Below are 55,976 nucleotides of genomic sequence, written 5' to 3'. Positions count from 1 at the left end.
ACGGTGTCGGCCAGGCCCGCGCCCGCGCCGCCGTGCCGCTGGGCGACGGTGAGGGTGAGCAGTCCGGCCTCGTGCAGCGCCTCGACGCCCTGGTAGGGGAAGGCGCCGTCGCGGTCGTGCTCCTCGGCGCGGGCGGCCAGCAGGTCCACCACCCGGGGCAGTTTGGCGAGCGCGTCGTCGAGCAGGGGGGTGGTCATGGGCTGCTGCCTCCGGGGGCCGGTGGTGTCGACGGCGACCTGGGTGCTGCGGCGGCCGCGCGGTGGTGGGCGTGCGGGAGCGCGGGCCGGACAGGAGGTGCCGGCCGGCGCTACCGACAGACCGCGCTGGCGGTCCGCCGCAGGTCCAGGTAGCTGCGCCTGGTCAGCAGCGGGCGGCGGGAGGACATGCTGGTGACTGTACGAAGGGCCGCTCGAACACGTCAAGGAGTGTTCGAACGGTCGCCGCGGCGCGCCGCCCTGCGCCGCGGGGCGGTCAGCCCTGCTGGAACAGGTCGGCCGGCAGCGGCTTGAGCAGCTGGTAGAGGTCGTCCGCGATCGGCCGGTCCCAGGAGGCGATGGTCACCTGGACCTGGTCGCTGCGGTCGAACTGGGCGCAGAACACCCGCTCCTCGGAGACCTTGACCTTCTTCACGATCAGCAGGTCGTCCCGGAGCATGACCGGGAAGTCCTCCGCCGAGACGAAGTCCACCGGCTCCTCGACTTCGAGCGCGGCGAGCAGCTGTCTGACCTCGAACGGCACGCCGTCCGGGGTGTCCCGGGCCGGCGAGCCCTCGGGCAGGTTGCCGATGAACATCGCCGGGCCACGGCCGCCGAACAGGTCGTAGCGCAGGAAGATCCCCTGGCAGGAGCCGTCCGGGCCGGTCATCACGGCGGCCCCGAAGAGGCCGGGCCAGTCACCCGGGTCCATGGCGAGCACGTCGAAGTCCGGGCCCGCTGGGGTGCCGGAACGTCGGCGGAGAAAAGACATGCCGCCATGGTACGTGGCCCGATCCGGCGCACCGCACCGGGCAGGCCGTCGGCGCGCTGCGGGCACCCGACCGGCCACGTTCGAACTCCGTTCGAAGCTGGTCCGGAAACCGTACCGCTCCACGCTCCGAGACGAATGTTGACGCTGAGCAACCGTCCGGGCTACGGTCGCGATGTACGGCAGCTGCTGTGGACCTGTTCCATGTGGGGGTGGCCTGCTGTGGCGCATTGGCGTGCGCCCACTTCTCCCTCTGGCACATCGTCGTGCGGCGGCTGCACCGAACGGCAAGCGTTCAGCACCGCTCAACCCTTTTTCACCTTTCACCCAAAGCCTGGTCCACGGGTTCCCCGACTGTGTCGCGCCCGTGGACCGAGCCCGGGACACCGACGCGTGGGGGCGTTCGGATCCCGGGCACCGGCGGCCTGGGCACTTCGCCCCGCCGCCACCTCCCGGCGACTGCCGGTCCGCGCGGACCGGTTGTGGGGAACACGGGAGGAACGCCCGGTGTCGCGAACCGGGCAGCACAGCAGACGCCGTGCACGACCGCGTGGGGGCGGTCGGCACGGCGTCTGCCATTTCTTCGCGGTTCTCGCCGGTCCTCGCCGGTTCTTCCCGGCCCTTCCCGGTTCCTTCCCGGCGGCCCGGCCCGGGTCCGGCTCAGGTGAGGTCGAACTCCCCGTCCTGCGCCCCGAGCACGAAGGCCCGCCACTCCTCGGGCGTGAAGACCAGCACCGGCCCGTCCGGGAACCGCCCGTCCCGCATCACGGTGTAGCCCTCGACGAAGGCGATCTGCACGTCGCCCGGCGAGCCGTCGCCCTGCTTCGCGGAGAGCCACTCGGCCTTGGACGTGTCCAGCTGGGGCTTGCGCTGGGCCGGCACCGCCTCGACGCCCCCGGCCGTGCTGCTCGTGCCCGTTTCGGTTGCCACTGGGTACCGCTCCTCCCGAACGACCGTCAGAGCGGCCAGCCTATCCGCCGCCCCGGGCCTGGCGTGCGGTTTCGCCCCTCCTCCCGGCGCGGGGGCGGGGCCGGGCGCCCGTGGTTCGGGATAGTGGTCGGGCAGGGCAGCGGGCGAGCGAACGGAGCAGCCGATGGCGCAGATCACCCCGCGCGGCGGGCCGGATGCGGACGTCATCCCGATCGGGGAGGCGCCCTCCGCCGCCCGGGTCCCGAGCCAGGCGCCGGTGCGCTCGGCCGTCCTCGGGCGGGTCGGGGTGCTGCTGGTCTCGCACAGCCGCGAACTGGCCCAGGAGACGGCCGACCTGGCCCGGGCGATGGCCCAGACCGACGACCCGTCAGCCGTCGCGGCCACCGGCGGGCACCCCGGCGAGGCGATGCTGGGCAGCGCGCTGCTGATCGCCGCCGCGGCCCGCCGGGTGGACCAGGGCCACGGGGTCGCGGTGCTCGCCGACCTGCCCGCCCCGGTGCACATGGTGCTGGCCCTGCTGGCCAAGGCGGACGAGCACGGGCTGCCGTTCCCGGTGCGGTTCGCCGACGCACCGTTCGTGGAGGGAGCGGTGGCGGCGGTGGCCACCGCCTCGGCCGGCGGCGACCTGGCCGCGGTGGTGGAGGCGGCCGAGGAGGCCTACCGGCAGCGAAAGGTCTGACCAAGGCCGCGCGGCCTGACGCGGGGTCAGAAATGTCCTCCGTATCGCGTACAACCATCCGTGCGGCGCAGAGGTCTGCACTGCGTCGAGGGATCTCACGCCGGGGCAGCCCGGCCTCGCCTGGGGAGCAGGGAGCACCGTGCCGCGATCGGACACCACCACGCCGAACCTCATGATTTCCGCCCGCCCCGGCGGGGCGCTCGTGCCGCTGACCCCCGCACCCCTGCCGGCCGCCGACCGGCTGGTGCACTGGCTGCGGCACTCCCCCGCGCACTCGCTCTTCCGGGCCCACGCCGCCCGCCGGCTGGCCGTGCTGGCCTACCGCCGGGTGACCGACCGGCGGTCCTTCGGCGCCCAGCTGGACCGGCTCTGCCAGGTGGCGGTCCCGGTCTCGCTGCCCGCCCTGGAGCAGGCCGTGGCGGCCGGCCGGCCGCTGCCGCCGCGCAGCGTGCTGATCACCTTCGACGACGCCGACCGGAGCGTGCTGGAGCACGCGCTGCCGGCCCTGACGGCCCGTGGGCTGCCCGCGGTCGCCTTCGTGGTGACCGAGCTGGTCGGCACCGACCGGCCGTCCTGGCGGGACGAGGCGGCCTTCCTGCTGGCCCACGGCGGCTACGCCCGGGCGCTCGGCCCGTCCGCCCGGCCCGACCGGCTGGGGCAGCTGCTCGCGCTGCCCGACCCGGACCGCCGGCGCAGCATGCACGAGCTGCGGGTCAGCGCCACCGTCCAGGCGCCCGGCCGCAGCCGGCTCACCCCGCCGGAGCTGCGCCGGCTGGCGGCCGGCCGGGTGGCGATCGGCAGCCAGAGCCTGGGCGGCCCCGAGCTGCGCCGCTGCGACGACGAGACGGTGCGCACCGAGCTGCGCGCCGCGCACCAGGCGCTGGGCGGCTGGCTGGGCGCGCCGCCCACCGCCTTCGCCTACCCCGGCGGCTGCGACGACCCGCGGGCCGCCCGGGTGCTGGCCGACCTCGGCTACCGCTCCGCGTTCCTGACGGACCACCGGCTGAGCCGCCGGCTGCCCCGCGAGGCGCTGCGGGTCAGCCGGGTGTCGGTGGACTCCAGCTGCCCCCGGGACCACTTCGAGGCGGTGCTCTCCGGTCTGCACCCGGCCGTCACCCGGTGGCGCGGCCTCTGACGGGCGCGCGCCTGACGGCCGGTCAGCCGGTGACGCCCACCGCGAGCAGCCCGCGCCCCTCGGCGTAGGCGCTCGCCGGGGCGGGCAGCGTGCCCGGGCGGCCGCTCTGCAGCACCGTCAGGGTGCCCGAGCCGGTGCGGGCCAGCACCTCGGCCGGCAGCCGGCGCAGCGCCTGGGCCGCCACCGCGGCGGCCGAGCCGTACTGCACCAGGTCGGGCGCCGCGGTCGGGCCGAGCGCGGTCCGGATCCGGTCCGCCACCAGTTCGTAGTGGGTGCAGCCCAGCACCAGGGCCGTGGTCCCCGCCGGGGTCAGCGCGGCGGCAGCGGCGATCGCCCGCTCCATCGCCTCCTGGTCGGCGAACTCCACGGCGTCGGCCAGGCCGGGGCAGGGCACCTCGGTGACCTCGGCGGTGCCGCCGAACTCGGCGATCAGGCCGCGCTGGTAGGGGCTGCCGGTGGTGGCGGGGGTGGCCCAGATCGCGACCCGGCCGCCGCCGGCGGCGGCGGGCTTGATCGCCGGCACCGTGCCGATCACCGGGATCCGCGGCTCCAGTTCGGCGCGCAGGGCCTCCAGGGCGTGCACCGAGGCGGTGTTGCAGGCGACCACCAGGGCGTCGGGGCGGTGGGCGGCGGCGGCGCGGGCGCACGCCAGCGCGTGCTCGGTCAGATCGGCCGGTGTGCGCAGGCCCCAGGGCATGCCGTCCGGGTCGTTGGTGATCACCAGATCAGCGTCGGGCCGCAGCTCGCGCAGCGCCGCGGCCGCGGGGAGCAGCCCGATCCCGGAGTCCAGCAGTGCGATCTTCACAGTGATTGACCCTAACCGATCCGGCCGTGCTCCCCGCCCGGCGCGCGCCGCTGCGGCAGACTGCCGGGGTGACGCTGTTCTGGATCACCGCCGCCTCATTGCTCTCCTGGGTCTGGCTGGTCGTCGGCCAGGGCTTCTTCTGGCGCACCGACCAGCGCCTCCCGCCGCCCGGCCCCGATCCGCGCAGGTGGCCGGACGTGGCGGTGGTGGTCCCGGCGCGGGACGAGGCCGAGGTGCTGCCGCTGAGCCTGCCGGGCCTGCTGGCGCAGAAGTACCCGGGGCGGGCCCGGGTGATCCTGGTGGACGACCACAGCTCGGACGGCACGGCCGGGGTGGCCCGCGCCCTGGCGGCGGCCGGCGGCCTGCCGCTCACCGTGGCCACCCCGCCCCCGCTGCCGGCCGGTTGGACCGGCAAGCTGTGGGCGGTGCGGCACGGCGTGGAGCTGGCCGGCGAGGCCGAGCTGCTGCTACTCACCGACGCCGACATCGCGCACGGCCCGGGCACCCTGGCGGCGCTGGTCGCCGGCGCCGAGCGGCACCGGCTGGACCTGGTCTCCCAGATGGCCCGGCTGCGCACCGAGACCGGCTGGGAACGGCTGATCGTGCCGGCCTTCGTCTACTTCTTCGCCCAGCTCTACCCGTTCCGCTGGAGCAACCGCCCCGGCTCGCGCACCGCCGCGGCGGCCGGCGGCTGCTCGCTGGTCCGGCGCACCGCGCTGGAGCGGGCCGGCGGGGTGGCGGCGATCCGCGGCGCGGTGATCGACGACGTGTCACTGGCCCGCGCGGTCAAGCGCGGTGGCGGGCGGACCTGGCTCGGCCTGGCAGATCCGGATCCGGAGCTGGCGGTGCTGAGCGTGCGCCCGTACGTCGGGCTCGGGCCGCTGTGGCGGATGGTCTCGCGCAGCGCCTACGCCCAGTTGAAGCACTCCCCGGCGCTGCTGCTCGGCACGGTGCTCGGCCTGGCGCTGGTCTACCTGGTGCCGCCGCTCGCCGTGCTGGCGGGCGCGGTCACCGGGTCCTGGCCGGTGGCGGCCGCCGGGGCCGCGGCCTGGCTGCTGATGGCGGGCAGCTTCCTGCCGATGGTGCGCTACTACGGCCGGCCGGCCCCGGCCGCGCTGCTGCTGCCGTTCACCGCACTGCTCTACCTGCTGATGACGGTGGACTCGGCGGTGCAGCACTACCGGGGCCGGGGCGCCGCCTGGAAGGGGCGCACCTACTGACCCGCCGTCAGTCCGGCAGTCGGTCCAGGAAGTCGGCGACCAGCGGGGCGATCTCCGGCAGCTTCTCCTCCAGCGCGAAGTGCCCGGTGTCGAACAGGTGCAGCTCGGCGTCCGGCAGGTCGCGCAGGTAGGCGTGGGCGCCGGGCTCGGGGAAGAACGCGTCGTTGCGGCCCCAGAGGATCAGCGCCGGCGGCCGGTGCTCACGCAGCCACTGCTGCCACTCGGGGTAGCGCTCAAGGTTGCGGTGGTAGTCCAGGGCCAGCTCGACCTGGATCTCCTTGCGTCCCGGCAGGTCCAGGTAGTGCTGGTCCAGGGTCCACCCCTCGGGGGCGACCAGTTCCGGCCGTCCGGTGCCGCCGAGGTACTGACCCCGGGTCACCTCCGCGGTGAGGATGGCGTGCACCGCCTCCGCCGCTCCGGGGACGCCGGGCCGCTGGGCGGTCATCTCCCGGGCCATCGGCGACAGGCCCTCCAGGTAGGCGTTGCCGTTCTGCACCACCAGCCCGGTGATCCACTCGGGGTGCCGGACGGCCAGCCGCAGGCCCACCGGGGCGCCGAAGTCGAAGGCGTAGAGCGCGAACCGGTCCAGGCCGATCGCCTTGCAGAAGCCCTCGACCACCTCGGCCAGGGAGTCGAAGTCGTACCGGAACTCCGCCGGGCTCGGGCAGGCGCTCTGCCCGAAGCCGGGGTAGTCGGGGGCGACCAGGTGGTAGTCGGCGCCGAGGGCGTCGATCAGCCGCGCGTACTGGTGCGAGGAGGCCGGGAAGCCGTGCAGCAGGAGCAGGGTGGGCGCGGCCGGGTCGCCGGCCTCGCGGTAGAAGATCCGCAGGCCGCCGACCTCGGCGAAGCGGTGCTGGACGTGCGGTATCCGCAGCTCGGCCATGTGGCCGACCCCCTTGGTTCGAGTCCGGAACTGACGACTCGAATCTAACCACCTAAACTCACTTAGACGGTAGCCCCTGCGCCTTGGCCATCAGCTGGTCCAGCACGCCCGGGATCCGCTCCGCCCCGCCGGCCGTGGTGGGCGTGGCCTTCCAACTGCCCTGCACCACGGCGGTGGGCAGCTCGTTGACCTCGTAGCGGGTCATCTCCTGCGGCGCCCGGTCGACCTCCTGCTGGACCTGCGGCGACTCGTACGCCGCCCGGAACTTGGCGCCGTCCACGCCCTGGCCCTCGACCCACTGGTCGGCGCCGGACTCGGTGGTCAGGTCCAGGCCCTGGTCGCGCACGGCCTCGAAGACGGCCCGCTGCAGCCGGTCCACCTCGCCGAGCTTGTCCAGCGCATAGAAGAGCCGGGCGTGCCCGCGCTCCGACGTCTGGTCCGAGGTGCCCGGCCAGACCGCCGGGATCCGGCGCAGCACCACGTCCTTGGGCTGGCGGGCCATCCAGTCCTCCAACGGCTGCTCCAGCAGCTGGGAGTGGCGGCAGCCGTACCAGAAGAACTCGACCACCTCCCGGGTGCCCTGCTGGTGCACGGCCTGCGGGTGGGCGAGCGGGACGTAGGAGGCGCCGTCGGCCTGGGCCGGGGTGGCGACCAGGCCGCCGGTGAGGGCGAGCAGGAGGGCGGCGGCGCGAGCTGCGGTAGTCATACCGGCACCGTGCCAGCCGGTCCACCGGGCGCTCCACCCGACATCCCGTCATTCCCCCGATCGGCTCAGCCGATCCGCCCGGCAGGGTGCGGCCGTCCGGCTCCTGGGGGCTGCGGCGCGTGCGTGTCCGAAGCATCCGACGGTCCGTCAACTTCGGTACGGCGCACCATCAGCACGGGTGACGCCAGGTGGACCGGGCGGGTCGCGGCTGGCCAGGATGGCGCAGCAGAGCGGGCGGCCCGCGCCCCGTACACACCCCTGGAGTCAGAGTCGTGCTGAAGGGCTTCCGCAGCTTCCTGCTGCGCGGAAACGTGGTCGACCTCGCGGTCGGCATCGTGATCGGGGCGGCCTTCACCGCCGTCGTCACCGGGTTCGTCTCGGCGTTCCTGACGCCGCTGATCGGCGTCGCCGCGGGCGCCGTCGGCGACTTCTCCAAGGAGACCTTCACGGTGGCCGGGACCACCTTCCCGTACGGCGGCTTCCTCAACGCGGTGATCAGCTTCGTGCTGGTCGCGGCGGTGATCTACTTCGCCGTGGTGGTCCCGGTGACCCGGCTTCAGGACCGGTTCGAGAAGCCGCAGACGGCCGAGCCGGCCAAGGTGGACTGCCCGCAGTGCCTGAGCCGGATCCCGGCCGCGGCGGTGCGCTGCTCGTTCTGCACCTCCGAGGTGGCCGGCCTGCCCGGCTTCCCCGCCCAGGCGGTCCAGCACAGCTGAGACGGTGCGCGGGTTGTGCGCCCCCCTACTAGGAGGGCGCACACTCCCAGCAAACTCCAGCAACTTCGCAGAATGTCCGGAAACAGCCGAAGATATGTCCGATCTACCGGCATTGGCGAGGTTTGTGCTGGCGAAGAGTGCGTAAACATCTCGAACTACCACCCCTCCCAGTCTCCTCAGGGGCGCATTCTGGGCTTACGGTATGCCCCATGACCTCGCCCCGCTCCTACGACGGAGTCGGCTACTACCCTCCGTCTTTCTCGTCGGGCACGCCCATCTACGACAAGCTGGTCGCAGAGCGCGGAGTCCCCCAGATCGCGCCGATCAACGTGCCGGCCGCGCTGCCGCCGGCCCCGTCGTCCCCCTACGCCTCGGCCATGGAGTCGACCAGCCTGCTGCCGGCCCTGCCGCCGGCCCGCCTGGCGCTCGGTCCCGGCACTGGCGGCGGCGGGTACCCGACCCCCCAGCCGGCCGTCGGCTACCCGCAGCAGGGCTTCGTGCCCGGCCCGCGGGTTCCCGCCGGCCCGGTGCCGCCCGGCTACCCGCAGCCGGCCGCCCCGCAGGGCTGGGACCAGCAGACGGCCCAGTTCCGCCCGGCCGCCCCCGGCGCCCAGCCGCCGATGGCCCCGGTGCGGCCGATGCCGCCGCAGCAGTTCTTCCAGCCGGCCCCGCCGCAACAGCCCGCCCCGCAGCAGCAGTTCGGGCAGAGCCAGTTCGGCCAGCCGCAGTTCGGGCAGTCGCAGTTCGGCCAGCCGGCCGCGCCGCAGCAGCAGCCCTACCCACCGCAGCAGCAGCCCTACCCGGGGCAGGTCTACTGACCGGATCGGGCAACGGTCAGCCGACCGAGGGGGACGGTCATCCACGGACCGCCCGGTGTGCCGAAAGGGCCACCGGGCGGTCCGCGCACATCCGGGCGCGAACCCGACGGGGGTTCAGGGCGCCCGCCCTGGCAGGATGGTGGCATGCCGCTGCTCGACGCACTGCACCGATATCCCGTCAAGTCGATGTACCGCCTGAGCCCGCGCGAGGCCGTCGTGGAGCCCTGGGGCCTGCGCGGCGACCGGCGCTGGATGGTGGCCCGCCCGGACGGCAGGGCGCTCACCCAGCGGGACCTGCCGACGATGGGTCAGATCCGGCCCGAGCCGGCCGCGGACGGCTCGCTGCTGCTCACCGCGCCGGACGGGCGGTCGCTGCGGGTGCCGGCCCCCGAGGGGCCGGCGGTCGAGGGCGACGTGTTCGGCAACCGGTTCGCGGCCGTCGAGGCCGACGCCAAGGCCCAGCTGTGGATCCGCGAGCAGCTCGGCGACCCGCAGCTGCGGCTGCTCCACCTGTCCGACCCGCTGGCCCGGCGGATCAACCCGAACTTCAGCGAGCCGGGCGAGACGGTCAGCATGGCCGACGGCTTCCCGCTGCTCGCCGCCACCGCCTCCTCGCTGGCCGCCCTCAACGGCTGGCTGGTGGACGGCGGGAGCGAGGCGCTGCCGATGACCCGGTTCCGGCCGAACCTGGTGATCGAGGGCACCGAGCCCTGGGAGGAGGACCGCTGGCGGCGGGTCAGGGTGGGCGAGGTCACCTTCCGGGCCGTCAAGCTCTGCGGCCGGTGCATCGTCACCACCACCGACCAGGAGAGCGGCGAGCGGCGCGGGGCCGAGCCGCTTCGCACACTGAACAAGCGCCGACGTCTGGATCAGAAGGCGGCCTTCGGCGTCAACCTGATACCCGAGCGACCCGACGGGGTGACGGGGGACGCGCTGGGCACGCTCCGGCTTGGCGACCAGGTCACCGTGCTGGCCCGCGGCGACCGGCTGCCGGCCGCATAGTCCAGGACCACCCGGCCGGGCACGCTACGGTGGGCCGTCGGAAGCAGCACCCGAGCAGCGGAAGGCGGGACGACCGAGCGTCATGAGTGAGCACAGGGTCCGGGTCACGCAGGACAGCGGCTCGCGCTGGCGGCGCCGGGCCGGGGAGTACGCCACGCTCGCCGAGGCGCTCGCCGCGGCCGAGCCGGGCGACACGGTCACCGTGCGCCCGGGCGTCTTCCGGGAGAACGTGCTGCTCGACAAGCCGGTCACGGTGCTGCCCGCCGAGGGCCCGGGCACCGTGCGGATCGACCCGCCGTCCGGCACCGCGCTCACCGTCACGGCCGGCGCCACCGTGCGCGACCTGGTCCTGGAGGGCTACGACTCGTCCGCCGCCGCGGTCCGGATCGCCGGCCCGGGCGCCACCGCCACGCTGATCGGCTGCCGGGTCGACGGGCACGCCGCCGTCGGCATCGAGGTCGGCGAGCGGGCCGAGGTGCTGCTCACCGGATGCACCGTCAACAACCCCTCGGGCCTGGGCCTGCGGCTGCGCGGCGCGGCGGTCGCCCGGTTCGAGGACTGCGAGGTGTCCGCCGCCGGCCAGGCGGGGCTCGCCGTGCTGGAGGGCGCGAGCGCCCGGCTGCACCGCAGCCGGCTGCACCACGCGGCCGGCGCCGGGGTGCTGCTCAGCGACGCCGGCAGCCTGGCCGAGCTGACCGGCTGCGAGATCTACGAGATCCGCGGCAGCGGCGTGCAGGCCGAGTCCCGGGCGCTCGGCCGGCTGACCGACTGCGAGATCCACCGGGTCACCGGCAACGGGCTGACCCTGGACACCGAGGCCGAGCTGGAGCTGATCGACTGCCGGCTGCGCGACCTGCCGGAGAACGCCGCCGACCTGCGCGGCCGGGCCACCCTGACGCTGGAGCGCAGCACCATCCGCTCCTTCGGGCGCGGCGCGCTCTCGGTCTGGGACTCCGGCACCGCGGTCTCCGCCACCGGCTGCGAGATCGAGGACAGCACCGGCGACTACCCGGCGATCTGGGTCAGCGACGGCGCCCGGCTCACCCTCACCGACTGCGCCCTGCACGACCTGCCGGACGCGCTCTTCGTGCTCGACCGGGATTCCCGGGCCACCGTCACCGACACCTCGTTCAGCCGGATCCGCAGCTCGGCGGTCTCGGTCAGCTCCGGCGCCACCGTGGAGCTGGCCCGCTGCCGGGTGCAGGAGGCCGGCACCGGGCTCTGGTTCCGCGACCACGGCAGCGGCGGCACCCTGACGGACTGCGAGATCTCCGAGGTGGCCACCGGGGTGATCGTCACCAAGGGCGCCGACCCGGTGCTGCGCGCCTGCGTGGTGCGGGGCAGCGCGGAGGCCGCGGTCTACGTCTCGGCGCAGGGCCGCGGCACCTTCGAGGAGTGCCGGGCGCTGCAGGGCAAGGGCTTCGGCTTCCACGTGATCGACGGCTGCCGCACCGTGCTGACCCGCTGCCGGGCCGAGCAGAACCGCCGGGCCGGCTTCGAGTTCTCCGAGCCCGGGCCGCTGGCCGAGGGCTGCACCTCGGACGACGTCGCTCCGGCCGCGCCCGCCGAGACCGTGCCGGTGCAGCGCACCGCCCAGCTCACCGCCGGCCCGCCGCTGGTCGCCCCGCCGCAGATCGCGCCGATCCCGGACTGCCGCCCGGCCGAGGAGGCGCTGGCCGAGCTGGACGCGCTGATCGGCCTGGCCACCGTCAAGCAGGAGGTGCGCACGCTGATCGACCTGATCTCGGTCGGCCGGCGGCGCCAGCAGGCCGGGCTGAAGGCGCCCTCGCTCCGCCGGCACCTGGTCTTCACCGGCTCCCCCGGCACCGGCAAGACCACGGTGGCCCGGCTGTACGGCGAGATCCTGGCCGCGCTCGGGGTGCTGCAGCGCGGCCACCTGGTCGAGGTGGCCCGGGTCGACCTGGTCGGCGAGCACATCGGCTCCACCGCGATCCGCACCCAGGCCTCCTTCGACCAGGCCCGGGGCGGGGTGCTGTTCATCGACGAGGCCTACACGCTGGCTCCGGAGGACGGCGCCCGGGACTTCGGCCGGGAGGCGATCGACACCCTGGTCAAGCTGATGGAGGACCACCGCGACGAGGTGGTGGTGATCGTGGCCGGCTACACCGCCGAGATGGAGCGCTTCCTGGCCGCCAACCCGGGCCTGTCCTCGCGCTTCTCACGCACCGTCGCGTTCCCCGACTACTCCGACTCGGAGCTGCTGGAGATCGCCCGCACCCAGTGCCTGGAGCACGAGTACCAGCTGGCCGAGCCGACCGCGCACGCCCTGCTGGCGCACTTCGCCACGCTGCACCGCGGACCGACCTTCGGCAACGGGCGCACCGCCCGGCAGGTCTTCGAGACCATGGTGGAGCGGCACGCCATGCGGGTGGCCCAACTGCCCGATCCCTCCACCGAGGACCTGCAACTGCTGGTCCCGGCGGACCTCCCGCTCCCGCGCGTCACCTGAGGCGTGGCAGGATGATCCCATAGGACGATCGCGACAGCACAAATCGCGGAAGGCGGGGCGGATTACGTGGCGGACAACGGCAACCTGCTGGCCGAGCAGCGCCGGGCACTGATCCTGGACGAGGTGCGCCGGCGCGGCGGGGTCCGGGTGAACGAGCTCACCCGGCGGCTGAACGTCTCCGACATGACCATCCGCCGCGACCTGGACGCGCTGGCCAAGGTCGGCGCGATCGAGAAGGTGCACGGCGGCGCGGTCCCGGTCGAGGAGGCGCGCACCCACGAGCCCGGCTTCGAGGCGAAGTCCTCGCTGGAGCTCTCCGCCAAGGAGGAGATCGCCCGGGCGGCGGCCGCGCTGGTCACCCCCGGCAGCGCGATCGCGCTCTCCGGCGGCACCACCACCTTCGCACTGGCCCAGCACCTGGTGACGGTGGGTCAGCTGACGGTGGTGACCAACTCGGTGCGGGTGGCCGACGTCTTCGAGCGGGCCCAGCGCCAGGGCGAGGCCGGCGGCACCACGGTGGTGCTGACCGGCGGGGTGCGCACGCCCTCCGACTCGCTGGTCGGGCCGGTGGCCGACCGGGCGATCCGCTCGCTCCACTTCGACCTGCTCTTCCTCGGCACCCACGGCCTCTCCCCCGAGGCGGGCCTGTCCACGCCGAACCTGGCCGAGGCCGAGACCAACCGGAACTTCGTCGCCTCGGCCCGCCGGGTCGTGGTGGTGGCCGACCACACCAAGTGGGGCGTGGTCGGCCTGTCCACCTTCGCCGAGCTGGCCGAGGTGGACACCTGGGTGACCGACGCCGCGCTCGACGACGACGCGGCGGAGTCGGCCCGCGAGTACGTCCGGGAGCTGGTGCTGGCCTAGTCGGTCCAGGGGCTGCCGGCGAGGTAGCCCTCCAGCGCCTGCTGGTAGGGCGCGATGTCCAGGCCCTGCCCGGCCAGCCAGGCGTCCGAGTAGTACTTGTCCAGGTAGCGGTCGCCCGGGTCGCAGATCAGCGTGACGACGCTGCCGTGCTCGCCGCGCGCCCGCATCTCCGCGGTGATCCGCAGCGCCGTCCACAGCCCGGTGCCGGTGGAGCCGCCGGCCCGCTTGCCGAGCACCCGCTCCAGCACCCGCATCGCGGCGATCGAGGCGGCGTCGGGCACCTTCGTCATCCGGTCGATCGCGCCCGCCACGAAGCTCGGCTCCATCCGGGGCCGCCCGATCCCCTCGATCCGCGAGCCGCCGGTGCAGACGGCCTCGGGGTCGTGCCGCACCCAGCCGTCGAAGAAGCAGGAGTTCTCCGGGTCGGCCACGCAGATCCGGGTGTCGTACTGCTGGTAGTGAACGTAGCGGGCGAGGGTGGCCGAGGTGCCGCCGGTGCCGGCGGTGGCGACGATCCAGCTCGGCTCGGGGTAGGGCTCCAGCCGCAGCTGAGCGAAGATCGACTCGGCGATGTTGTTGTTGCCGCGCCAGTCGGTGGCCCGCTCGGCGTAGGTGAACTGGTCCATGTAGTGGCCGCCGGTCTCGGCCGCCAAGCGGGCGGAGGTCTCGTAGACCTCGGCCGGGTCGTCCACCAGGTGGCAGCTGCCGCCGTGGAACTCGATCAGCTCGATCTTGGCCCGGCTGGTCGAGCGGGCCATCACCGCGATGAACGGCACCCCGATCAGCTTGGCGAAGTAGGCCTCGGAGACGGCGGTCGAGCCGCTGGACGCCTCGATCACCGGCTTGCCGGGCCGGATCCAGCCGTTGCACAGCCCGTAGAGGAAGAGCGAGCGGGCCAGCCGGTGCTTGAGGCTGCCGGTCGGGTGGGTGGACTCGTCCTTCAGGTAGAGGTCGATGCCCCACTCGGCGGGCAGCGGGAACCGCAGCAGGTGGGTGTCGGCCGACCGGTTGTTGTCGGCCTGCACCTTGCGGACGGCCTCCTTGAGCCAGCGGCGGTAGTCGGGGTCGGTACGGTCGACGTCCTGTGTCTCCATGGTGAGTAATTGTAACGGAAAGTAATCATTCTGGGAGGTGCAGCCTCCGCTTATGGCACGTGGGGCCCCGCCGGCGGGGCCCCACGACGACGGCTACTCCTCCTCCCGCTCCGTCAGCACCGCCTTGCGCGCGCGGTACTCCTCCTCGTCGATCTCCCCCCGCGCGTACCGCTCGCCCAGCACGGCCAGCGGGCCGGGGCCCTGCGCCCGGTGCGGACCGAACGGTCCGTACGGGCCGCCGTACCCGACGCCCCGCCGCCACACGGTGCGGCGCAGCACCGCGAAGACGACCACCAGGAAGATCAGCCAGAAGAACGGGAAGAACAGGAACCAGGGGTGCCAGCCCCAACCTCCGGTCGCGTACATGGGGAACCATCTCCTCGGGTACCAGGTGCGGTCCGGCCTCACCGGACCCGTCACCTAGAGGCTCCCGCCGCGCGCCCCGCCGCGCGTCGCCCCGGCGGTGACACCTGGCGTACCCCACGGGGAGTAGCCGCCACCGTCTACGGCTCGTCGTCGGCGTCCAGGTAGTTGTCGGCGTCCACGTCCAGGCGCGCCCCGCCCGCGACGCCCGTGATGGTGACGCACACCTCGTGCCGGTCGAGCATCCGGCCCTCCTCGTGGCAGCCGGTCCAGCCAGGGCCGCCGACCTGCGTCGGATCCAGCCGCCAGCCGCGCTGCCGCGTCAGGTAGTCCAGCAACTGCAACGCCACGTCGCCGTCCGGCTGCCCGCTCGCGCCGCGCACCTGGATCTCCCGCCCGCAGTCGTTGTGCAGGCTGGTGTGGTCGCAGCCGTCGTCACGGTCGGACACCACGGCCAACCGGGCCGGCAGCGGCAGCACTTCACTGGAGGAGGGGCGGAAGTCGGGCTCCCCGAAGAACAGGAAGAAGGCCATGCCGAACGGAACGACGGCGTAGCAGATCGCGAGGAGCAGACCGATGACCTGCCGAGCGGGGAACGGCCGGCGCAGCTCGACCGCGGCCGCCATCCCCAGGGCGAGGACGGTCGCGTACACGACCATCACCAGCAGGGTGTACCGCTCCGTGGCGGCGATCCACTGCTCCGCCAACGCCAGCGCCGCCCCGGCGGCCACGAGCACCAGGCCCCCGGCCGCCCACCCGAGACGGGTCCGACGGGTCATCAGCGCCCATGCTGATATGGGGATCAGGAGGAGCAGCGGTTTCAAGAAGATCACGCCGCCACTCTGCCGCACCCCGCCGAGCGCCCGCCAGCTTCACTCCGCCGGGCCGCACACCGCCCACACCCGCTTGCCGACCCCCTGCCTCGGGCCGCAGCCCCACTCCAGCGCCAACCGCTCGACCAGCAGCAGCCCGCGCCCCGACTCGTCCTCCGCGCCGGACCGGCCCGCCACGGGCAGCGCGTCACTCGCGTCGTGCACCTCGATGCGCAACAGACCCGGCACCAGCTCGAACTGGACCAGGACCAGCTTGTCCATCGAGAACGGCCGCCTCGGCCCCGCCTGACGCCGAGTCGGCTACGGCTGGAAGAGGTCGGCCACGATCCTCATCGTCAGCCGGTCGGCAGGCGTGGAGGCGTCCGGGGACTGGTTCAGGTTCACCAGGACGACGACGGTGGCCTGGCGCACCGGGTCGTAGCCCTCGAAGCTCTGGTAGCCGGAGAGGGTTCCGGTGTGGCCGAGGAATCCGCCGATCCGGGCGATCGCCAGGCCGTACGCGGGTCCGTCGGGGTTGTCGGTGGTCGGCACGAACGTCAGCCGCTCGCGCTGGAGTTCCGGGGGCAGCAGCGTTCCGGTGGCCAGCGCCGGGGCCCAGGCCAGCATGTCGTCCAGGTCGGAGACCACGCCGCCCGCCGCCCAGGCCCAGGAGGTGTTCACCCGCGTCACGTCGCGCGGGTTGCCGGCCTTCCAGTCGGCGAGGGCCGCCGCGTCACCGGTCAGCACCGGCTGGTCCAGGCTCTGGATGTTGGTGAGGAACTGGTACCCGTGCGCGTAGGGCACGGGCATCCGGGTGGTGTCCTGCGGCAGGCTGCTGTGTGCCAGGTGCAGCGGATCGAAGATGCGCTCCTGGAGCTCCTGCTCCAGCGAGTGCTGGGTGAGCTGCTCGATGATCAGGCCGAGCAGGATCGTGTTGGTGTTGGAGTACTGGTACTTGGTGCCGGGCGGGAAGCAGGGCTCGTGCCGGAAGGCGATGTCGAGCACCTGCTGCGGGGTCCACTGGGTCTGCGGGGCGCTGTCCAGGGTCTCGTTGAAGGCGCGGTCCTCGGTGTAGTTGAAGAGGCCGCTGGTCATCTGCAGCAGTTCGCGGATGGTGATGTGGTTGCCGTTCGGCACCTCCGGGCGCAGCTCGGAGACGGCCTCGTCGAGGGTCAGCAGCTTGTCGTGGACGAGTTGCAGGATGACCGTGCCGACCATGGTCTTGGTGATGCTGCCGATCCGCATGTGGTTGTCGAGGGCCATCGGCGCACCGGTCGCCAGGTCCGAGGTGCCCAGTGCCGTGGTCCAAGTGCCCCACTGCGGAGTGCGCACGGCCACGATGGCGCCGGGGACCCGCAGTCGCTGCATCTCGGCGGTCAGGTCCGCCGTCAGCCCGGCGGCGAACGGCGGCGCGGCGGAGGCGGCGGGCGCACGGCCCGCGTGCCGCCCCGCTCCCGTCGTCCCGGCCGCGTCGGCGACCGCCGCCGGTGTGACCAGCGCGGCGGCCGTGCACAGGGCGAGCAGCGCTCCGACCGACCGCATCCGGCCCGGCGAACGAGGTGACAGCCGGCGAACCCTCATGTGTGCCTCCACGGCCGATCCTGACGAACACTCGCCCACAGCTGTATCAGCCCAGGTCAGCGAGCCCGGTGGCATTCGTCCCTCGGTAGGCGTGTCGCACACGGCCCGGCGTCGGCCGCCCCGACGACCGGCTCACTGACCATCAGGTACCGCAGCATCCGCCGCCCCACAGCCCGTGCCAGGCCGGCACCCACGTGATCAACTCCCAACAACCGCAAGGGTTTCCGCACATCGCAGAGGCCTGTGGGTCTACGGTTGTCGTCGGCACAGATCGCTGGATCGGAGATCTCCGTGGATGCACTGATACTCGCCATGCGGCGCCTGCTCACCGCCGACCCCGACCTGGCGCCCGAGGTGCAGCGGTTCTTCGGGCGGGTCAACCGGGCCGGCAGGGACATCAAGGGCAGATGACACCCCAGGAGCCGCCCACAGACGGGCACCCGCCCCAGACCCACCAGCACGCGACCGCCTCCGGGTCCGGGCAGGTCTACCAAGCCGGCCGGGACCTGATCGTCAAGCGTGTGCTGCTCAACGCACCGTCGGTCCTGGTCCTGGTCCTCGCGCTGGTCTGGTACCTGACCGTCTATCAGCCCGGGCGCACACCCTCGCCCGCAGCGGCGCCCGCTCCGGGCACGGCCGCCGGTTCGCTGCCGTCCTCCTCGGCGTCGCAGAGCTCCCAGCCGATCCGCGTCGCCCTCGGCTACGACAGGAACCACGTCGACAACTTCAGCAGCAGCATGCCCAACTGCTCGCACTGGGTGTTCAACCGTCCGCTCAGCTCGCTACTGGCGCCGACGGACGATGCCGTCGACGAGACGTGGGCCCGGCAGGCCGGCGGGATCGACCTCTCCGCCACGAACCTGAACCTGATCGTGCAGAGCGCCCCCGGCATGGCCGGCGTCAGCGTGAACGGCGTGCACGTGATCATCGTCGGACGCGTCAAGCCCGTCACCGGCACGATGATCCAGGGCGGCAGCTGTGGCGCCAGCGGAAGCCCGCGCTACTTCACGGTCGCCCTGGCCAGCGACCAGCACACCCTCACGCCCGTGGCCGGCACGCCGCTGCCCGGCGTCACGGTCCCGCCGGCCGCGTTCCCGTTCAAGGTGAGCCCGACGGACATCGAGACGTTCCAGATCCGGGCCACGCCCGACGCCGGGGCCTCGGACACCGTCGGCTGCAACTGCCTCATCCGCTGGAAGCTCGCCGTCGACTGGTTCTACGAGGGCACCTTCGGGACGTGGCTCGTCGACGACAACGGCCAGCCGTTCCAGACCCAGTCCGGAGGCAGCATGTCGTACTGGCAGGACCAGGAGGGCCAGTGGAAGGAGATCTGACCGGGGCCGGCCGGCCCGCCGGCACCCCGTCCGACCGTCGGGCGTACCTGGTGCGCGGCCTGCGCTGGGGACTGGTCACGGCGGTCGTGGTGGCCATCGGCTTCACCCTGCTCGGGTGGTCGGGGCTGGACACACCCGCCGGGGACGGTCGCGGCTGTCTCACCGCCTTCAGCCCCGGCGGCACCTTCCTCGCGGTCGTCGATCGCGGCGGCAAGGGCCAGGTCCGGGACCTGGCGGCCGGGCGGGTGGCCGTCACCTTCAGCATCCCGGTCCCGAAGGTGTCGTCCGGGAGCTTGGCGTGCTCCACCGACGGCCTAGGCGGCATCGACGCCTCCGCCTTCTCGGTCGTGCTCGGGCCGGACGGCCGGAGCATCGTCACCGGCCTCCCCTACGACTCCGCCAACTCCTTGGCCCCGGCTGGTCTGCGGAACGCGGCAACCGGTCGGACGGTCGCCGCGCTCTCGGTCGCCCAGCCCGACGGCACCGTCCTGCCGCCCGACGCGACCGCGTTCAGCGCGGACGGCCGGACGCTGGCCGGCAGCACCGACGACGGCCAGCTGTACCTGTGGGACACGGCCACCGGACGGCGCACCACCACGTTCACGCCGCTGGTCCCGTACGACCCCAACAGTCCCGACCCGCTCGACGCCGTCGCGCTCAGCCCGGACGGTTCGACCGTCGCCACCGGCAGCCGGCTCGGCCGGCTCGGGATCTGGGACGTGCGGACCGGGAAGAACACCGTGAACCTCCTCCCCGACGCCTCCGCGGGCGATCCGCAGCCGATCACCACGGTGGCCTTCAGCCCCGACGGCAGGACCGTCGCCAGCGGTGGCTCGACCGGCGTGGTCCGGCTCTGGGACGTGGCCACCGGACGGAACACGCTGACGCTCCCGGTCTCCGGGCTCGGCAACTCCGGTGACAACGTCGTCCCGCTCCGGACGGTGCTCTTCAGCCCCGACGGCAGGAGCCTGGTCACGCTCGGGCAGGGCGACGACACCATCGGCCGCTGGGACGTCGCCACGGGCAGCCGGACCGCCACCTACACCGGCGGCCCGGCGGACGGCGGCGTCGTCTCCGGCCTCGCCTTCACCGCACAGGGCCGGCTCGAAGTGGCCTCGATCGACGGCACCGCGGTCCACGTCTGGACGGCCGGGTAGCGGAGTCGCCGCCGCACGTCCGGCAGTTCGGTGCCCCCACCGGTCTGGCCGAGCGTCAGGTGGCGGCCCTACGCTCGGGGGCGATGCCCGGCAGCGGCCGGGCGGGGAGCCGTCCCGGGCATGGGGCGACGAGGGGGAGCACGTCATGTCGAGGGCAGCATTCCGGTTCCCGGCCCTGCAACCGCAAGACCCGGACAGTCTCGGCGACTTCCGCCTGGTGGCACGGCTGGGCGAGGGCGGCATGGGGCAGGTGTTCCTCGCCCTCTCCCCGGGCGGGCAGCCGGCCGCCCTGAAGGTGATCCGCAGCGAGTTCGCCCAGGACGCGGAGTTCGGGCAGCGGTTCGCGCGCGAGGTGGGCGCCGCCCAGAGAGTGCGCGGCGCCCACCTCGCGCCGCTGCTGGACGCCGAACCCCGGGCCGAGCGGCCCTGGTTGGCCACGACCTACGTCGCCGGTCCGTCCCTGCGCGACCTGGTGGTCGAGCACGGGCCGCTGCCGACCGGTCAGGTCATCCTCATGGCGTGGGGCATCGCCCACGCCCTCACCGACATCCACGCCGCGAAGGTGGTCCACCGCGACCTGAAGCCCGCGAACATCATCCTGGACGAGACCGGCCCCAAGGTCATCGACTTCGGGATCGTCAAGTCCCTCGCACAGTCCGTGACTTACCGCAGCAGCTCGACCCGGATCGGCACCCCGCTCTACATGTCGCCCGAGCAGGCGGCCGGCCGCGCCGTGGACGCGGCCTCCGACGTCTTCGCGCTCGGCTCCACCCTCTACTTCCTCGCGACCGGCCGCGAAGCCTTCGGTGCGGAGAACGAGTGGGCCGTCGCCCACCGCATCGTCGCCGACACCCCGGACCTCTCCGGCATCGCATCCCCGCTGCGCGAGCTGATCGCCGAGTGCCTGGACAAGGAGCCCGGCCGGCGCCCGAGTGCAGCACGGGTCAAGCAGCGGTGCGAGGACGCGTTGGGCCCCGAGCTCGGCCCGGGAGCCTGGATGGGCATCACCGGCGCCCGCCCGGCGATCCAGCAGCGCACCAGCGCCTTGCGCGCCCTGATCGCCCCGAGTGCCCCGCCCGCCCCGCCCGCGAAGCCGGACGTCACCGCACCTGACACACCGTCACCGTCCCCCGAACCGGCGACTCCCGAGCCCGCGAAGCCCGAGCCGGTGACTCCCGAGCCCGCAACTCCCGAGCCCGCGTCCCCCAAGCCCGCGACTCCCAGGCGGGACGCGGTCACCGAACACCTCGCGGGGGTCGGCGGGGCGGCCGCAGCGCTCGTCCTGGCGAGCTTCCTGCCGATCTGGTCGGAGACCTGGAAGCTCAAGTCCTCCGGCACCCTGGTGGGCCGGGCGGTCGAGAAGTTCGACTGGGCCCACCCGTGGCAGCCGGTTCTCAGCGGCGTTCCGGACGTGCACACGACCTGGCAGCTGATGTCGGTCTGGGTGATCGGCACAGTGGTCAGCATCGTCTGCGCGACCCTCGCGCTGCTGACGCTGTCCAAGGACCGCGTCGCCCAGCAGTGGGGGCAGCTGACCGGGGGGATCTGCATCGCCTGGACCATCGCCGTCGGGATCATCGGCGCCTTCATCCTCGCGATGACGCTCGGTTGGGCACCCTCCGACGACAACCCGGCGTACACCGACCGAGGCGCGTACATGGCGGGCGGCTGGCTGCTGCTCCTGGCCAACCTCGCGGCCGGGGACGCGGTCCGGCGCACGTACCGGTCCGCCGCGCGCCGGGCAGTGCGCAAGGCGTGACGGCCGCACCATGGAGCAGAGGCGAGGAGAGCACCCCATGGCGATTCACCGGATGGACAACGTAGGCATCGTCGTCGACGACCTGGCGGCCGCCGTCGCCTTCTTCACCGAGCTCGGCATGGAGCTGGAAGGCGAGGCGGAGGCCGAGGGGACGGTCCCGGACCAGATGCTCGGCCTCGACGGCGTGCGCAGCAGCATCGCGATGATGCGCACCCCGGACGGCCACGGCAAGTTGGAGCTGACGCAGTTCCACACCCCCGCGGCCGTCACCACCGGCCCGCTCGACCCGCCGCCCAACACCCGGGGCCTGCACCGCGTCATGTTCGCCGTCGACGACATCGACGCCACGCTCACCCGCCTGCGCCGCCACGGCGCCGAACTCCTCGGCTCGGTGGCCCGGTACGAGGACAGCTACCTGCTCTGCGACCTCCGCGGCCCCTCGGGCATCATCGTCGCGCTGGCCGAGCGGATCGAATAGCTCGGATCGACTAGAACTGCCGGTCGGTGCCGCGCAGGACGGCCCCGCCCTCGATGATCCAGAAGCCCGCCGGGACCGCACCGCACTTGACGACCTCGGAGTGCACCTCCGCGTTGGTCACGGCGAAGCCGACCCGCCGTTGGTGCTGGTCGTCGGCCGGATAGAAAGTGAGCCCGGCCTCGGGGTGCCGGCCCGGCTCGAAGAGGTACGGCTGGCCTCCGGGCGGAGTGACCACGGTCTGCGCGATGGGACCGGTCACGGTGACGGCACCGCTCGCGTCGACGGTCAGGCAGTCGACGTCGAACTCGGGCCTGGTGGAGCTGCCGTCCCCGAACACGTGCTGCAGCACGACGTGCCCCCGGGCGTGTCCGTCGACCGTCCGCGCGCTGACCCACGCGGTGAGCCGCTCGCCCGGATTGGGCCCCGGGCCGTGCTCGTTGAGCAGGGTCCAGCCGTCCAGCGCGAGGTGCTGGGCCGGTCCGGGGGTGCCCGGCGCGGCCGTGGCGGAGCCGGGCGTCCCGACCGTGAGGGCCACGGCCACGGTGCTGAGCGCGAGGGCGGCGGTGAGCTTTCGCATCGTCGAATCTCTCTGTCCGCAAGGGAGTCGGGCGGTTGTCCGACCGCCTTCAACCTCCCAGCTCACCGCCGGTCGCCGCCTCCTCCACGGGGAGGGACCGGCTCCCCCTAACGGGTGAACCGCTCCTTCTAGCCCTCCACCACGGCCTGAGGGTCCGTCAGGTACGGCTGCCACGCCAGCTCCGCCGCCCCCGCCAGCCCCCCGTGCCGCAGCCCGGCCGGCACCACCGGCACCTGGTCGCAGCGGCCCCAGAGGCTGTGCCGGGTGACCGTCTCGCGCAGCCGCTCGGGCGCGGCGGCGAGCAGGTCCAGGTGCAGGCCGCCGAGCACGATCCGGTCCGGGTTGAGGATGTTCGCCAGGCCCGCCAGGCCCAGCCCGAGCCGGTCCACCACGCCGTCCACGGCGGCCCGCACCTGCGCATCGCGGTCGGCCGAGCGGGCCAGTTCGCGGGCCTGGTCGAGCAGCGGCAGCACCGGGTCGGGTTCGCGCCCTGCGGCGGCGAACAGCGCTCCCGCGTCGGTCTCCACGTTGAGGCAGCCCCGGTTGCCGCAGGGGCAGGGCCGGCCGAGCGGATCGACCGTCAGGTGGCCGACTTCCAGGGCGAGTCCGGCGCTGCCGGTGTGCAGGTGCCCGTCCACCACCAGCGCGCCGCCGACGCCGACGTGGCCGGAGGTGACCAGCAGCAGGTGGCGGGCGTCCCGGCCGGCGCCGTGCCGGTGCTCGGCGAGCGCGGCCAGGTTGGCGTCGTTGCCGACGGCGGTCGGCAGCGGTGTGCGGTCACGCGCACCGAGCGCCTGCGCAGCCATCGCCTCGCCGAACAGCCGAGCCACCGGGGTGCCGCCGGGCCAGTCGAAGTGCAGCGCGGCGAGCGCCGTGCCCTCCGGCTCGCGGACCGGGTGCGGCAGCGCCAGGCCCGCGCCGAGGCAGCGGCGGCGGTCGGCCCGGATCAGCTCGGCGCCGGCCTCGGCGACGGCGGTGAGCACCCGTTCGGGGTCGGCGGTGTCGGCGGGCAGCGGGTGGTAGACGGCCTCGCCGAGCGTGCCGCCGAGGCCGGCCAGCGCGACCGAGAGCCCGTCGGCGTGCACCTGGGCGGCGAGCACCACCGGGCCGTCGGGGTTGACGGCGAGCCGGTGCGAGGGGCGGCCCCGGCCGCTGCCGACCGGGTGCGCGTCCACCGTGACCAGCCCGAGCGCGGCCAGCTCGGCGGCGACCGCGCCGGCGGTGGCGCGGGTGACGTCGAGGGCGGCGGTGAGCGTGGAGCGGGTGGGGGCCCGGTTGGTGCGGATCAGTTCCAGGGCGGGGCCGAGGAGGCTGCGGCCCCGGTCGGGGGCGGGGCGGCGGGCCGGTTCGGATCGGCTTGTCGAGGTGTGCGGCACTCCTCTATTCTGACTTTGTGCCGCTCCTAAACAAAACCGCCGCCCGACCAACTCCGCGAACCCACCCGGTCGACGCAACCAGCGCCTGGAGCGCCGCCCGGATCGCCCTGACCGCCTTCTTCGCCATCGACGGCTTCCTCTTCGCCGCCTGGGTGGTGCGCATCCCCGACATTCGCGCCCAGGTGCACGCCTCGCACTCGGCACTCGGCCTGGCGCTGCTCTGCGTCTCCGCCGGCGCGGTCGCCACCATGCCGCTGATCGGCCGGCTCTGCGTGCGCTTCGGCAGCCGCCCGGTCACCGTGGCCGCGCTCGCCCTGCTCAGCCTCGCGGTGGTGCTGCCGCCGCACACCCACTCGGTGCCCGTGCTCGGCGCGGTGCTGCTGCTCTTCGGCGCCGGCTACGGCTCGGCCAACGTGGCGATGAACAGCGCGGCCGTCGAGCTGGTCGCCGAACTCCGACGGCCCGTCATGCCCAGCTTCCACGCGGGCTACAGCCTCGGCGGCCTGCTCGGCGCGGCCGTCGGCGGCCTGCTGGCCGGCTCCCTGACGGCCGGTTGGGCGCTGGCCCTGAGCGGCCTGCTCGGGCTGCTGGTCACCGCCGGCGCCGGCGCGGTCCTGCTGCGCTCGCCGGCCGGCGCTCCCCGACCCGCCGCCACCACCGCCGCCCCGTCCCGCACCGCCGAGCGGCCCGCTGCGCTCCCCGGCGTCCGCCTGCTGGTGGCACTGCTCGGCCTGACCGCGCTCTTCAGTTCCTACGGCGAGGGCTCGCTCGCCGACTGGGCCACCCTGCACCTGACCGACGACGTGCACGCGAGCCGCGCGGTGGCCGCCTTCGGCTACGCCGCCTACGCCTTCGCCATGACGGCGGGTCGACTGGCCGGCACCTGGCTCTCCATCAGGTTCGGGCCGTCCCGGCTGATGGCGGCGGGCGGCCTGCTGGCCGGCGCCGGGATGCTGGTGGCCGCGCTCAGCCCCTCGGTCGCGCTGGTGCTGCTCGGCTTCGTGCTGGTCGGCCTGGGCCTGGCCAACCTCTTCCCGCTGGCCATCGCCCGGGCCGGCGAGCTCGGCGGCCCGAACGGCGTGGCCACCGCCTCCACCCTCGGCTACGGGGGCATGCTGATCGGCCCGCCGGTGATCGGCTTCCTGGCCGACGCGGCGAGCCTGCCGCTGGCCCTCACCACCGTGGCCGTGGCGGGCGCCTGCGCGGCGGGCCTGTCCCAGCTGGCCCACCGGCCCGTAAGGTCTCGCGCATGAGCATCGATCAGCTGCCTTCCGCCGACCGGCGTCCCGTGCCCTGGCTCAACGGCGGCGGCATCACCCGGGAAGTCGTCAGCACCGACTCCTCGCGCGTGAGCCTCGCCGAGATCGCCGCCGACGGCCCGTTCTCGGCCTTCCCCGGCCGGCACCGGATCCTCACCGTGCTGTCCGGCGAGGGCATCGAACTCACCGTGGGCGCCTCGGAGCCCGCCCCGGTCCGCCCGCTGCGCCCGGTCGCCTTCCCGGGCGGCGAGCCCGCCGCCGCCCGCCTGCTCGGCGGCCCGGTCACCGCGCTCAACCTGATCACCCGTCACCCGGGAGGCGGCGCCGTCACCCTGACTCCCGGTCCGGAGCTCAGGCCCGCGCCCGGCCACCCCCTGCTCGCCGTCGACCTGGACACCCTGGACGCCGTCCTGGTCAGCCACCCCGACGCCGTCCCGACCCCGCCCGGCCGCCAGGCGGTGCTGACCCTCTAGGGCGTGTCTTTCGGATCACGTCGGATAGCGGGCGTCGTTGGGGTGCGTGCATCGGCGGCGCCGAGGAAGGAGTCCATGCGGAGCATCGGCGACTGACGAGAAGCCGTCGAGGTGCGTGCCCCGGCGGCGACCGCCCGGCGTGATCCGAAAGACACGCCCTAGGCCTCGGCACCACCCGGCGGCCGCAGGTCCCAGCCCACCAGGGCCCGCAGCTGCTCGGCGGTCACGCCGTCCGGCAGCGGCGTCGGCGCGGGATTGCGAAACGGCGGCTGCCAGCCCTCCTCCTCGGTGAACCGGCGCACCACCTTGGCCGGCGCCCCGGCCACCACGCTGAAGTCCGGCACCTCGCCGCGCACCACCGAGCCGGCCGCGACCACCACGTTGCGGCCCAGCCGGGCCCCGGGCAGGATCACCGCGCCGGTGCCGATCCAGCTGCCCGCGCCGATCTCCACCGGCTCGTTGCGCGGCCACTGCTTGCCGATCGGCAGCGTGGTGTCCCGGTACTCGTGCGCCTGGTCGCTGACGTACACGTTGGGCCCGAACCACACGTCGTCGCCCAGCACGATCGACTGGTGCCCCACCAGGTGGCTGCCCCGCCCGATCACGCAGCCGCCGCCTATCGTGATCACCGGGTCCGGCCCGAGGTCGAGCCCGGGCAGGAACCCGGCGGAGAGCGTCACCTGCTCGGCGATGATGCAGAACGGGCCGATCCGGATCGAGCCCTCGTTGAAGATCGTCCCGGTCGGGAACGCCAGCGTGCTGCCCGCCCCCAGCTCACCGAACCGGTACGGCCCGGGGCTCTCGCAGGTCACCGCGCCGCGCTCGCGCACCCAGCGCCAGCCGCGGTGCACCGCCCGCCCGGTGACACGGCGGGTCCGGGCACGGACGGCGGCGAGCAGACCGGCAGCAAGAGGCATGCGCACACGGTAGCCGTCGGCGCCGTCCACCCGGCCCGCCAGGGGACGAACATCACACCAGGTCAGGCCGGTCAGGCCTGCTGCACCGCCCACGGCGCGGGCCGCCGCTCCAGGAACGCCCGCATCCCCTCCTGCGCCTCGGGCGAACCGAACAGCCGGGCCGACTGCTCGACCCGGGCCTCGGTGTCCGCCTCGAAGGAGGCCAGCACCGCCGCGTTGACCAGCTTCTTCGACTCGGCCAGCCCCTGCGGCGAGGCCAGCCGCAGCGCGTCCAGCAGCTCGGCCAGCGCCTTCTCGGGCTGCTCGGCGGCGGTGGTCACCAGGCCGATCCGGGCCGCCTCGGCGGCGTCGAAGGTCTCGCCGGTCAGGTAGTAGCGGGCGGCGGCCCGCGGCTCCAGCTTCGGGCGCAGCGGCAGCGAGATCACCGCCGGCGCCAGCCCGAGCCGCACCTCGGTGAAGGCGAAGGTGCTGGCCGGCCCGGCCACCGCCAGGTCGCAGGAGCCGACCAGGCCCAGGCCGCCGGCCCGGACGTGCCCGTTGACCAGGGCGACCACCGGCTTGGGGCACTCGACGATCGCGCGCTGCAGGTCCACCAGGCCGCGCGGTCCGACCGTCGGGTCGTCACCGGTCGCCTCGGAGAGGTCGGCGCCCGCGCAGAACACCTTGCCGGTGTGCCCGAGCACCACGGCCCGCACCTGCGGGTCCTCGCCCGCCCGGGCCAGCCCGTCGGTCAGCTCGGCCATCAGCCGGGTCGACAGGGCGTTGCGGTTGTGCGGGGAGTCGAGCTCCAGGGTGGTCACGGCGCCGGCGGTGCTGACGCGGACGAACGGGCCTGCTGCTGCGCTGGTCATCGGGGTGGGGCCTGCCTTCCAGTACCTGAGGGTGGGTCGGACGGAACTGGAACGACTCTGGCATGCGCAGGCCCGGAACACCACGGGCTCTTGGGTCACACTCCCTCAGAAGACGCTCGCCTTCAGCAGCCGCCGCCCCGCCCGCACCACCGGCTGCGGCAGCGTCGGCCCGGTGTTGGCCAGGACCATCGCACCGGCCCCGGCGTCCGGGCTGAAGCCCAGGTGGGCGGTGAACCCCCGGGTGCCGCCGGTGTGCCAGAGCAGCGAGCGCCCCTCCACCTCGCGCTGGTTCCACACCAGGGCGACCCGGTTGGTCCCGGGCCCGCCGCTGGTCCGGGGCAGCTGACCGGCCGTCAGGGCGGCGGTGAGCGCCGGGAAGCGCTCCGGGTGCAGCTGGGCGGTCAGGAAGCGCATCAGGTCGGGTCCGCTGGTGTAGAGCCCGCCGGCGCCGGCCAGCGCGTCGAAGGTCCAGTGCTCGACGGCCCGTCCGTGGTGGAAGCCGGTGGCCGCGCCGGGCAGCAGCTCGTGCGGCCCGGCCACCGCGCTGTCCCGCATGCCCAGCGGGCGCAGCACCCGCTCGGTGAGCAGGGTCGGGTAGTCGGTGCGGGCGGCGTTGGCGAGCAGCTGGCCGAGCAGGCCGACCCCGAAGGTGGAGTACCTGACCTGGCCGCGCCGCACCGGGTGCAGCCGGGCGGTGGCCGCGTAGAGGTCCTGCGGGCGGTAGCGGCGGTAGGGGTTGCTGATCCAGTGCCGGGCGCCGCGCCGGTAGAGGTTGGGCGGCAGCTTGGGCAGGCCCCCGGTGTGGGTGGCCAGTTCCAGCAGGGTCACCTCGCTGCGCGGGGCGGCGCCCGGCGGCAGGTGGCGGTCGATCGGGTCCTGGTAGCCGACCTCGCCGCGCTCGGCCATCTCGGCCAGCAGCAGCGCGGTGAAGGTCTTGGTGAGCGAGCCGAGCGCGAACCGGGTGCGCGGGCCGACCAGCCGGCCGGCCGCCGCCCACCCGGCGGTCAGCAGCTCCTCCCCCGTCCCCCGCACCACGCCCATGGCCAGCCCGGGCACCTGGCGCTCCGCCAGCAGCGGCGCGGCGGCGGCCGCGAGCAGCCCGGTCAGGTCGGTTCCGGTCACGGCGGTCATGCGCGCACCCCGCTTCTGCGAGTGGTCGTCACGAGGCCACCGCCAGCGCCCGGGAGACGGTCAGGGTGCCGGCCACGGCGGCCACGATGGTCGGGTGGTGGTGGTTGCGGAAGGCCTGCGCGGGATCGGCGGGCGGCTGGGTGAAGCCGTTCGGCAGCATCCCGTCCTGCTGCTGGGCGGCGGCCAGTTCGGCCCAGGCGTGCGGGTACCAGTCCGGCTCGGTCAGGCAGACGTCGGTGATCAGCAGCTCGCCGAGCAGGTCCCAGCTGCGAGTCTCGGTGAACACGTCGACCCAGACCGGCAGCCACCGGTGCAGGTACTCCTGAAGGTGCGGCGGCAGGCCCTCGGGGTTCGCGGCCCAGTCGGTGAGGTGGAAGACGGTGTGGGTGACGCCGTAGGCGTTGTAGGTGTCCAGCATCCACGGCTCGGGCGTGCCGCCGAGCCAGGTCAGCGCGATCTGCTCGGCCAGGTCGTCGGGGTCGGGCAGCCCGATCCGCCGGCGGGCCGCCAGCACCGCGAGCCGGCGGTTCGGCACGTGCTCCGGCACCTCGGCGGCCCGCAACCGGCCCAGGTGGGCGGCCAGTTCCTCCAGCCGCGGGTGGCGCAGGCCGGCGATGGTGAAGTGCGAGTAGATCTCGGTCGGGTGGGTGGCCGGCGGGGTGTGCCGCTGCAGCTGGTAGAGCAGTTCGCCGGAGTCGAACTCGCGCCAGGCGAAGTCCAGCAGTTCGTCGGCGGCCTGCGCGGTGCGCGGTCCGGCGACCGCCTCCCGCCGGGTGATCGCGGCGCTCAGCGCCAGCTCGGCCAGCGCCTTGAGCTCGTCGCCGCCGATCTCCCAGTGCGGCACGTCGCGCGGCAGCGCGAAGCTGGTCCGCATCGCGGCGAGCCAGCCGAGCGCCTGGTCGGCGACCTGCTGGGCCCGGCGCACGGTGGTGGTGTCCATTCAGCGCTCCCCTCGGGCGAGCCGGCGGGCCAGCGCGGCCTCCAGCATGGCGCGCGGCTGGTCGCCGGCCAGGTGGTCGAGGTGGTCGAGGGCGGGGGCGAGCAGCGGTTCGGGTTGCCGCTCGTGGTCGAGCGCGAGCCAGCGGGCCAGCCGGGCGGCGCTCAGGTAGTCGCGGCGCAGCAGCGAGCGGGTCAGTCCGCGGGTCAGGTCGAGCCGGCGGCGGCGGGCCTGTTCGCGCGGCGGGCTGTCCAGCGGCGGCAGCGCGAGCGAGGAGCAGCGGACCAACTCGACGGACCAGGCGGCCCAGTGCTCGGGTTCGGCGGCCGGTTCGACCGCGGCGCCGGCGCGCACCGCCAGGCCGGGCCAGTCGTGGGCGGCGACGCCGAGTTCGGCGAGCGTCGCGGTGAGCGCCCCGTCGCGCAGGGCCCACAGGGCGCTGTCGGGGTCGGCGGCGGGCGGGGCCGGGAAGGCGCCGACGGCGGCGTGCACCAGTTCGGCGTCGGCGGCGGGCAGTTCGTGCCCGGCGAGCAGGTGGGCGCTGAGCACGTCGGCACCGAGCACCCGGATCGCGGCCAGGGCCGGTACGGGCTCGGTGCGGGCGGCGACCCCGCGGTGCAGGCTGAACGGATCGGCCGTGCCGCGGATCGCCAGGACCAGTTCGGCGGCCAGTGCCTGGGCGGCCGATTCGACCGCACCAGGCACCGTCTCATGGTTGGAGATCACGGAAACCGTGGTCCTCTAGAACACCTGGGCGCAGGCGAGGTTCTGCACCGCGCCCTGGTAGGCGTCCTCGACCGGGGCTTCCTTCCGCCGCGGGTCCGTGGACAGCAGCGCCGCCGCGGCCAGGATCAGCAGGGCCAGGCCCTGCGCGGAGCCCGGGCCGTAGGACTCGGACGCCTCGCCGGTGGCGATCAGCGCGCGGACGGAGTCGTCGTCACCCACCGTGGGCACCACGAACTCGAAGGTACTCATTTCCTGAACAGACATACCGTTTACCTCCTTGGGTAAAGTCGGGTCCGGTAGTTCCACGCTGCGCCGGTCGGCGGCGGCCCCGAAGCCGCTGCTAGGCCATTCGGGTGAACGACGGCGGACTGCCTCCCCTCGGAAGTCGGCCAGCGGGCCGGATCGTTCGCATGCGACTGACCCTCCGTCAACTCGCTTCCCGGGGTGGACTACACCCACAGGATGACGCGGCGGCGCGAGGCCGGTACCGCAGACGGATGCCCAGGTCAGGCGACGGCCCGTAACGTCCCGGCCATGATCAGCGACACCCCTGCCGCGACGACCCCGCCGGGGGCTGCCTCCGCTCCCCCGCTGCCCGGCCAGCGCAGCCGCCCGGCGGCTCCGGCCGGCCCGGAGCGGCGCCCGCTGCTGCCGGTCTGGACGGGTGCCGGGGTGGCGCTGCTGGTCGGCCTGGTCTGGGCCTGCTTCCTGGCGGGGCCGGTCGGCGACCTGGCCGCGCAGTCGGCCTGGGCGGACTTCGCGGCCCGGCACCCGGGCGCGTCCTACGACTTCGGCTGGTACGGCGGGATGCACCCCGCCTCCTACGACCTGCTGACGCCCTATCTGATGGCCGCCTTCGGGGTGCTGCCGGTGGCGGTCGCGGCCGTCACCGCCTCCGGCGGGCTGCTCGGGCTGCTGCTGCGCCGGGCGCCGGTGCGGCGCCCGGCCCTGGTGGCGGCCTGGGGCGGGCTGGCGATGGCGGCCGACGTGGTCGCGGGGCGGGTGACCTTCGCGATGGGGCTGGCCTTCGCCCTGGCGGCGGCGGTCGTCGCGCTGCCCGGCCCGGAGCGGGCGGCGCGCTGGCCCCGGCTGCTCGCGGCCGCGGCGCTGGCGGCCCTGGCCACCCTGGGCAGCCCGGTCGCCGGGCTCTTCGTCGAGGTGCTGGCCGCCGCCCTGCTCTTCACCCGCCGCCGGCGCCTCGGCCTGGCGCTGGCCGTGCCGCCGCCGGTCCTGGTGATCGGCACCAGCCTGGTCTTCCCGTTCGACGGCGTGTACCCGATCCCGGTCTCCACCACGATCATCACCACGCTCTGCGCGGTGGCGATCGCCCTGCTGGCGCCGGCCGACTGGCGCGCGCTGCGGATCGGCAGCTGGCTGTACGGGGCCGGCACGCTGGCCACCGCCGCGGTCTCCAGTCCGATCGGCGGCAACGTGCAGCGGCTCGGGCTGCTCTTCGGCGGCGTGGTGATGCTGGCGGTGGTCTGCTCGGGCGCCTGGGGCGCGGCGGGCCGGTGGAAACGCGTGGCGCTGGCCGTGACCTGCGTGCTCACCATGGCCTGGACGGTCAACGCGAACCTGCGCGGCAACCCCAGCCCGCCGGCCGCCGGTCAGGCCGACGCCCTGGTGGCCGAGCTCGACGCCCTGCACGCCGACCGGGCGCGGGTCGAGTCGGTCCCCCGGGACGACCACTGGGACAGCTGGCGGCTGCTGCCCACCGTCGAACTCGCCCGGGGCTGGAACCGGCAGGCCGACGTGGCGCTCAACCCGTTCTTCTACGACCACACGCTGACCGCCGCCGAGTACCACGACTGGCTGCAGAAGTGGTCGGTGCGCTACGTCGTGCTGCCCGACGCGAAGCTCGACGTGGCGGGCAAGGACGAGGGCCGGGTGGTCGCCGGCCGCCCGAGCTGGCTCAAGGAGGTCTGGCACGACCAGCACTGGACGCTCTTCGAGTTCACCGACGCCCGGCCGCTGGTCGACGCGCCCGCCTCGGTCGACGGGGCCGACGACGGCGCCGTCCGGCTGACCGTCCCGACCGCCGGCACGGTGACCGTGCGGGTGCCCTGGTCGCCCTGGCTCACCGTGCACGGCGCCGGCGGAGCCTGCCTGGCCCAGGACGGCCAGTGGACCAGACTGACCGTCAGCACCCCCGGGCAGTACCGGATCGACGGGCGCTACAGCTGGCCGCGCGGCTCGGCCTGCCACCGCTGACGGCCGTCCGGCCACCGGCGCCCGGACGCACGTCGGCGCCCCGCCAACAGGGGGAGGCGGGGCGCCGACGGGGCGTCAGATCGGCGGCCGCAACCACTGGCCCCAGTGCTGCGGCACCTGTTCGGCGGCCTGGCAGCACGGGCGGGTGCACTCCACCACTTCGTCCTCGGGGTCGATCACGTACGTGTCGGTGGCCTCGACGACTCTGGGTACCTTCTTCCGCTCCATCTCGTCCCTTTCGTTGGTGGGCGGAGCTCTCCTGGGCGCTGCCGAGACTACCTTCCGTCGTCGGCCATGTACATGGCGTGCCTGTTCGAAGGGCGGTTTCCGGCCGGAACGGCGCGAATCAGCCCAGCCAGCCCGGCCGGACCAACCCGGACTCGTAGGCCAGCACCACCAGTTGCGCCCGGTCCCGGGCGGCGAGCTTGACCATGGTGCGGCTCACGTGGGTCTTCGCGGTGAGCGGGCTGACCACCAGGCGCCGGGCGATCTCGTCGTTGGACAGGCCCATGCCGACCAGCGTCAGCACCTCCCGCTCACGGCCCGTCAGCACCTCCAGCGAGGGCCCCGCGTGCTCGTCCGGCGCCTTGGAGCGGGCCGCGAACTCGCCGATCAGCCGCCGGGTCACCCCCGGCGAGAGCAGCGCGTCCCCCGCCGCCACCACCCGCACCGCGCGCAGCAGGTCGGCCGGCTCGGTGTCCTTCACCAGGAAGCCGGCCGCGCCCGCGCGCAGCGCCTCGAAGACGTACTCGTCCAGCTCGAAGGTGGTCAGCACCACCACCCGCACCCCGGCCAGCTCCGGGCGGGCACCGATCCGCCGGGTCGCCTCCAGCCCGTCCGTGCCGGGCATCCGGATGTCCATCAGCACCACGTCGGGCCGCAGTTCGCCGGCCAGGCGCACCGCCGCCGCACCGTCCTCGGCCTCGCCCACCACCGTCACGTCCGGCTGGGCGTCCAGCAGCGCGCGGAAGCCCGCCCGCACCAGCGCCTGGTCGTCCGCCAGCAACACCTTGATCATCCGTCGGCCTCCCGCGTCGCCGCCCCGCGCTCCGGGAGCCGGGCGGTCACCCGGAACCCGCCCTGCCACGGCCCGGCGGTCAGCTCGCCGCCCAGCGCCGCGCACCGCTCCCGCATCCCCGGCAGCCCGTTGCCGCCGCCCGCCGGTTCGGCGGGCTCGGGCTGGGCGGCCGGGCCGGGGTCGGTCACCCGCACCGTCAGCGCGTCCGGCGCGCTCCAGTCGAGCAGCACCTCGGCGCTGCGGGCCGCCGAGTGCCGGATCACGTTGGTCAGCGCCTCCTGGACGATCCGGAACGCCGCCAACCCGACCCCCGCCGGCAGTTCGCGGGCGTCGCCGGCGGTCCGCAGCTCCACCGCCAGGCCCGCCTCCGCCGCCTGCTCGGCCAGCTCCGGCAGCCGGTCCAGGCCGGGCGCCGGGCGGCGCGGCGCCGCCGCCCCGGGCCCGCGCAGCGTGCCCAGCACCTGCCGCACCTCGCCCAGCGCCTCCTTGCTGGCCGCCTTGATGGTGACCAGCGCGGCCCGGGCCTGCTCGGGCTGATCGTCGATCAGCTCCAGCGCCACCCCCGCCTGGAGGTGGATCAGCGAGATGCTGTGCGCCAGGATGTCGTGCAGCTCGCGGGCCATCCGCAGCCGCTCCTCGTCCGCCCGGCGCCGCGCGGCCTCCTGCGCGGCGGCCCGGTGCGCGGCCACCCGCTCGTGCCGGAACCGGAACAGCTCGGCCACCGCGGCGAGCAGCAGCGCCAGCGCGCTGACGCCCAGCTCCTGCCACCAGCCGTCGTGCCCGGCCCCGCGCAGCGCACTGGTCGGCACCACGAAGGCGAGCAGCAGGTGCCCCAGCCAGACCCCGCCCAGGCTCAGCCAGGCCGCCCGCCGCCGTCCGGAGCGCACCGCCACGCAGTAGGCGACCGCGAAGCTCAGGAAGACCGGGCCGTACGGGTAGCCGCCGCCCAGGTAGAGCAGCAGCACCGCGGCCGTCCCGGCCACCACCGCCGCCGGCCGGCGCCGGCGCAGCACCAGCAGGGCCGGCCCGGCGAGCAGCAGCGCCACGGCGAAGCCGTCCAGCGCGTGCCGGGGCGGCACCTGGTGGCGGACCGTGGCGAAGCTGCCGGCGAGTTGCACCGCCGCGATCGCCAACGAGGAGGCCACCGGCCACCCGGCCCGCCGGCCACCCGCCCACGGCGGGCGCCCGGGCCGGTACTCCTCCGGGGTGCCGGTCATCCCCGGCGGCTCTCTGCGCTCATGCCCGTAGGCTAGGCGCGCCCCACCCTGCGGCGCGTCCGTCCCACGGCGGGAGCGCCCGTACTCCGGCGGGAGTACGCCGTTCGGCTCCCGCCGCCGGCCGCGGGCCGATCAGCGCGAGGCCATCGCCGCCAGCCGCCGGGCCGCCCGGTACTGGCGCAGGATCTGCGCGAAGGTGGTGTGCCCCTGGGTGGTCTGGGCGAACGCCCGCCAGGCCGGCCCGATCGCGCAGACCGCCAGGTGGAACAGGTGCGGCCGGCGCTCGAAGGCGGCCAGCATCACCTTGCCGGCCCGCATCTCCACGCCCAGCCCGGCCTTCACCGCGAACGCGTAGTTGAGCGCCTGCCGGCGCACGTCCTGCGGCGCGCCGGCCTCGGCGACCTGCACCGCCCACTCGCCGGCCAGCCGGCCGGAGCGCAGCGCGTAGGAGATGCCCTCGCGGGTCCACGGCTCCAGCAGCCCGGCCGCGTCCCCGGCCACCAGCACCCGCCCGCGCGAGAGCGGCGAGTCCTCGGCCCGGCACCGCGTCAGGTGGCCGGACTCGATGGCCGGGGTGAAGCCGGACAGGCCGAGCCGGCGGATGTAGTCGGCCAGGTAACGCTTGGTCAGCTCGCCGTCGCCGCGCGCCGAGATCACCCCGACGGTCAGCGTGCCGGAGTCGGTCTTCGGGAAGACCCAGCCGTAGGAGCCGGGCAGCGGCCCCCAGTCCAGGTGGATCCGCCCCGCCCAGGAGCGGGCCACCTGCTCGGGCACCGGGATCTCGGCCTCCAGGCCCAGGTCGATCTGGTCGAAGGTGACGCCCACGTGCCGGCCGATCCGGCTGGCGCTGCCGTCCGCCCCGACCACGGCCCGGGCCCGCACCGAGCGGCCGTCGGCCAGCGTCACCGCGACGGTGCGCCGGTCCGGCCCGCCCTGCTCGACGCCGGTCACGGTCACCCCGCTGACCAGCACCGCGCCGGCCTGCTCGGCCGCCTCGGCCAGCCGCTGGTCGAACTCGGTGCGGTTGACCAGGCCGAACAGCATCCGGGAGGAGCGGCGGGTGAAGGTGTAACGGCCGTTCAGCGCGAAGGTGACGGCGTTCACCCGGTCCTGGAACGGGATCTTGAAGTCGGCCGGCAGGCTGTCCCGGGAGGGGCCGATGATGCCGCCGCCGCAGGTCTTGTAGCGCGGGTGCTCGGCCTTGTCGAGGAGCAGCACCCGGCGGCCCTGCACGGCGGCGGCGTGCGCCGCGGAACTGCCGGCCGGCCCGGCGCCGACCACCACGACGTCCCAGACTCCGTCGAGCGGGTCCGGACCTGACGCCCCGTCGGCAACCGCCTCGTCGGCGACCGCGACGGCCACCGGATCCGCGTCGGATCCGGTGCTCGGGTCGGCCACGGCGTCGCCGAGCGGCTCGGCCTGGTCGGCGGGCAGGCTGGGTTCAGGCGTGTTCCCGGAATCTCTCACGACGGATCATCCTATGCGCCGTGACCCGAACAGCCGCCCCTCCGGCACAACACGCCCCGGCCGGTGCCGCCTATGCTCAACGGTCAGCTGTCCGTCCCAGTCGTTCGTCCACGCCCGCGGAGACCCTCATGACCGAAACCGACCTCGCCGCCGCCGTCCGCGCCCTGATGCCCAGGGCCCGGCGCGAACTCGCCGAACTGGTGGCCTTCCCCTCGATCGCCGACCCGCAGCTCGGGCTGGAGCAGGAGTGCCGGGCCGCGGCCGAGTGGGTCGCCGAGGCGCTGCGCGCGGAGGGTCTGACGGACGTTCGGCTGCTGGACACGCCCGACGGCACCGCCTCGGTCTACGGCGAGCTGCTCGGCGTCCCGGGCGCTCCCACCGTGCTGCTCTACTCGCACTACGACGTGCAGCCGCCGCTGGACGAGGCCGCCTGGGACAGCCCGCCGTTCGAGCTGACCGAGCGCGACGGCCGCTGGTACGCGCGCGGCGCCGCCGACTGCAAGGGCAACATCCTGATGCACCTGACGGCCCTGCGGGCGCTACGGGAGACCGGCGGGTCGCTGCCGGTCAACCTCAAGGTGATCGTCGAGGGTTCGGAGGAGCAGGGCACCGGCGGCATGGAGCAGTACGCCCGGGCCAACCCGGAGCTGCTCGCCGCCGACGCGATCGTGATCGGCGACGTCGGCAACTTCGCGGCCGGCCTGCCCACCGCCGTCGCCTCGCTGCGCGGCGTCTGCGACGTCTACGTCGAGGTCCGCACCCTGGAGGGCAACCTGCACTCCGGCCAGTTCGGCGGCGCCGCGCCGGACGCGCTGGCCGCCCTGATCCGGATCCTCGACTCGCTGTACGACGAGCACGGCGCCACCACGGTCAAGGGCCTGCCCGCCGACCAGACCTGGTCCGGCGTCAGCTACCCGGAGGACCGTTTCCGGGCCGACGCCAAGGTGCTGGACGGCGTGCGGCTGATCGGCACCGGCGAGGTGGCCGACCGGCTCTGGGCCCGCCCGGCCGTCACCGTGCTCGGCATCGACGTGCCGGCCGTGCTCGGCTCCACCGGCTCGGTGCAGGCCGGCGCCCGCGCCAAGCTGAGCCTGCGGGTGCCGCCGGGCATGGACGTGCTCCAGGCCCAGGCCACCCTGATCGCCCACCTGGAGTCGGTCGCGCCCTGGGGCGTCCAGCTCACCGCCACCGCCGGCGCCTCCGGCTCGGCGTTCAGCGCCGAGACCTCCGGCCCCGTCTACGAGGCCCTCAAGGGCGCGATGCGGCAGGCCTTCGGCACCGACCTCGCCGTCGCCGGCATGGGCGGCTCCATCCCGCTCTGCAGCGCGCTGCGCTCGCTCTACCCCGACACCGAGATCGTCCTGTTCGGCGTCGAGGAGCCGGCCACCCAGATCCACGCGGTGAACGAGAGCGTCGACCCCGAGGAGCTGGAGCGGATGACCCTCGGCGAGGCCCTGTTCCTGCGCGACTACGCGGCGGCCTGGGGCAAGTAGCCCGCCCTCTGACGGGCCGTCGGCGGGACGGAAACCCACTGGCCCGACCCCCTGACGGCCCGTCAGACTCACCCGGGTGACCAGCCGCACCCGGTTCCCGCTCCTCGGCGCTGACGGCCCGGTCGAGGCGTGGCCCGCTCGGGCGGGCGATCAGCCGAAGGCCTCGGGGCGGTAGCGGGCGCGGGCCGTGAGGCGGTCGGCGAGGGTGAGGGCGGCCGCACCGGCGGTCAGGCCGGCGCCTGCGCCGAAGCAGGCGTCGGCGATCCGGTGGTCGAGGCCGGTGCGGGGACTGCGGTACAGGTGCCGGGCGGAGCCGAGCACGGCGGCCGCGGCGAGCGCGGCGCGGCGCGGCCGGGAGGCGGCCGGCACGGGCAGCCGGTCCTCGGGCGGGATCCGGCCGAGTTCGCCGCGGAGGTGGCGCCCGAGGCCGACCAGGGCGAGCGCGGACCCGCCGTACTGCAGCACGGTGCACAGCGGCACGCCCGCGACCGGGCGGGCCAGCGCCGGGACCAGGCGGACGCCCGGCCCGCCGCGATGGGTGAAGGCGTCCAGGCCCACGTGCGTGGCGGCGCCGATCGCGGCCGAGAGCACGAACGCCGCGGGGTGCGGGCGCTCCCCCCGGGCCGCCGTCGCGGTCGCGGCGGGGCCGGCCAGTTGCGGCGGGAGCAGCCCGAGCAGCGGCTCGCGCAGGGCCGCCCGCCAGCCGAGCAGCAGCGCGCCGGCCAGCGCCACGTCCACCGTCGGGACCGCCCACCAGCGGTGCGCCAGGTGGCCGCGGTGCAGCGCGCGGTAGCCGGCGCCGGCGAAGAACGGCAGGTCGGGCGCCATCGACCCGGCCACCAGCGCGGAGGCGACCAGCGGCCCGCGCCCGCGCAGCCCGCGCACCAGGGGCAGGACGGCGACCGGATGACTGAACGTGAACGGCACGTCCTCATCCTCCCCCGCGCGTCACCCCGTCGGCAGCCCGAGCGCGGCGGGGGTGCCGGCCTCCAGGTAGCGCGGGGCGTGGCCGGTGCGGGCGGCCAGCGCGGCGGTCAGGCGGCGGTGGCGGTTCGGCGGCAGCAGGTCGGCGGCCTCGGCGGGGGTGACGGCGCGCCAGGCGCGCAGCTCGTCCGGCGGGAGCCGCAGGGCGGCGCGCTGGCCGGGGGTGACCCGGCCGCCGTCGTAGACCAGGCGCAGGCCGCCGCGCCGGCCGTCGACGGCGGGTTCCCAGTCGACGGCGAGCAGCCGCAGCGCGGCCGGTTCCAGGTTCAGGCCGAGTTCCTCGGCGACCTCGCGGACGGCGGCGTCGGTGGGCGCCTCGCCGGCCTCCACCACGCCGCCGGGGAACTCCCAGGAGGGCTTGTAGACCGGGTCGACCAGCAGCACCCGGTCCTGCTCGTCGAAGAGCAGCACGGCGGCGGCCACGGTGTCCCCGCCGCCGGGGGCGCTGCGCACGATCGGGCAGCGGGCGGCGCCGTCCTTGACCAGTTGGGCGAGGGTCTGGGCGACCTGACGCGGGGTCAGCCCGGCGGTGTCGAGCACGTGCGCGTCGCGGTGCAGCCAGGGCTGGGCGTCCCGGTAGGCGGGCAGCTGGTCCAGCCGCCGGCGCCGGGCCGCGGGGCCCTGGCGGTCGGCGGTGATCCGTTCGCGGAGAATCGTTTCCTCAGCGTGCAGCACGAAGTGATGCACCGTCAGCCCGCGGGCGGCCAGGGCGCCGAAGATCTCGTCCCGGTACTCCTCGCGGAGCAGCGTCATCGGCACCACCAGGGTGCCCGGCACCTCGCTGAGCAGGGCCGCCGCCGTCTCGGGCACCAGCCGGCGCCAGGACGGCAGGTCCTGGAAGTCGGTCACCTCGGCGAGTCTGCGCTCCGGCAGCAACTGCCGCAGGGCCGCCCCGACCTCCGCCGGGTCGAACAGGCTGCTGCCGGGCAACAGCTCCACCAGCTCCCGGCAGGCGCTCGTCTTGCCCGCACCGAATGTCCCGTTGACCCAGACGATCACGACTTCCCCTGACGTCGGCCTACCCCAAGTACCCGCGTCCGCGCTGCCGGGCAGCCCGGTGTCCGTTCGGGTGGTACCCGCACCCGCCGACTCCTCATGCCTGCGGCTGCGGCGCGCCGTCGGTTCGCGGTCGTCCGCCCGCGCCCGGGCGCCCACCCGTACGCCGGGCGCGCGCTCCCGCGCGCGCCCCTGCGCGGAGCGGCCCTACCCCTCCAGCAGCCGCTTCTTCAGCACCTTCCCCATGGCGTTGCGGGGCAGTTCGTCCACCAGCACCACCCGGCGCGGGCGCTTGTGCACGGAGAGCCGCTCGGCCACGAAGGCCGTCAGCTGATCCCCCGTCACCGGGCCGTCCGGGATCACGAAGGCGACCACCGCCTGGCCGAGGTCCGGGTCCGGCGCACCGACCACCGCCGCGTCCGCGACCGCCGGGTGGTCGCGCAGCGCCGCCTCCACCTCGCCCGCGCCGATCTTGAAGCCGCCGCTCTTGATCAGGTCCACCGAGGCGCGCCCGACGATCCGATGGAAGCCGTCCGGGCCGAGCGTGGCCACGTCGCCGGTGCGGAACCAGCCGTCCGCGGTGCGCACCTCGGCGTCGGCATCCGGCCGGTTGAGGTAGCCGTCGAACAGCGTCGGGCCGCTCACCTGGAGCTCGCCCACGCTCTCGCCGTCGGCCGGCACCGGCTCGCCGTCCTCGCCGACCAGCCGGGTGGCCACCCCCGCGACCGGCAGGCCGACGCTGCCGGGCCGGCGCTCGCCGTCCCACCGGGTGGAGACGGTGATCAGGGTCTCGGTCATGCCGTACCGCTCGATCGGCGCCCGTCCGGTCAGCGCGGCCAGCCGCTCGAACACCGGCACCGGCAGCGGCGCGCTGCCCGAGACCAGCAGCCGGGAGCCCGCCAGCGCGCGGGCGGCCGACTCCTCGGCCACCACCCGCGACCAGACCGTCGGCACCCCGAAGTAGAGGCTGCCGGCCGCCTCGGCGTAGGCGGCCGGGGTCGGGCGGCCGGTGTGCACCAGCCGGCTGCCGTGCCGCAGCGCGCCCAGCACGCCGAGCACCAGGCCGTGCACGTGGAACAGCGGCAGGCCGTGCACCAGGGTGTCCTCGGACGTCCAGCCCCAGGCCTCGGCCAGCGCGTCCAGGTCGGCCGCCACCGCCGCCCGGGAGAGCAGCGCGCCCTTCGGCGGCCCGGTGGTCCCGGAGGTGTAGAGCACGAAGGCGGGCCGCTCGGGCGCGGGCTCCGGGCCGGCGAAGTCGTGCCGCTCGGCCAGGTCCACCGGCACCTCGGCCGGCCCCGACTCCCCGTCACCACCGGCCAGCAGCTCGGCGCCCGAGTCGCGCAGGATGTGCGCCCGCTCCACCGGGCCGGCGTCCGGCGGCACCGGCACCACCGGCACCCCGGCCAGCAGCCCGCCGACCACCGCGGCCACCGTCCGCGCGTCGGGCCGGGCCACCACCGCGAACGCCTTCGCCCCCGCGACCCGGGCCGCGACCGCGCCAGCCGCGCCGAGCAGCTGCTCCCGACTGAGCGCGGTGCCGTCGATCCGCAGCGCGTCGTGGCTGTCGTGCCGACCGTCCTGAAGTGCCGTCAAGAGGTTCACGTCGGCACTCTAACGGCCCGGGAACGGCCCGAGGGCGCGCCCCCCGCAGTGGGGAGCGCGCCCTCGGGCGACGGGTCGGCGCGGGCTCAGCCCTTGCGCGCCTTGACCTCGCCGGTCAGCTGCGGCAGCACGTCGAACAGGTCGCCGACGACGCCGAAGTCCACCAGCTCGAAGATCGGCGCCTCCTCGTCCTTGTTGACGGCGACGATGGTCTTCGAGGTCTGCATGCCGGCCCGGTGCTGGATCGCACCGGAGATGCCCGCGGCGATGTACAGCTGCGGGGAGACCTGCTTGCCGGTCTGGCCGACCTGGTTGCTGTGCGGGTACCAGCCGGCGTCCACCGCGGCGCGCGAGGCACCGACGGCCGCGCCGAGCGCGTCGGCCAGCTCCTCGACCACGCCGAAGCCCTCGGCGGCACCGACGCCGCGGCCGCCGGAGACCACGATCGCGGCCTCGGTCAGCTCCGGGCGGCCGGTGGAGACCCGCGGGGTGCGCGAGGTGACCTTGGCGGCGTTGCCGGTGAACTCGACGGTGACGGCCTCGACCGCGCCGGCGGCCGGGGCGGCCTCGGGGGCGGCGGAGTTCGGCTTGACGGTGATCACCGGCGCGCCCTTGGTGATCTTGGACTTCACCTGGAACGAGGCGGCGAAGACCGACTGGGTGGCCAGCGGGGTGCCGTCGGCACCGGCCTCCAGGTCGACCGCGTCGGTGATGATGCCCGAGCCCAGGCGCAGCGCGACGCGGGCCGCGATCTCCTTGCCCTCGCCGGAGGAGGTGACCAGGACGGCCGCGGCCGAGGAGGCCTTGGCGATCTGGGTCAGCGCGTCGACCTTGGGGACGACCAGGAAGTCGGCGAACTCGTCGGCGTCAACCGTGTAGACCTTGGCGGCACCGAACTCGGCGGCCTTGGCGGCGATGTCGGCGGCGGCCGCACCGGCGCCGAGCACGACGGCGGAGGGCTCGCCGATCCGGCGGGCGATGGTGAGCAGCTCCAGGGCGGGCTTGCGGACGGCGCCGTCGGCGTGGTCCACGAGGACCAGGATCTCAGCCATGATGTGTTGTCTCCTGAGGAACGTGGTGGGCCTGACGGCGGGTCAGATGAACTTCTGCTCGGCGAGGAACGCGGCGAGCTGCTTGCCGCCCTCGCCCTCGTTCTTGACGATCGTTCCCTTGGTCCGGGCCGGACGCTCGGTGACGGTCTCCACCGCGGTCCAGGCGCCGGCCAGGCCGACCTCGTCGGCCTCGATGTCCAGGTCGTCCAGGTCCAGGGTCTGAACCGGCTTCTTCTTGGCGGCCATGATGCCCTTGAAGGACGGGTAGCGGGCCTCGCCGGACTGGTCGGTCACCGAGACGACGGCCGGCAGCGCGGCCTCGACCTGCTCGGTGGCGGCGTCGCCGTCACGACGGCCCTTGACGGTGCCGGCCTCGACCGAGACCTCGGAGAGCAGGGTGACCTGCGGCAGGCCCAGGCGCTCGGCCAGCAGGGCCGGCAGCACGCCCATGGTGCCGTCGGTGGAGGCCATGCCGCAGACGACCAGGTCGAAGCCGGTCTTCTCCAGGGCCTTGGCGAGGATCGCGGAGGTGGCGATCACGTCCGAGCCGTGGATGTCGTCGTCGTTGACGTGGACGGCCTTGTCGGCACCCATCGAGAGGGCCTTGCGCAGGGCGTCCTTGGCGTCGTCGCCGCCGACGGTGAGCACGGTCACCTCGGCGCCCTCGTTCGCCTCGGCGATCCGAAGCGCCTGCTCGACGCCGTACTCGTCGAGCTCCGACAGGAGGCCGTCCACGGCGTCCCGGTCGGTGGTGGTGTCGTCCGCGAAGCGACGGTCACCGGTCGCGTCGGGCACGTACTTCACACAGACAACGATCCTCAAGCTCACGGCCTGTCTCCTGTACTGGTCTCGTCCGGCGGCTGCCGCGGTGCAACGGTCGGGCGCGCACTCGGCGGCACCCGCTTCGGACAGCGCATTTCCTGCTGTCCCGACCGGCACTCCCGGCAGCATACTCGGCAGCATCCCGCTCTTGTTACTCGTCAGTATGTAAATACCGGTCGCCCACATCTTGCCGCAATATCGGGGCGGCTCACCGCCTGATCATTGTGACGAAGCTCTCGGCTTTCCCCGAGGTCAACCCACCGGTGAACCGGCGGCGCGATCGGGCCCGCCGATCACGTCCCGGGCGGCGCCACGGCGACGGCCAGCGCGGCCAGCACCTCGGCCCTGCGGGGCTGCCCCGCGGCGCGTTTCACCACGGACCCAGCCGCGTCCAGCACCAGCGTGGTGGGCGTACTGGCAACCTCCAGGCGGCGGACCAGCTCCAGCCGCTGCTCGGCGTCGACCTCGACGTGCACCACCCCCGGCACCAGAGCCGCCGCCCCGGCGAGCACCCGCCGGGTGGCCCGGCAGGGCTGGCAGAAGGCGGTGGAGAACTGCACCAGGGTGGCCCGCTCCCCGAGCACCACACCCGGGCCCAACTCGGCGGCCGACACCCGCACGGCAGTCCCCCTCTCACCGCGCGCCGCCCTGGCGCGCACCCGCGCGCACTACCGTACGCGGACGGCCCACGGGGCGTTCGGCCGACCGGTGTGACGACTATCTCGCGGCACACGGGCACCCCTGGGTGACAGCAGAGCGTTGGAGGAGGGACCATTCTCGACAGAAACACCCGTGTCAGCCGCGGCGTGCCGTGGCCACCAACCGCGGCGGACCGTCCCGCCGAACGGGGAGCCGTCACACCGGGCCGGGACCCGGCCGAAGAAGTAGGGCTGACCGTGGCAGAGTTCGTGTACCCGCCGGTGATCCGCGCGGCGCTGGGCGTCTTCAAGGCGCTGGACGTGCGACTGGACATCCGGGGAGCCGAGCACGTGCCCGCCACCGGCGGCGCCGTGCTGGTCAGCAATCACATCAGCTACCTGGACTTCATCTTCGCCGGCATGGGCGCCTACAAGGTCGCCAAGCGCAAGACCCGGTTCATGGCCAAGGACGACGTCTTCAAGCACCGGATCTCCGGACCGCTGATGCGCGGCATGAAGCACATCCCGGTGGACCGCACCGACGGTCAGCCCGCCTACGACGAGGCGGTGCGGGCGCTGAAGGCCGGCGAGGTCGTCGGCGTCTTCCCCGAGGCCACCATCAGCCGCTCCTTCATGCTGAAGAAGTTCAAGACCGGCGCGGCCCGGATGGCTGCCGACGCCGGCGCCCCGCTGCTGCCGGTGGTGCTCTGGGGCACCCAGCAGCTGTGGACCAAGGGGCACCCGAAGACCCTGACCAAGCGGCACGTGCCGGTCACCATCATGGTCGGCGAGCCGATCCACCTGACCCCGCAGGACAAGCCGGTGATGGTCACCCGGCGGCTGCGGGCCGCGATGACCGAGATGCTGGAGCGCGCCCAGCGCGAGTACTCCGGCCGCCCGAAGGGCCCCGAGGACACCTGGTGGCAGCCCGCCCACCTCGGCGGCACCGCACCCACGCCGGCCGACGCGGAGGCGCTGGACGAGGCGGAGGCCGCCGCCAAGGCCGCCCGCCGGGCCGCCACCCCGGAGAGCTGAAACCTTTCGCCTCACCACTGATGGCGCGTCACCCTGGCCGGTGACGCGCCATCAGTCGTTATCGCCCCGGTCAGCCACCACGATTTCCCGGAAACGCGAAGAAGCCCCCACCGATTACTCGGTGGGGGCTTCTTCTGAAAGATTGTTCGGCAGCGTCCTACTCTCCCACAGGGTCCCCCCTGCAGTACCATCGGCGCTGTAAGGCTTAGCTTCCGGGTTCGGAATGTAACCGGGCGTTTCCCTCACGCTATGACCACCGAAACACTATGAAACTGTCAACCGCACCCACCCAACACTAACGGTGGGGGTCGTTGTTTCAGAACAACACAGTGGACGCGAGCAACTGAGGACAAGCCCTCGGCCTATTAGTACCGGTCAGCTCCACCCCTTACAGGGCTTCCACATCCGGCCTATCAACCCAGTCGTCTACTGGGAGCCTTACCCTCTCAAGGAGGTGGGAGTGCTCATCTCGAAGCAGGCTTCCCGCTTAGATGCTTTCAGCGGTTATCCCTCCCGAACGTAGCCAACCAGCCATGCCCTTGGCAGGACAACTGGCACACCAGAGGTTCGTCCGTCCCGGTCCTCTCGTACTAGGGACAGCCCTTCTCAACACTCCTACGCGCACAGCGGATAGGGACCGAACTGTCTCACGACGTTCTAAACCCAGCTCGCGTACCGCTTTAATGGGCGAACAGCCCAACCCTTGGGACCTACTCCAGCCCCAGGATGCGACGAGCCGACATCGAGGTGCCAAACCATCCCGTCGATATGGACTCTTGGGGAAGATCAGCCTGTTATCCCCGGGGTACCTTTTATCCGTTGAGCGACGGCGCTTCCACAAGCCACCGCCGGATCACTAGTCCCTGCTTTCGCACCTGCTCGACCCGTCGGTCTCACAGTCAAGCTCCCTTGTGCACTTACACTCAACACCTGATTGCCAACCAGGCTGAGGGAACCTTTGGGCGCCTCCGTTACTCTTTAGGAGGCAACCGCCCCAGTTAAACTACCCACCAGACACTGTCCCTGATCCGGATCACGGACCCAGGTTAGACATCCAGCACGACCAGAGTGGTATTTCAACGGCGACTCCACAATGACTGGCGTCACTGCTTCAAAGTCTCCCACCTATCCTACACAAGCCGAACCGAACACCAATATCAAGCTATAGTAAAGGTCCCGGGGTCTTTCCGTCCTGCTGCGCGAAACGAGCATCTTTACTCGTAATGCAATTTCACCGGGCCTATGGTTGAGACAGTCGAGAAGTCGTTACGCCATTCGTGCAGGTCGGAACTTACCCGACAAGGAATTTCGCTACCTTAGGATGGTTATAGTTACCACCGCCGTTTACTGGCGCTTAAGTTCTCAGCTTCGCCCCATCGAAACAGAGCTAACCGGTCCCCTTAACGTTCCAGCACCGGGCAGGCGTCAGTCCGTATACATCGCCTTACGGCTTCGCACGGACCTGTGTTTTTAGTAAACAGTCGCTTCTCGCTGGTCTCTGCGGCCGGCCCCAGCTCAAGCAGCAAGTGCCATCACCAGTTCCGGCCCCCCTTCTCCCGAAGTTACGGGGGCATTTTGCCGAGTTCCTTAACCATAGTTCACCCGAACGCCTCGGTATTCTCTACCTGACCACCTGAGTCGGTTTGGGGTACGGGCCGCCATGAAACTCGCTAGAGGCTTTTCTCGACAGCATAGGATCATCCACTTCACCACAATCGGCTCGGCATCAGGTCTCAGACTATATGTCGTGCGGATTTGCCTACACGACGTCCTACACCCTTACCCCGGGACAACCACCGCCCGGGCTGGACTACCTTCCTGCGTCACCCCATCGCTCACCTACTACCCTGTTGGATCAGCGGCTCCACCACGTCCCTTCGTCCGAAGACTCCAGGCCGGCTTCACGGCTTTAGCATTCAGAGGTTCAGCGTTGGCGCTTCAAAGCGGGTACGGGAATATCAACCCGTTGTCCATCGACTACGCCTGTCGGCCTCGCCTTAGGTCCCGACTTACCCTGGGCAGATCAGCTTGACCCAGGAACCCTTGGTCAATCGGCGCAAGAGTTTCCCACTCTTGTATCGCTACTCATGCCTGCATTCTCACTCGTATACCGTCCACGACTCGATTCCTCGGCCGCTTCACCCGGCACACGACGCTCCCCTACCCATCACAGCGGGCGTTGGCCCTCATGCTGCAATGACACGACTTCGGTGGTGTACTTGAGCCCCGCTACATTGTCGGCGCGGAATCACTTGACCAGTGAGCTATTACGCACTCTTTCAAGGGTGGCTGCTTCTAAGCCAACCTCCTGGTTGTCTCTGCGACTCCACATCCTTTCCCACTTAGCACACGCTTAGGGACCTTAGTCGGTGTTCTGGGCTGTTTCCCTCTCGACCATGGAGCTTATCCCCCACAGTCTCACTGCCGCGCTCTCACTTACCGGCATTCGGAGTTTGGCTAAGGTCAGTAACCCGGTGAGGCCCATCGCCTATCCAGTGCTCTACCTCCGGCAAGAAACACGCGACGCTGCACCTAAATGCATTTCGGGGAGAACCAGCTATCACGGAGTTTGATTGGCCTTTCACCCCTAACCACAGGTCATCCCCCAGGTTTTCAACCCTGGTGGGTTCGGTCCTCCACACGGTCTTACCCGCGCTTCAACCTGCCCATGGCTAGATCACTCCGCTTCGGGTCTTGGGCATGCAACTCAACCGCCCTATTCGGACTCGCTTTCGCTACGGCTACCCCACACGGGTTAACCTCGCTACACACCGCAAACTCGCAGGCTCATTCTTCAAAAGGCACGCAGTCACGGCCCGCCAGCAAGCTGACGAACGACGCTCCCACGGCTTGTAGGCACACGGTTTCAGGTACTATTTCACTCCGCTCCCGCGGTACTTTTCACCATTCCCTCACGGTACTATCCGCTATCGGTCACCAGGGAATATTTAGGCTTAGCGGGTGGTCCCGCCAGATTCACACGGAATTTCTCGGGCTCCGTGCTACTTGGGAGAAGCTCAAGTGAGCCGTACAGATTTCGCCTACGGGGGTCTTACCCTCTACGCCGGACCTTTCGCATGTCCTTCGACTATCCATACGGTTTCTGACTCACCCAGCCGCCGGCAGACGACTGAAGAACTTTCCCACGACCCCGAAGTGGCAACCCCTGCCGGGTCTCACACCACTACGGTTTAGCCTCATCCGGTTTCGCTCGCCACTACTCCCGGAATCACGGTTGTTTTCTCTTCCTGCGGGTACTGAGATGTTTCACTTCCCCGCGTTCCCTCCACATACCCTATGTGTTCAGGTATGGGTGACAGCCCATGACGACTGCCGGGTTTCCCCATTCGGACACCCCCGGATCAAAGCTCGGTTGACAGCTCCCCGGGGCCTATCGCGGCCTCCCACGTCCTTCATCGGTTCCTGGTGCCAAGGCATCCACCGTGCGCCCTTAAAAACTTGGCCACAGATGCTCGCGTCCACTGTGCAGTTCTCAAACAACGACCAGACACCCACACTCGACACCCGAAGGCACCTCACATGGGACCGGCACTGAGACAACGTTTCCGTTCCCTCAGGACCCAACAACGTGCCCGACACACCAGCATCAACATCCGCGTTCCACGCCCCGAAGAGCAGTACTGACGAACCATCAACCAGTGTGCCGAATAGTCAACGTTCCACCCATGAGCAACCGTGCGAGACATTCGCTCGCATCCGGCCATGTGCTCCTTAGAAAGGAGGTGATCCAGCCGCACCTTCCGGTACGGCTACCTTGTTACGACTTCGTCCCAATCGCTGGTCCCACCTTCGACGGCTCCCTCCCAAGGGTTAGGCCACCGGCTTCGGGTGTTACCGACTTTCGTGACGTGACGGGCGGTGTGTACAAGGCCCGGGAACGTATTCACCGCAGCATGCTGATCTGCGATTACTAGCAACTCCAACTTCATGGGGTCGAGTTGCAGACCCCAATCCGAACTGAGACCGGCTTTTTGGGATTCGCTCCACCTCACGGTATCGCAGCCCTTTGTACCGGCCATTGTAGCACGTGTGCAGCCCAAGACATAAGGGGCATGATGATTTGACGTCGTCCCCACCTTCCTCCGAGTTGACCCCGGCAGTCTCCTGTGAGTCCCCGACATTACTCGCTGGCAACACAGAACAAGGGTTGCGCTCGTTGCGGGACTTAACCCAACATCTCACGACACGAGCTGACGACAACCATGCACCACCTGTATACCGACCACAAGGGGGCGCCTATCTCTAGACGTTTCCGGCATATGTCAAGCCTTGGTAAGGTTCTTCGCGTTGCGTCGAATTAAGCCACATGCTCCGCTGCTTGTGCGGGCCCCCGTCAATTCCTTTGAGTTTTAGCCTTGCGGCCGTACTCCCCAGGCGGGGAACTTAATGCGTTAGCTGCGGCACCGACGACGTGGAATGTCGCCAACACCTAGTTCCCAACGTTTACGGCGTGGACTACCAGGGTATCTAATCCTGTTCGCTCCCCACGCTTTCGCTCCTCAGCGTCAGTAATGGCCCAGAGATCCGCCTTCGCCACCGGTGTTCCTCCTGATATCTGCGCATTTCACCGCTACACCAGGAATTCCGATCTCCCCTACCACACTCTAGCCTGCCCGTATCGAATGCAGACCCGGGGTTAAGCCCCGGGCTTTCACATCCGACGCGACAGGCCGCCTACGAGCTCTTTACGCCCAATAATTCCGGACAACGCTCGCACCCTACGTATTACCGCGGCTGCTGGCACGTAGTTAGCCGGTGCTTCTTCTGCAGGTACCGTCACTTGCGCTTCTTCCCTGCTGAAAGAGGTTTACAACCCGAAGGCCGTCATCCCTCACGCGGCGTCGCTGCATCAGGCTTGCGCCCATTGTGCAATATTCCCCACTGCTGCCTCCCGTAGGAGTCTGGGCCGTGTCTCAGTCCCAGTGTGGCCGGTCGCCCTCTCAGGCCGGCTACCCGTCGTCGCCTTGGTAGGCCATTACCCCACCAACAAGCTGATAGGCCGCGGGCTCATCCTGCACCGCCGGAGCTTTCCACCAACCCCCATGCAGAGGAAGGTAATATCCGGTATTAGACCCCGTTTCCAGGGCTTGTCCCAGAGTGCAGGGCAGATTGCCCACGTGTTACTCACCCGTTCGCCACTGATCCACCCCGAAGGGCTTCACCGTTCGACTTGCATGTGTTAAGCACGCCGCCAGCGTTCGTCCTGAGCCAGGATCAAACTCTCCGTGAATGTCTCCCCGTAATCGGGGCGAACACCCGCGCAGAGCGGCACAGCAACCACCGGAATAGGGCGGCCCCGTGCACTGCGTCCTCGCTAGTGTTTTGTTACTAAAGGAATCTCCAACCCCGATCAGAAGACCGAGGCCGGGGATGTCAACATATCTGGCGTTGACTTTTGACACGCTGTTGAGTTCTCAAGGAACGGACGCTTCCTTCGATCCCGCTCTCGCGTTTTCTCCGGGCGTTTCGTTCTTACTTCGTAGAGCTTATCAGATCCGTTTCGCTCCGATTTACCGGAGTTTCGCCTTCCGACTCGCCCGCCGCCCCTCTCGCGGCGACTCCGGAACTGTACGGGTACCCGGCCGCGACAAGCAAATCGGCCTTCGGGCATTCTGAGCCGCAGTCAGCGGGAGGGATTGATTCGTGAACATGACAGAACAACTGACCGAGGCGATCGGGGCACTGGCCGAGGCCTGCCGGGAGCTCCCGGTGCGGGTGGACCTCTTTCCCGTCACCGGTCCGCACAGCGCAGGAGCGCCGCGCGGCATCGTCGTTCTCCTGCCGGGCGGCGGGCTGAACGCACGGGCGGCGTTCGCGGTGGCCCGGGGGCGCAGTCTGGTGGAGTTCCTCGCCGACCACGGGTACCTGCCGATCGGCATCACCCCGCGCGAGGACGCCGGGGATCCGGCCGAGGCAGCCGAGTGGGGCCTGGCCACCCACCGCACCGACGCCGAGCGGGTGCTCGCCGCCGTCGAGGAGCACCTCGCTCTCCCCTTCGGCCTGCCGCTCGACCTGTTGGGCCACTCGGCCGGGGCCGCGCTCGCGCTCGACCTGGCGGCGCAGCCGGGCAGCACCGCGCGACGGGTGCTGGTGCTGGACACCACCGGTCCGTACGACCCGCAGCGCGAGCCCGAGCTGGTGGAGCGCGCCGAGCGGCTGTGCGCGCAGTTCGAGCAGATGGTCGGGGCGGGCGAGCTGGTCCTCGACCCGGGGCTGAAGGCGTCGTTCGCCGCGGCCGAGCGGGATCCGGAGCTGCGCGGGCGCCTGGAGTTCGCGTTGACCCGCACCGCCGAGCTGCCGGGACCGGCGAACTGGATCTACCACCAGGGCCACAGTGCCGGCGGCCCGGCGCTGGACCTGGACGTCTGGGCGCGGGCGATGGCGGCGCTGGGCAGTGGCGTGCAGCCGACGGCGCTGCTGCGCGACCTGGCCGCGCTCTGGGCCGGCCGCACCGAGGTGTACCGGATCGACTGGTCGGCGATCCGCGCCGAGGTGCGTTGGATCAACGCCGAGCTCGGCCGCGGCGACCACGACCTGGGGCCCCGGCTGGTCCGGGCGGGCGGCGCGGCGGTCGACTACCGGGTGGTGCCCGGGTTCGGGCACGGCGACGTGGTCTGGGCGCCGCAGGCCGAGAACGCGGTCTGGCCGCTGCTCCTCGCGGAGTAGCGGCCAGATCCGGTCGTGCCCGGTCGTGCCCGGTCGTGCTCAGGGGGACGGCGCGCTCAGCGCGCCATCTCCTCGACGATCGCGGCGGCGAAGGCGTCGATGTCCTGCTCCGTGGTGTCGAAGGCGGTCATCCAGCGCACCTCGCCGGTCTGCTCGTTCCAGAAGTAGAAGCGGTAGCGCTTCTGGAGCCGCTCGCTGACCTCGCGCGGCAGGATCGCGAAGACGGCGTTGGCCTGCACCGGGCGGACCACGGTGATGCCGTCGATCTGCCGGACCGCCGCCTCCAGGCGCTGCGCCATGGCGTTGGCGTGCCCGGCGTTGCGCAGCCACAGGTCGCCGGCCAGCAGCGCCTCGAACTGCACCGAGACGAAGCGCATCTTCGAGGCGAGCTGCATCGACATCTTGCGCAGGTACTTGAGGTTGCGGACCCGCTCGGGGTTCAGCACCACCACGGCCTCACCGAGCAGCAGGCCGTTCTTGGTGCCGCCGAACGAGAGCACGTCGACGCCGGCGTCGGTGGTGAACTCGCGGAACGGGCGGCCGAGCGAGGCGGCCGCGTTGCCGAGCCGCGAGCCGTCCATGTGCACGAGCATGCCGCGCTCGTGGGCGTGCTCGCAGATCGCCCGGACCTCGTCGGCGGTGTAGAGGGTGCCGAGCTCGGTGCTCTGGGTGATCGAGACGGCGAGCGGGGCGGCGCGGTGCTCGTCGTCCCAGCCGTAGGCCTGGCGGTCGATCAGCTCGGGGGTGAGCTTGCCGTCCGGCGTGGCGACCAGGTGCAGCTTGATGCCGGCGACCTTCTCCGGCGCGCCGCACTCGTCCACGTTGATGTGGGCGCTCTCGGCGGCGATCACCGCACCCCAGCGGGGCAGCAGCGCCTGGAGCGCGACCACGTTGGCGCCGGTGCCGTTGAAGACCGGGTAGGCCTCGGCCCGGTCGCCGAAGTGGCTCCGGAAGACGGTCTGCAGGTGCTCGGTGTACTGGTCCTCGCCGTAGGCGACCTGGTGGCCGCCGTTGGCGAGCGCGATCGCGGCGAGGACCTCGGGGTGGACACCGGCGTAGTTGTCACTGGCGAACCCGCGCACGGCGGGGTCGTGGTGGCGCACCGCGTCGGTGGTGGTGCTCATCGGGCTGTCAGCCACAGGTGCTGTCCGTTCAGTTCTGCTGCGGGGCGGGACCAGAGGTCCGCCAGCTGGTCGGCGAGGTCGGCGGTCTCGGTGTAGCCGGTGAACTTGGCCTCCGGCTTCTCGGCCCGCATCTCCGGGGAGAGCAGGGCCTTGATCACCAGGATGACGGCCGCCGCGGTCGGGGCGCCCTCCGGGTCGGTGGTCTCCTTGCGGAAGGAGTCCGCCATGGAGAGGGTCCAGGCCTCGGTGGCGGCCTTGGCGGCGGCGTAGGCGGCGCCGCCGGCGGTGGGCTTGTGGGCCGCGGCCGCACCGATCATCGCGAACCGGCCGGCCTCGCTGCGCAGCAGGGCGGGCTGGAAGGCGAGGGTGGTGTGCTGGAGGGTGCGCACCACGGTGTCGTGCAGGAAGTCCCAGTCGTCGATCCGCGAGTCGTGGAAGGTCTTGCTGCCGCGCCAGCCGCCGACCAGGTGGACCAGGCCGTCGACCCGGCCGTGCTCGTTCTCCAGGTGGTCGGCCCAGTCGTGCACCTCCTGCGGGTCGAGCAGGTCGATCACCTGGCCGCTGATCCTGGCGCCGGGCACGTCGGTGGCGACCGAGGCGATGGCCTGGTCGAGGCGCTGCTGGTCGATGTCGGCGCCGATCACGGTGGCGCCGCCGGCGGCGAGCCGGCGCAGGGTGGCGCGTCCGGCCGGGCCGCTGGCACCGGCTACCGCGATGACCTTGCCGTCGAGTCCGAGCGGGCTCACGCCGCAACCTCCTGGATACCCGCGCCGGTGATGCCGGCGGTGGCGGCGATCACGCCGCGCAGCTTCTTGGACAGGGCTTCGTAGAACATGCTGAGCGGGAACTCGTCGGGGTGGACGGCGTCGCAGAGCGCCTTGTTGAGCGCCCGTCCTTCGCTCCCGTCCAGCGGCAGCGCCTCGGCGCCCTTGGCCCAGGTGGAGGCCGGGTGCGGGGTGAGGTAGCGGGAGACCAGCTGGTAGGCGGCGATCCAGTGCGCGGTCTTCGGGCGGTCGATGCCGGCCCGGTAGAGCTGCTCGATCTCGGTGCAGAGCGCGTTGGTGACCTCGGCGACCCGGTCCCAGTCGATGGTCAGCCGGTTGTCGCGCCAGCGCAGCGCGTCGTTCTGGTGCAGGTAGGCGAAGAGCAGCTGGCCGCCCATGCCGTCGTAGTTGCGGACCCGGCCGCCGGTGACCGGGAAGCGGAAGAGGCGGTCGAAGAGGATCGCGTACTGCACGTCGCGGCCCTGCTGGTAGCCCTCGGCCTCCAGCCGGACGGCCTCCTTGAAGGCGGTCAGGTCGCAGCGCAGCTCCTCCAGGCCGTACATCCAGAACGGGCTGCGCTGCTTGATCATGAAGGGGTCGAACGGCAGGTCGCCGTGGCTGTGGGTGCGGTCGTGCACCAGGTCCCAGAGGACGAAGGTCTGCTGGGCGCGCTCCTGGTCGTCGATCAGCGCGGCGGCGTCCTCGGGGATGTCGAGGCCGAGCAGCTGGACGGCGGAGGTGGAGACGGCGCGGAAGCGGGCGGCCTCGCGGTCGCAGAAGATGCCGCCCCAGGTGAACCGCTCGGGGGCCTGGCGGACGGCGACGGTCTCCGGGAAGAGCACGGCGGAGTTCGTGTCGTAGCCGGCGGTGAAGTCGGCGAAGGTGATCGGCACGAACATCGGGTTGTCGAAGCGGGTGCGCTCCAGCTCGGCCAGCCAGTCGGGCCAGACGACGTTGAGCAGCACGGCCTCCAGGTTGCGGTCCGGGTTGCCGTTCTGGGTGTACATCGGGAAGACGACCAGGTGCGGCAGTCCGTCGACGCGGTCGGCGGCGGGCTGGAAGGCGAGCAGCGAGTCGAGGAAGTCGGGCTCCCGGTAGCCGGCCTCGGCCCACTTGCGCAGGTCGGCCTGGACGGCCTCCAGGTAGTCGGCGTCGTGCGGGAAGTGCGGGGCCAGCTCCTGGATGGCGCCCAGCACGGTGTCCAGCAGCGGGTCGACGGTGGAGCGCTGGACGGCGTTCAGGTCGATCGAGCCGTCCTCGGCCTGCAGCGGGCGCAGCTCCTCGACGGTCGTCTTGAGGCGCAGCCAGGCGGGATGGTCGGCGAGGGCCGTCGCGGGAAGGTCGGCCGCCGCAGCGAGCTTCGACGAAAGATTCTGCATGGGAGACCTGCTTCGACAGAAGTTATTGAGTCAAGAACACGATAAGGACGAAAGGTTCTCCTGTTCAAGGGGGGATCGATGAGAGAATCTCCGGGCGATCCCGCTGATCGCCGCAAACCCTTGCGGCGCAGCCGATTTGGCAGCAGATCGGACCAGCGGATCGATCCGAGCCTCCCGGGCGCCCGCGGGCCGCGCCACCCGGGCGGGGCCGGTCGGCGCTGCCCGGCGCGCGCCGTCAGGGCCGTCGAGCTGCGCACTTCCGTGCGCCCCCGTGCGCGCCCTGCTCCCGGACGGTCGCCCTGGGTGATCGTGGACTGTCCCGCGCGCACCGAGGCCGGAGGGGAGCAGTCGAATGCACGGACCGGTCGTCCTGAGCGTGCTGCTGGCGCTGCTCACCGCCGCCACCGGCACCCTCTGCCTGCTGCGGATGCGCACCGGCGGTGCCCGGCACGGCTCGCGGGGAAGTGACGCGGCGGAGGCCGCGATGGGCCTGGGCACGGCCGCGATGATCACCCTCGGCGACCGGTTGCCGGCCCCGCTCTGGGTGGTGCTCTTCGGCCTGCTCGGCGCCGCCTCGGTGGCCGCCGCGCTGGCCCCGGGCGCCGTCGGCCGCCGGGCGCACCGGCTGCACCACGCGGTGGGCGCGGCCGCGATGGCCTACATGGCGCTGGCGATGCGCGGCCCGGACCGGCACCCGGGGATGGCGATGCCGATGGGCCTGCCGCTGCTCACCGGTCTGCTGCTGCTCTACTTCGGCTGCTACGCGCTCTGGTCCGGCTCCCGGCTGCTGACCGCCGGCGGACCGGTCGCCGGCCCGGCGGGCGGGCCGGTCCCGCAGGCCTGCCGACTCGCCATGGGCGTGGGCATGTTCGCGATGCTGCTGGCACTCTGAGGGCCGGTGCGTGGCACCCGTCGCCCGGGGCGTGGTGGTCTTGGTCACGGCGGCGACCGGGTGGTTCTCCCCCGCCCGGCGAGGGCCTAGATTGACCGCAGCGCACTCTCGCGCCCGCCCCTGGGGGGACCTGCTGCCATGACGGCCCTGCTCGGCCTGCTGCTGCTCGGCGCCCTGTTCGCCACCGCCGGGCCCCTGACGCTGGCCCGGGCCCGGTGGGCCGATCGCGAGCCGGTGCTCGCGCTGCTGGTCTGGCAGTGCCTGGTGGTCGCGGTGCTGCTCTGCTGCCTGCTCAGCCTGCTGCTCTCGCTCTCGGCCGGGCTGCCCGGGGCGCGCGGGCTGCTGTTCCGCGGTGCGCCGCCCGGCGTCGGGGCCGCCTACGGGCTGGCCGGCGACGAGGGCTGGGGCCGGTTCTGCGCCGCGCTGCTGGCCGCGGGCGGGCTGTGGACGGCCGTCTCGCTGGTCCGGGAGATCCGCGCGGCGCGCGCCCTGCGGGACAGTCGGCACCGCGAACTGGCGAGCCGCTCGCCGGAGTTGCCGCCGGGCGCCGGGGACCAGCCGACCCGCCGGGAGCGCCTG

The 55,976-nt window shown here is 72.7% G+C and carries 52 protein-coding genes and 3 rRNA genes (2 of these 55 only partly in view); 20 read left to right on the top strand and 35 right to left on the bottom strand.

Annotation, left to right across the window (positions count from 1 at the left end; all coding sequences use genetic code 11):
* The 3 genes from FHX73_RS24885 to FHX73_RS46425 form a co-directional block, all read right to left on the bottom strand.
* On the bottom strand, positions 1–197 hold the beginning of the coding sequence (locus tag FHX73_RS24885) for an acyl-CoA dehydrogenase family protein (protein ID WP_145907130.1). The gene continues 907 nt to the left of window position 1, outside the view; only the first 197 of its 1,104 coding nucleotides appear in the window; it begins with the start codon at positions 195–197; the stop codon falls past the left edge of the window.
* A gap of 274 nt (positions 198–471) precedes the next feature.
* Positions 472–966: a hypothetical protein gene (locus tag FHX73_RS24880; protein WP_145907129.1), complete on the bottom strand. Its 495-nt coding sequence runs from the start codon at positions 964–966 to the stop codon at positions 472–474.
* Positions 967–1,623: 657 nt separating this feature from the next.
* The gene (locus tag FHX73_RS46425) at positions 1,624–1,893 is read right to left on the bottom strand and encodes a DUF397 domain-containing protein (RefSeq protein WP_425461420.1); all 270 of its coding nucleotides are present in this window, start codon (positions 1,891–1,893) and stop codon (positions 1,624–1,626) included.
* A gap of 163 nt (positions 1,894–2,056) precedes the next feature.
* On the opposite strand from FHX73_RS46425, the gene FHX73_RS24870 reads away from it, so the two are divergent.
* Together FHX73_RS24870 and FHX73_RS24865 are read left to right on the top strand one after the other, a co-directional pair.
* Positions 2,057–2,572 carry a PTS sugar transporter subunit IIA domain-containing protein gene (locus FHX73_RS24870; protein WP_145907127.1) on the top strand — a complete coding sequence of 172 codons (516 nt, stop codon included), beginning with the start codon at positions 2,057–2,059 and terminating at the stop codon, positions 2,570–2,572.
* Between the two features lie 172 nt (positions 2,573–2,744).
* The gene (locus tag FHX73_RS24865; protein ID WP_145907126.1) at positions 2,745–3,707 is read left to right on the top strand and encodes a polysaccharide deacetylase family protein; all 963 of its coding nucleotides are present in this window, start codon (positions 2,745–2,747) and stop codon (positions 3,705–3,707) included.
* Positions 3,708–3,729: 22 nt separating this feature from the next.
* Here FHX73_RS24865 and FHX73_RS24860 read toward each other — a convergent pair whose 3' ends face one another.
* On the bottom strand, positions 3,730–4,512 hold the full coding sequence (locus FHX73_RS24860; RefSeq protein ID WP_145907125.1) for a glutamate racemase: 783 nt from the start codon (positions 4,510–4,512) through the stop codon (positions 3,730–3,732).
* A 74-nt stretch (positions 4,513–4,586) separates the two neighbouring features.
* Here FHX73_RS24860 and FHX73_RS24855 point away from each other — a divergent pair, with 74 nt between their 5' ends.
* A complete protein-coding gene (locus FHX73_RS24855; RefSeq protein WP_145908504.1) occupies positions 4,587–5,732 on the top strand; it encodes a glycosyltransferase in 1,146 nt (381 codons plus the stop codon).
* 7 nt (positions 5,733–5,739) lie between these two features.
* Here FHX73_RS24855 and FHX73_RS24850 read toward each other — a convergent pair whose 3' ends face one another.
* Together FHX73_RS24850 and FHX73_RS24845 are read right to left on the bottom strand one after the other, a co-directional pair.
* Entirely contained in the window at positions 5,740–6,615 is an 876-nt protein-coding gene (locus tag FHX73_RS24850) for an alpha/beta fold hydrolase (protein WP_145907124.1), read from the bottom strand.
* Positions 6,616–6,673: 58 nt separating this feature from the next.
* Positions 6,674–7,321, bottom strand: a complete 648-nt coding sequence (locus tag FHX73_RS24845; RefSeq protein ID WP_145907123.1) for a thiol:disulfide interchange protein DsbA/DsbL — start codon at positions 7,319–7,321, stop codon at positions 6,674–6,676.
* 272 nt (positions 7,322–7,593) lie between these two features.
* Between FHX73_RS24845 and mscL the strand changes: the two genes are divergently transcribed.
* The 5 genes from mscL (at position 7,594) to FHX73_RS24820 (ending at position 13,191) form a co-directional block, all read left to right on the top strand.
* On the top strand, positions 7,594–8,037 hold the full coding sequence (mscL, locus tag FHX73_RS24840) for a large conductance mechanosensitive channel protein MscL (RefSeq protein WP_145907122.1): 444 nt from the start codon (positions 7,594–7,596) through the stop codon (positions 8,035–8,037).
* A gap of 209 nt (positions 8,038–8,246) precedes the next feature.
* On the top strand, positions 8,247–8,855 hold the full coding sequence (locus FHX73_RS24835; protein WP_145907121.1) for a DUF6643 family protein: 609 nt from the start codon (positions 8,247–8,249) through the stop codon (positions 8,853–8,855).
* A 144-nt stretch (positions 8,856–8,999) separates the two neighbouring features.
* Complete coding sequence (locus tag FHX73_RS24830; protein ID WP_145907120.1) at positions 9,000–9,857, top strand: MOSC domain-containing protein; 858 nt, start codon at positions 9,000–9,002, stop codon at positions 9,855–9,857.
* A gap of 82 nt (positions 9,858–9,939) precedes the next feature.
* Positions 9,940–12,327 (top strand): right-handed parallel beta-helix repeat-containing protein, encoded by a 2,388-nt coding sequence (locus FHX73_RS24825; protein ID WP_145907119.1) that lies wholly within the window; start codon positions 9,940–9,942, stop codon positions 12,325–12,327.
* Between the two features lie 66 nt (positions 12,328–12,393).
* Complete coding sequence (locus FHX73_RS24820; RefSeq protein WP_145907118.1) at positions 12,394–13,191, top strand: DeoR/GlpR family DNA-binding transcription regulator; 798 nt, start codon at positions 12,394–12,396, stop codon at positions 13,189–13,191.
* On the opposite strand, the gene FHX73_RS24815 is transcribed toward FHX73_RS24820, so the two are convergent.
* The 5 genes from FHX73_RS24815 to FHX73_RS24795 all read right to left on the bottom strand — a co-directional run bounded on the left by FHX73_RS24815 (position 13,188) and on the right by FHX73_RS24795 (position 17,002).
* Positions 13,188–14,285 (bottom strand): PLP-dependent cysteine synthase family protein, encoded by a 1,098-nt coding sequence (locus tag FHX73_RS24815; protein ID WP_145907117.1) that lies wholly within the window; start codon positions 14,283–14,285, stop codon positions 13,188–13,190. The genes FHX73_RS24820 and FHX73_RS24815 overlap by 4 nt on opposite strands.
* A 93-nt stretch (positions 14,286–14,378) precedes the next feature.
* Entirely contained in the window at positions 14,379–14,651 is a 273-nt protein-coding gene (locus FHX73_RS24810; protein ID WP_145907116.1) for an SHOCT domain-containing protein, read from the bottom strand.
* A gap of 137 nt (positions 14,652–14,788) precedes the next feature.
* Positions 14,789–15,427 carry a hypothetical protein gene (locus tag FHX73_RS24805; RefSeq protein WP_145907115.1) on the bottom strand — a complete coding sequence of 213 codons (639 nt, stop codon included), beginning with the start codon at positions 15,425–15,427 and terminating at the stop codon, positions 14,789–14,791.
* 93 nt (positions 15,428–15,520) lie between these two features.
* A complete protein-coding gene (locus tag FHX73_RS24800) occupies positions 15,521–15,742 on the bottom strand; it encodes an ATP-binding protein (RefSeq protein ID WP_145907114.1) in 222 nt (73 codons plus the stop codon).
* Between the two features lie 39 nt (positions 15,743–15,781).
* Positions 15,782–17,002 (bottom strand): serine hydrolase domain-containing protein, encoded by a 1,221-nt coding sequence (locus FHX73_RS24795; RefSeq protein WP_145907113.1) that lies wholly within the window; start codon positions 17,000–17,002, stop codon positions 15,782–15,784.
* 446 nt (positions 17,003–17,448) lie between these two features.
* Here FHX73_RS24795 and FHX73_RS24790 point away from each other — a divergent pair, with 446 nt between their 5' ends.
* From FHX73_RS24790 to FHX73_RS24775, 4 genes are all read left to right on the top strand, one after another.
* The gene (locus FHX73_RS24790) at positions 17,449–18,375 is read left to right on the top strand and encodes a hypothetical protein (protein WP_145907112.1); all 927 of its coding nucleotides are present in this window, start codon (positions 17,449–17,451) and stop codon (positions 18,373–18,375) included.
* Positions 18,360–19,532, top strand: coding sequence for a WD40 repeat domain-containing protein (locus tag FHX73_RS24785; RefSeq protein ID WP_145907111.1), 1,173 nt, complete (start codon positions 18,360–18,362; stop codon positions 19,530–19,532). The genes FHX73_RS24790 and FHX73_RS24785 overlap by 16 nt, the downstream gene beginning before the upstream one ends.
* A 145-nt stretch (positions 19,533–19,677) precedes the next feature.
* Positions 19,678–21,291, top strand: coding sequence for a serine/threonine-protein kinase (locus FHX73_RS24780; RefSeq protein ID WP_145907110.1), 1,614 nt, complete (start codon positions 19,678–19,680; stop codon positions 21,289–21,291).
* A gap of 37 nt (positions 21,292–21,328) precedes the next feature.
* Positions 21,329–21,769, top strand: coding sequence for a VOC family protein (locus tag FHX73_RS24775; protein ID WP_145907109.1), 441 nt, complete (start codon positions 21,329–21,331; stop codon positions 21,767–21,769).
* 10 nt (positions 21,770–21,779) lie between these two features.
* Here FHX73_RS24775 and FHX73_RS24770 read toward each other — a convergent pair whose 3' ends face one another.
* Positions 21,780–22,346: a hypothetical protein gene (locus FHX73_RS24770; RefSeq protein WP_145907108.1), complete on the bottom strand. Its 567-nt coding sequence runs from the start codon at positions 22,344–22,346 to the stop codon at positions 21,780–21,782.
* 128 nt (positions 22,347–22,474) lie between these two features.
* Positions 22,475–23,722 (bottom strand): ROK family protein, encoded by a 1,248-nt coding sequence (locus tag FHX73_RS24765; protein WP_145907107.1) that lies wholly within the window; start codon positions 23,720–23,722, stop codon positions 22,475–22,477.
* Positions 23,723–23,739: 17 nt separating this feature from the next.
* Here FHX73_RS24765 and FHX73_RS24760 point away from each other — a divergent pair, with 17 nt between their 5' ends.
* Entirely contained in the window at positions 23,740–24,975 is a 1,236-nt protein-coding gene (locus FHX73_RS24760; RefSeq protein ID WP_145907106.1) for an MFS transporter, read from the top strand.
* Entirely contained in the window at positions 24,972–25,454 is a 483-nt protein-coding gene (locus tag FHX73_RS24755; RefSeq protein ID WP_145907105.1) for a HutD/Ves family protein, read from the top strand. Before FHX73_RS24760 ends, FHX73_RS24755 begins: the two co-directional genes overlap by 4 nt.
* A 158-nt stretch (positions 25,455–25,612) precedes the next feature.
* Here FHX73_RS24755 and FHX73_RS24750 read toward each other — a convergent pair whose 3' ends face one another.
* From FHX73_RS24750 to FHX73_RS24725, 6 genes are all read right to left on the bottom strand, one after another.
* A complete protein-coding gene (locus FHX73_RS24750) occupies positions 25,613–26,371 on the bottom strand; it encodes an acyltransferase (RefSeq protein ID WP_145907104.1) in 759 nt (252 codons plus the stop codon).
* 71 nt (positions 26,372–26,442) lie between these two features.
* Complete coding sequence (locus FHX73_RS24745) at positions 26,443–27,222, bottom strand: enoyl-CoA hydratase family protein (RefSeq protein ID WP_145907103.1); 780 nt, start codon at positions 27,220–27,222, stop codon at positions 26,443–26,445.
* Between the two features lie 105 nt (positions 27,223–27,327).
* Positions 27,328–28,353 carry a serine hydrolase domain-containing protein gene (locus FHX73_RS24740; protein WP_145907102.1) on the bottom strand — a complete coding sequence of 342 codons (1,026 nt, stop codon included), beginning with the start codon at positions 28,351–28,353 and terminating at the stop codon, positions 27,328–27,330.
* Positions 28,354–28,381: 28 nt separating this feature from the next.
* Entirely contained in the window at positions 28,382–29,293 is a 912-nt protein-coding gene (locus FHX73_RS24735) for a DUF6895 family protein (RefSeq protein WP_145907101.1), read from the bottom strand.
* Positions 29,294–30,016: a hypothetical protein gene (locus FHX73_RS24730; RefSeq protein ID WP_145907100.1), complete on the bottom strand. Its 723-nt coding sequence runs from the start codon at positions 30,014–30,016 to the stop codon at positions 29,294–29,296.
* Positions 30,017–30,031: 15 nt separating this feature from the next.
* Positions 30,032–30,280: a hypothetical protein gene (locus FHX73_RS24725; RefSeq protein WP_246213699.1), complete on the bottom strand. Its 249-nt coding sequence runs from the start codon at positions 30,278–30,280 to the stop codon at positions 30,032–30,034.
* A 270-nt stretch (positions 30,281–30,550) separates the two neighbouring features.
* On the opposite strand from FHX73_RS24725, the gene FHX73_RS24720 reads away from it, so the two are divergent.
* Positions 30,551–32,227: an MFS transporter gene (locus tag FHX73_RS24720; RefSeq protein ID WP_145907099.1), complete on the top strand. Its 1,677-nt coding sequence runs from the start codon at positions 30,551–30,553 to the stop codon at positions 32,225–32,227.
* A gap of 75 nt (positions 32,228–32,302) precedes the next feature.
* Here FHX73_RS24720 and FHX73_RS44895 read toward each other — a convergent pair whose 3' ends face one another.
* From FHX73_RS44895 to FHX73_RS24705, 4 genes are all read right to left on the bottom strand, one after another.
* Positions 32,303–32,455 (bottom strand): hypothetical protein, encoded by a 153-nt coding sequence (locus FHX73_RS44895; RefSeq protein ID WP_170305018.1) that lies wholly within the window; start codon positions 32,453–32,455, stop codon positions 32,303–32,305.
* Between the two features lie 118 nt (positions 32,456–32,573).
* Positions 32,574–33,245: a response regulator gene (locus FHX73_RS24715; protein ID WP_145907098.1), complete on the bottom strand. Its 672-nt coding sequence runs from the start codon at positions 33,243–33,245 to the stop codon at positions 32,574–32,576.
* Complete coding sequence (locus FHX73_RS24710; protein WP_145907097.1) at positions 33,242–34,462, bottom strand: sensor histidine kinase; 1,221 nt, start codon at positions 34,460–34,462, stop codon at positions 33,242–33,244. The genes FHX73_RS24715 and FHX73_RS24710 overlap by 4 nt, the downstream gene beginning before the upstream one ends.
* A 132-nt stretch (positions 34,463–34,594) precedes the next feature.
* A complete protein-coding gene (locus FHX73_RS24705) occupies positions 34,595–35,824 on the bottom strand; it encodes a geranylgeranyl reductase family protein (protein ID WP_145908502.1) in 1,230 nt (409 codons plus the stop codon).
* Positions 35,825–36,057: 233 nt separating this feature from the next.
* Here FHX73_RS24705 and FHX73_RS24700 point away from each other — a divergent pair, with 233 nt between their 5' ends.
* Positions 36,058–37,422 carry a dipeptidase gene (locus tag FHX73_RS24700; RefSeq protein WP_145907096.1) on the top strand — a complete coding sequence of 455 codons (1,365 nt, stop codon included), beginning with the start codon at positions 36,058–36,060 and terminating at the stop codon, positions 37,420–37,422.
* A 150-nt stretch (positions 37,423–37,572) separates the two neighbouring features.
* Here the strand turns inward: FHX73_RS24700 and FHX73_RS24695 are convergent, their stop codons facing one another.
* From FHX73_RS24695 to FHX73_RS24670, 6 genes are all read right to left on the bottom strand, one after another.
* On the bottom strand, positions 37,573–38,349 hold the full coding sequence (locus FHX73_RS24695) for a DUF4184 family protein (protein ID WP_145907095.1): 777 nt from the start codon (positions 38,347–38,349) through the stop codon (positions 37,573–37,575).
* Positions 38,350–38,370: 21 nt separating this feature from the next.
* Positions 38,371–39,405, bottom strand: coding sequence for an NUDIX hydrolase (locus tag FHX73_RS24690; protein ID WP_145907094.1), 1,035 nt, complete (start codon positions 39,403–39,405; stop codon positions 38,371–38,373).
* 204 nt (positions 39,406–39,609) lie between these two features.
* Complete coding sequence (locus FHX73_RS24685; protein ID WP_145907093.1) at positions 39,610–41,004, bottom strand: AMP-binding protein; 1,395 nt, start codon at positions 41,002–41,004, stop codon at positions 39,610–39,612.
* 86 nt (positions 41,005–41,090) lie between these two features.
* Entirely contained in the window at positions 41,091–42,056 is a 966-nt protein-coding gene (locus FHX73_RS24680; protein ID WP_145907092.1) for an electron transfer flavoprotein subunit alpha/FixB family protein, read from the bottom strand.
* 42 nt (positions 42,057–42,098) lie between these two features.
* Positions 42,099–42,884, bottom strand: coding sequence for an electron transfer flavoprotein subunit beta/FixA family protein (locus FHX73_RS24675; protein ID WP_145907091.1), 786 nt, complete (start codon positions 42,882–42,884; stop codon positions 42,099–42,101).
* Between the two features lie 287 nt (positions 42,885–43,171).
* A complete protein-coding gene (locus FHX73_RS24670; protein WP_246213698.1) occupies positions 43,172–43,498 on the bottom strand; it encodes a thioredoxin family protein in 327 nt (108 codons plus the stop codon).
* A 276-nt stretch (positions 43,499–43,774) separates the two neighbouring features.
* On the opposite strand from FHX73_RS24670, the gene FHX73_RS24665 reads away from it, so the two are divergent.
* The gene (locus FHX73_RS24665; protein WP_145907089.1) at positions 43,775–44,551 is read left to right on the top strand and encodes a lysophospholipid acyltransferase family protein; all 777 of its coding nucleotides are present in this window, start codon (positions 43,775–43,777) and stop codon (positions 44,549–44,551) included.
* Positions 44,552–44,695: 144 nt separating this feature from the next.
* Here FHX73_RS24665 and rrf read toward each other — a convergent pair.
* The 3 genes from rrf to FHX73_RS24650 form a co-directional block, all read right to left on the bottom strand.
* Positions 44,696–44,812, bottom strand: a 5S ribosomal RNA gene (rrf, locus tag FHX73_RS24660).
* Between the two features lie 84 nt (positions 44,813–44,896).
* Positions 44,897–48,016 (bottom strand): 23S ribosomal RNA (locus FHX73_RS24655).
* Positions 48,017–48,287: 271 nt separating this feature from the next.
* A 16S ribosomal RNA gene (locus FHX73_RS24650) occupies positions 48,288–49,802 on the bottom strand.
* The 16S, 23S and 5S rRNA genes sit together here, the layout of an rRNA operon.
* A gap of 419 nt (positions 49,803–50,221) precedes the next feature.
* Between FHX73_RS24650 and FHX73_RS24640 the strand changes: the two genes are divergently transcribed.
* Complete coding sequence (locus FHX73_RS24640) at positions 50,222–51,238, top strand: hypothetical protein (protein WP_145907087.1); 1,017 nt, start codon at positions 50,222–50,224, stop codon at positions 51,236–51,238.
* A 56-nt stretch (positions 51,239–51,294) separates the two neighbouring features.
* Here the strand turns inward: FHX73_RS24640 and FHX73_RS24635 are convergent, their stop codons facing one another.
* From FHX73_RS24635 to FHX73_RS24625, 3 genes are read right to left on the bottom strand one after another with little or no spacing between them, the layout of a single operon-like run.
* Entirely contained in the window at positions 51,295–52,362 is a 1,068-nt protein-coding gene (locus FHX73_RS24635) for a threonine aldolase family protein (RefSeq protein WP_211786251.1), read from the bottom strand.
* Positions 52,359–53,108, bottom strand: a complete 750-nt coding sequence (locus tag FHX73_RS24630) for an SDR family oxidoreductase (RefSeq protein WP_145907085.1) — start codon at positions 53,106–53,108, stop codon at positions 52,359–52,361. The genes FHX73_RS24635 and FHX73_RS24630 overlap by 4 nt, the downstream gene beginning before the upstream one ends.
* Positions 53,105–54,505, bottom strand: a complete 1,401-nt coding sequence (locus FHX73_RS24625; RefSeq protein ID WP_145907084.1) for a DUF6421 family protein — start codon at positions 54,503–54,505, stop codon at positions 53,105–53,107. The genes FHX73_RS24630 and FHX73_RS24625 overlap by 4 nt, the downstream gene beginning before the upstream one ends.
* Before the next feature lie 352 nt (positions 54,506–54,857).
* Between FHX73_RS24625 and FHX73_RS24620 the strand changes: the two genes are divergently transcribed.
* The gene (locus FHX73_RS24620; protein WP_145907083.1) at positions 54,858–55,397 is read left to right on the top strand and encodes a DUF5134 domain-containing protein; all 540 of its coding nucleotides are present in this window, start codon (positions 54,858–54,860) and stop codon (positions 55,395–55,397) included.
* A 138-nt stretch (positions 55,398–55,535) separates the two neighbouring features.
* Positions 55,536–55,976, top strand: the 5' portion of a protein-coding gene (locus FHX73_RS24615; protein WP_145907082.1) for a M56 family metallopeptidase. 522 nt of this gene lie beyond the right edge of the window; 441 of the gene's 963 nt are visible here — the first part of the coding sequence; its start codon is at positions 55,536–55,538; the stop codon falls past the right edge of the window.

This window comes from Kitasatospora viridis (assembly GCF_007829815.1).
GTDB classification, from domain to species: domain Bacteria; phylum Actinomycetota; class Actinomycetes; order Streptomycetales; family Streptomycetaceae; genus Kitasatospora; species Kitasatospora viridis.
Note: the sequence above shows the minus strand (reverse complement) of the source record. Positions and strands in the feature narration are given on the sequence as shown.

Bases quoted from the DNA above. Each gene is read 5' to 3' on its own strand.
- FHX73_RS24880 (WP_145907129.1), bottom strand. From the start codon at position 966: ATGTCTTTTCTCCGCCGACGTTCCGGCACCCCAGCGGGCCCGGACTTC.
- FHX73_RS24870 (WP_145907127.1), top strand. From the start codon at position 2,057: ATGGCGCAGATCACCCCGCGCGGCGGGCCGGATGCGGACGTCATCCCG.
- FHX73_RS24865 (WP_145907126.1), top strand. From the start codon at position 2,745: ATGATTTCCGCCCGCCCCGGCGGGGCGCTCGTGCCGCTGACCCCCGCA.
- FHX73_RS24850 (WP_145907124.1), bottom strand. From the start codon at position 6,615: ATGGCCGAGCTGCGGATACCGCACGTCCAGCACCGCTTCGCCGAGGTC.
- FHX73_RS24845 (WP_145907123.1), bottom strand. From the start codon at position 7,321: ATGACTACCGCAGCTCGCGCCGCCGCCCTCCTGCTCGCCCTCACCGGC.
- FHX73_RS24835 (WP_145907121.1), top strand. From the start codon at position 8,247: ATGACCTCGCCCCGCTCCTACGACGGAGTCGGCTACTACCCTCCGTCT.
- FHX73_RS24830 (WP_145907120.1), top strand. From the start codon at position 9,000: ATGCCGCTGCTCGACGCACTGCACCGATATCCCGTCAAGTCGATGTAC.
- FHX73_RS24825 (WP_145907119.1), top strand. From the start codon at position 9,940: ATGAGTGAGCACAGGGTCCGGGTCACGCAGGACAGCGGCTCGCGCTGG.
- FHX73_RS24815 (WP_145907117.1), bottom strand. From the start codon at position 14,285: ATGGAGACACAGGACGTCGACCGTACCGACCCCGACTACCGCCGCTGG.
- FHX73_RS24810 (WP_145907116.1), bottom strand. From the start codon at position 14,651: ATGTACGCGACCGGAGGTTGGGGCTGGCACCCCTGGTTCCTGTTCTTC.
- FHX73_RS24805 (WP_145907115.1), bottom strand. From the start codon at position 15,427: ATGACCCGTCGGACCCGTCTCGGGTGGGCGGCCGGGGGCCTGGTGCTC.
- FHX73_RS24800 (WP_145907114.1), bottom strand. From the start codon at position 15,742: ATGGACAAGCTGGTCCTGGTCCAGTTCGAGCTGGTGCCGGGTCTGTTG.
- FHX73_RS24795 (WP_145907113.1), bottom strand. From the start codon at position 17,002: ATGCGGTCGGTCGGAGCGCTGCTCGCCCTGTGCACGGCCGCCGCGCTG.
- FHX73_RS24790 (WP_145907112.1), top strand. From the start codon at position 17,449: ATGACACCCCAGGAGCCGCCCACAGACGGGCACCCGCCCCAGACCCAC.
- FHX73_RS24780 (WP_145907110.1), top strand. From the start codon at position 19,678: ATGTCGAGGGCAGCATTCCGGTTCCCGGCCCTGCAACCGCAAGACCCG.
- FHX73_RS24775 (WP_145907109.1), top strand. From the start codon at position 21,329: ATGGCGATTCACCGGATGGACAACGTAGGCATCGTCGTCGACGACCTG.
- FHX73_RS24770 (WP_145907108.1), bottom strand. From the start codon at position 22,346: ATGCGAAAGCTCACCGCCGCCCTCGCGCTCAGCACCGTGGCCGTGGCC.
- FHX73_RS24755 (WP_145907105.1), top strand. From the start codon at position 24,972: ATGAGCATCGATCAGCTGCCTTCCGCCGACCGGCGTCCCGTGCCCTGG.
- FHX73_RS24750 (WP_145907104.1), bottom strand. From the start codon at position 26,371: ATGCCTCTTGCTGCCGGTCTGCTCGCCGCCGTCCGTGCCCGGACCCGC.
- FHX73_RS24745 (WP_145907103.1), bottom strand. From the start codon at position 27,222: ATGACCAGCGCAGCAGCAGGCCCGTTCGTCCGCGTCAGCACCGCCGGC.
- FHX73_RS24740 (WP_145907102.1), bottom strand. From the start codon at position 28,353: ATGACCGCCGTGACCGGAACCGACCTGACCGGGCTGCTCGCGGCCGCC.
- FHX73_RS24735 (WP_145907101.1), bottom strand. From the start codon at position 29,293: ATGGACACCACCACCGTGCGCCGGGCCCAGCAGGTCGCCGACCAGGCG.
- FHX73_RS24725 (WP_246213699.1), bottom strand. From the start codon at position 30,280: ATGTCTGTTCAGGAAATGAGTACCTTCGAGTTCGTGGTGCCCACGGTG.
- FHX73_RS24720 (WP_145907099.1), top strand. From the start codon at position 30,551: ATGATCAGCGACACCCCTGCCGCGACGACCCCGCCGGGGGCTGCCTCC.
- FHX73_RS44895 (WP_170305018.1), bottom strand. From the start codon at position 32,455: ATGGAGCGGAAGAAGGTACCCAGAGTCGTCGAGGCCACCGACACGTAC.
- FHX73_RS24715 (WP_145907098.1), bottom strand. From the start codon at position 33,245: ATGATCAAGGTGTTGCTGGCGGACGACCAGGCGCTGGTGCGGGCGGGC.
- FHX73_RS24710 (WP_145907097.1), bottom strand. From the start codon at position 34,462: ATGACCGGCACCCCGGAGGAGTACCGGCCCGGGCGCCCGCCGTGGGCG.
- FHX73_RS24700 (WP_145907096.1), top strand. From the start codon at position 36,058: ATGACCGAAACCGACCTCGCCGCCGCCGTCCGCGCCCTGATGCCCAGG.
- FHX73_RS24680 (WP_145907092.1), bottom strand. From the start codon at position 42,056: ATGGCTGAGATCCTGGTCCTCGTGGACCACGCCGACGGCGCCGTCCGC.
- FHX73_RS24640 (WP_145907087.1), top strand. From the start codon at position 50,222: ATGACAGAACAACTGACCGAGGCGATCGGGGCACTGGCCGAGGCCTGC.
- FHX73_RS24635 (WP_211786251.1), bottom strand. From the start codon at position 52,362: ATGAGCACCACCACCGACGCGGTGCGCCACCACGACCCCGCCGTGCGC.
- FHX73_RS24625 (WP_145907084.1), bottom strand. From the start codon at position 54,505: ATGCAGAATCTTTCGTCGAAGCTCGCTGCGGCGGCCGACCTTCCCGCG.
- FHX73_RS24620 (WP_145907083.1), top strand. From the start codon at position 54,858: ATGCACGGACCGGTCGTCCTGAGCGTGCTGCTGGCGCTGCTCACCGCC.